Source organism: Stenotrophomonas sp. 10N36, from assembly GCF_056395005.1.
Genome location: NZ_JBFTIS010000001.1, coordinates 738,240 through 789,828, shown reverse-complemented (window position 1 = coordinate 789,828; position 51,589 = coordinate 738,240). Strand labels below are relative to the sequence as shown.

Genomic DNA, 51,589 nt, shown 5'->3' with positions numbered 1-51,589 from the left:
ACAGCTCCGCAACGCCGGTGTTGCTGTCAGCACAATTGGTAACACGCTTGCCGACCTCATCGTGCTGCTGCGCTGGGAGCAGGCTCATCAGCGGGATTTGCTGTCAGAGTTTCGCAACGAGTGCTTTCCCAGCCTTGCTGACGTGGTCTGCCTGCGGGTTTTTTGCCAAGCTCGATACGCGGGATTGGAGTGCCGGTGATCGAGGTGAGGTGAGGCGAATTTTCAGTATTCTCCCTACTATCCGAAATCGCCGAAGCCCCGATGAAACCAGGCATGTCCATTGTCACCCTCGTAGTTGTCGCCATTGCGGCTGCCGGTTGCAGCGGCGAGCCGCGCGGCCCGAGCGGAAGTGAACAACGAAGTCCGAGCGATGCCTTCGTGATTCCTGACGAGGAGCGAGCAACCGTCGAGATGGCCGCCAACCAAGGGGATGTCGCAGCCGTGAAGCGGCTGATCGACCATTACGAGGCCCTTTCGGGAAGCGAGGAGGATGCCGCGAAGTGGAAGGCAGTGGCGCGGGAGCTTGGCGACTCGCAGCAACTGAATTACTACGCGGCGAGCATATTGACCGCCGCGAGGCGTGAGAACGCCCCGGCGAAGCGACATGCAATGTTGGTCGATGCCTTGGGGGCGGCCAGGCGTTCCAACGCAAGCAAGGCCAATCCGTCGGCACAGAAGCTCATTCTCGAGGTAATTCGGGCAATCGAGGCCGAACAGTAGCGCGAAGGCCATGCGAAGAATCACCACCGGTGTGCCTGTCGCACACCGGTAGAGCCGACCGTTGGTCGGCTTCTCCCAGCGCCCGATGAGACGGACGTAAGCCCCAAGGTCGAGCCAAACGTACGTGGGCTTTGTGCTCTGCAGCATGGGTTTTAGTGCACTGCGTCTTGCAAAAAAAAGACGCGCTCCTCTATGGTGCAATCGATTGCATTAAACCGAATCGTCAGTGTGTGATACCGGTTGGGAGGCCGGAACGTGGATGCCTATCCATTCGATCGGACCCGGCCCGGCCCCGGGGCTCACACGGCGCGATGCACTGCGCATGGCGGTGGCCGGGAGCGTTGGCCTCGGCGCAGCGGCCGTTCTGCCCGCGTTTGCAGCCACCGCGCCGCTCAAGGGCAACCTGAAGCACTCCGTCGCCCGCTGGACGTTCCCGCAGCAATCGATCGCCCAGCTCTGCCAGACGGTGAAGGGCATCGGGTTTGCCGCCATCGATCTGGTGGGGCCGGCGGACTGGCCCACGCTGAAGGCCCATGGCGTGGACAGCGCGATGTGCAACGGCGCGGAGCTGGGCCTGACCAAGGGCTTTGCCGGCCGCCAGTTCCACGAGGAGCTGGTCGAGCGCTACACGCGGCACATCGATCTGGTGGCCGATGCCGGTTATCGCAACCTCATCTGTTTCTCCGGCAACCGCAACGGCATGGATCCCCAGGAGGGCATGGCCCATGCCGAAGCAGGGCTCAAGCGCATCCTCGGGCATGCCGAGAAGCGCGGCGTGGTGCTGGTCATGGAGCTGCTGAACTCCAGGGTCGATCATCCCGACTACCTGTGTGACCACTCCGCATGGGGCGTCGAGCTGTGCCGACGGATCGGCTCGGATCATTTCGGCCTGTTATACGACATCTACCACATGCAGATCATGGAGGGCGACATCATCGCCACCATCGGCAGGCATCACGCGTACTTCAAGCACTACCACACCGGGCGTGCCTGGCCGACACGAGATCGGCGACCAGCAGGAGCTCCATTACCCCGCCATCTGTCGCGCGATCCGCGACACCGGTTTCGATGGGTATCTGGCGCAGGAGTTCATGCCTGCCGCGCCGGATCCCGTCGGCTCGCTGCGCGAGGCGATCCGCCTCTGCGACGTCTGAAACGCTATCCACCCAGGTGAAGTAGAACCCATGGCAGACAATCACTATGACGCAATCGTCGTTGGCTCCGGCATCAGCGGCGGTTGGGCGGCAAAGGAACTGACCGAGAAGGGCCTCAAGGTCCTGATGCTGGAACGCGGACGCAACATCGAGCACGTCAAGGGCTACGTCAACGCGATGAAGGAGGCGTGGGATTTCCCGCATCGCAACCGGCCCACCCAGGCGATGAAGGCCGACTATCCGGTGTTGATGCGCGACTACGGTCTGGCCGAGAACCTTGAGGGCATGTGGGCCAACGAAAAGGAATCGCCCTACACCGAGACCAAACGGTTCGATTGGTTCCGCGGCTATCACGTCGGCGGGCGGTCACTGATGTGGGGGCGGCAGAGCTATCGCTTCTCCGACCTGGATTTCGAGGCGAATCTCAAGGACGGCATCGCCACGGATTGGCCGATCCGCTATGCCGACATCGCACCGTGGTACGACCATGCGGAGAAGTTCGCGGGTATCGCCGGCACCCGCGAGGGGCTGGATGTGCTGCCCGATGGCGAGTTCCTGCCGCCGATCCCGTTGAACATCGTCGAGAAGGATGTGGCCGCGCGGATCCGTAAAGCCTTTGGCGGAACACGCCATATGATCCACTCGCGCACGGCCAACATCACCCAGCCCATGCCCGAACAGGGCCGGGTCAACTGCCAGTACCGCAACAAGTGCATCCTGGGCTGCCCCTTTGGCGCCTATTTCTCGACACAATCGGCGACGCTGCCGGCGGCGATGAAGACCGGCAACCTGACGTTGCGGCCGTTTTCGATCGTCAAGGAAGTGCTCTATGACAAGGACCGCAAGCGTGCGCGCGGCGTGGAGGTCATCGACGCCGAGACCGGCCAGACTTACCAGTACACGGCCAAGGTGATCTTCCTCAATGCGTCGTCCTTCAATTCGACCTGGCTGCTGATGAACTCGGCGACCGATGTCTGGGACGGTGGGCTGGGTTCCTCGTCCGGCGAACTCGGGCACAACGTGATGGACCATCACTTCGGCGCGGGCGCCTCCGGCCGGGTCGAAGGGTATGAAGACAAGTACTACTTCGGCCGTCGCCCCTGCGGCTTCTACATTCCCCGTTTCCGCAACGTCGCTGCGGACAAGCGCGGCTACCTGCGCGGGTTCGGTTACCAGGGCGGTGCCAGCCGCAACGGGTGGTCACGCGAGATCGCCGAGCTGAACATCGGTGCCGACCTGAAGGAGGCGCTGACCGTTCCGGGTGACTGGCGCATCGGCATGACCGGCTTCGGCGAAATGCTGCCGCACCACGACAATACGATCCGCCTGGACGCCGAACGCAAGGACAAGTGGGGCCTGCCGGTACTGGCGATGGACGTGTCCATGCGCGCGAACGAAAAGGCGATGCGCAAGGACATGGCCGCCGATGCCGCCGAGATGCTGGAGGCTGCCGGTGTGAAGGACGTGGAGATGCACGACAACGACTACGCCCCGGGCAAGGGCATCCACGAAATGGGGACTGCGCGCATGGGACGTGACCGCAGAACCTCCGTACTCAACCAGCACAACCAGGTCTGGGATGCGCCCAACGTCTATGTCACCGACGGTGCCTGCATGACTTCCAGCGCCTGCGTGAATCCTTCACTGACGTACATGGCACTCACCGCGCGCGCTGCCGACCACGCCGTGCGCGAACTGAAAGCGGGGAACCTCTGATGGATCGCCGCGAACTGCTGAAGATGATCGTCGCCGCCACCGGCGCGGCCATGATCGGCCTGCCCGCGCTCGTCCAGGGACAGGCGCCCGCCGCAGGGATGAAGACGCCTTTCTCCGACGCCGATGTGGGCACGCTGGATGAGATCGCCGAGACCATCCTGCCGCGCACCGCAACGCAAGGAGCGAAAGACGCTGGCGCCGGTCTGTTCATGGCGCGGTTCGTCACCGACTGCTACACGGCCCGGCAGCAGGCGACGTTCCGGGCCGGCCTGGCCGATATCGACAAGCGCGCGGGCGGCCGGTTCGTTGCGCTGGCGCCGCAGGCCCGCACCGAACTCCTGCGCGCGCTGGATGCAGAGGCCCGGAAACACGCGGTCGACGTGACCGAGACCGGCACCGCCGAGGAAGGAGAAGCGATGCCGCATTACTTCACGATGATCAAGCAGCTCGCCATCTTCGGCTTTTTCACTTCGAAGGTTGGCGCGACCGACGTGCTGCGCTACGTCGCGGTACCGGGTCGCTACGATGGCGACCTGGCCTATGTGCCTGGCACGCCCGCCTGGGGGACCAGCTGATGAACCGCAGCACGTTGATGAGATCTCTCTACGTCGCAGCGGGCCTGCTGGCCACCGCATCCGTGTTTGCGCAGGCCGAGACTGATCCTGCGCGCGATCCAGCCAAGACCGAGGTGTGGGCGCCCGTGCCCGCCGTGGTGTCCGCGCCGCCGGGCAAGGCGCCTTCCGATGCGATCGTGCTGTTCGACGGCAAGGATGTGTCTGCCTGGGAGGCGGAGCAGGGCGGGCGCGTGCCCTGGCGCGTGGCCGATGGCGCGCTCACGGTGGTTCCGGGCAGCAAAGGCATCCGCACCCGGCAGCGCTTCTGCGACATCCAACTGCATGTCGAGTGGCGCACGCCCACCGAGACGAAGGGGTTCGACGGTCAGAACCGGGGCAACAGCGGCATCTTCCTGCAGGAGCTCTACGAACTGCAGGTGCTGGACAGCTACAACAACCCGACCTACGCCAATGGCCAGGCCGGCTCGATCTACAAGCAGGCCATGCCACGGGTGAATGCCTCGCGTGCGCCGGGTCAGTGGCAGGCCTACGACATCCTCTGGAAGGCGCCGCGCTTCTCGCCGGGCGGCGGGCTCATCTCGCCCGCGCGCATCACCGTTCTGCACAACGGTGTCCTGGTGCAGGACGACACCGTTCTCTCGGGCAAGACCGAGTACATCGGCGCACCGTCGTACGCGCCACACGGGTGCGCGCCGCTCTACCTGCAGGAGCACGATGCCAAGGTCAGCTACCGCAACATCTGGGTACGCGAACTCTGACAGCGCAGGGCCGGCGCCACTGCCGGCCTGCTACTTCGCCAGGTAACTGCTGATGTCGTCGATCTCCTGCTGTGACAGGTGGGAGAAGGGCGGCATCAGCCCGCCGCCCTTGCTGATCTTCTCCTTGATCTGCACTGGCGTCATGCGCTTGCCGATGTCGGTCAGCGCGGGGAACGCGCCGGGCATGCCCGCACGGTCCGCGCCATGGCAGGCCGTGCAGTTGCTCGCGTACAGCTTCGCGCCCGCCGCGGGGTCGTCCTTGGACCACGCCGCCGGCGCATGCGTTGCCGCCCACAGGGCCAGCGTCAGTATCAGGGTCGTTTTCAAGCAGGGCTCCTTTGCGGGCTAGCGCGTTGCGCGGGCGGGCAGGCTGACGGTCAGGTGGTCGCGCAGGTAATCGGCACCGGTCTTGATGACCTTGGCAGGATCACGGGGTTGGTCGTGTTCGATGATGTACCACTGCACACCGGCACCCGCCGCCGCCGGCAGGATCGCGTTCCAGTCGAGCACGCCCTGACCGATCGCGGCGAAACCGCCTTCGTCTTCGGCCTGGCCCTTCGGCGCATTGTCCTTGGCATGGACGGCGAACAGCCGGCCGCGGAACTTGCCCAGCATCACCGCCGGGTCGTAGCCGGCGCGTGCCACCCAAGCAAGATCCAGCTCGGTCTGCAGGTCAGGCCCGGCGGCGGCGAACAGCAGTTCCAGGCCGGTCCTGCCATTGAAGTCGACCAGCTCGAAGTCGTGATTGTGGTAGGCCAGGCGCATGCCCTCGGCCCGTACCTGTTTGGAGATCCGGCCCAGTTCCTGGCCCAGTGCGGTCCAGCCTGCAGCGTCTGTGGGCCGGTCCTTCGCATCCAGGTAAGGCACCACCAGCGTGGTGTTGCCGATCGACCGGTTGAAGGCCACCACGCCGGGCAGGTCCTTGCGCAGCTCGGCCAGGGGCACGTGCGACGAAATCGCCTTGATCGCGTATCGGTCCAGCAGCTGCTTGAGTTCGGGGGCGCTGACGCCCTGCGTGCCCACCGTTTCCACCGCACCCACGCCCGCGTCATGGACGATCTTCAACTGCTGGTCGAGCGAGCCGGCGTTGCGCAGCGAGTACATCTGCACTGCGATGGGCTTGTGCGGGGTGGCGATGTCGTGCGCGAAGGCGGGCAGGGCAGCGAGCAGCAGGGCGAGGATTGCAGTTCCGCGAACAGAGGTGTTCATCAAGAAGGTCTCCCGGGATTCAGCCGATGGTGGTCCAGGCACGTGTCCTGGCCGATGCAATGACGCGGTCGACGATCAGCGCCGAGCGCACGCCGTCTTCGAAGGTGGGCAGACCTTGCGGCTGCTCGCCTTCGATGGCGCGATAGGTGTCGGCGACAAACGCCTCGAAACACTGGGCGTAACCCTGCGCATGCCCGGCGGGCAACACCGACAGCCGGCGTTGCTCGGCACTGCCGGCGCCCGGCCCACGCACGAAGACTTCCTCGCGCTGGTCGGGTCGGCCGATCCACAGCCGTTCGGCGTCCTCCTGGTTGAACGCCACGCTGGCCCTGGCGCCATCGATCTCGAACCAGAGGCGATTGTGGCGTCCAGCTGAAACCTGGCTGACCGTGAGCGACGCCAATGTGCCGGCGCCGGTCCGGAACATCGCCGCCGCCACGTCCTCGCTCGCAACCGCCTGCATCGCGCCACCGGCCACCGCCGTGGTGAAGCTCTGCCCGGTGTCGGTGCTGCGCTCGGCGATCACCGTGGCGAACGCCGCGCTGACATCGGCGAAGCGCTCGCCGCTGACCCATTCCACCAGGTCGCACCAGTGCGAGCCGATGTCGGCGAAGACGCGCGACGCGCCGCCCAGCGCCGGGTCCACGCGCCAGTTGTTGCTGGCCGGGTCCAGCAGCCAGTCCTGCAGGTAGCTGCCGTGGATGAGGTGCAGCGGCCCCAGTTCGCCCTGCGCGATGCGGGCGCGTGCCTCGCGGATCACCGGGTGGTAGCGGTAAACGAAGGGCACCGTGGCGACCARCGCGTTCGAGACGGCCAGTGCAGCCAGGGCCTGGGCGTCTTCCAGCGTCGTCGCCAGCGGCTTCTCGCAGATCACGTGCTTGCCCGCTTCCAGCGCGGCCTGCGCCATGGGGCGATGCAGGTGGTTGGGCGTGCAGACGTGCACCACCTGGACCTGTGGGTCGGCGACCACGTCCTCGATGTCCCGATAGGCACGCGGAACACCCCACGCCTCCGCCACGTCGCGTGCGCGTTGCGGTGACGAGGCGGCCACTCCACGGATCTCCGCACCGGCCAGCAGCGCCGCGCGACGGTGCACGGCGCCGATCATGCCGGTACCGACGATGGCAATTCCAAGCTTGGGCATCGGGTGCGGTCCTCAGGGGGGGGAAGGGGCGACCGCGACCACCGGCCGGTCGCGGAACAGCAGCAGGAAAGCGATCAGCACGACCAGCGCCACACCTGCCGGGAACAGCCAGATCTTCTGCCAGTCCGGGCCCGCCGCCGTGGTGTAGTGCTCCACCACCGCGCCGGACAGGAACGTGCCGATCAGCATGCCCACGCCGTAGGTGGCCAAGGTGATGAAGCCCTGCGCGCTGCTGCGCGCGGCAGGGCCGGCATGCGCATCGGTGTAGATCTGGCCGGTGACGAAGAAGAAGTCGTAGCAGATGCCGTGCAGCACGATGCCGATCACCAGCAGGGAGAAGCCGCCGCCTGCATCGCCAAAGGCAAACAGGACGTAGCGCACTACCCACGCGGCCATGCCCACCGCCAGCATCGTCTTGACCCCCAGCCGCACGAACAGGAACGGCATGGCCAGCATCAACAGGACCTCGGACACCTGGCCCAGCGATTGCAGGCCGGCGGCGCTGCGTACGCCCAAATCGTTGAGATACGGGTTGGTGAAGTTGTAGTAGAACGCCAGCGGGACGCAGATGGCGATGGAGGACAGGAAGAAGACCAGGTAGGCGCGCGACTTCAGCAGCCGCAGCGAATCCAGCCCCAGGATCTGTCCCAGGCCGGCATCGCGCTGTTGCGCCAGCGGCGGCGTGTGCGGCAGGGTGAATGCATACAGGCCCAGGGCCAGCGACGCCATCGCCGCCATCTGGAACGTCAGCTCCAGCCGGTGTGCCTGTTCCCAGCCCAGCCAGCCGATCAGCACGCCCGCCACGATCCAGCCGACGCTGCCGGCCACCCGCACCAGCGGGAATTGTTTCTCAGGCGATTGCATGTGCCGCATCGCCACGCTGTTGGCCAATGCCAGCGTCGGCATGAACAGCAGCATGTAGCCCATGACGCAGGCGAAGAACATGCGGAAGTCGGTTGCCGTGGACGCCAGCCACATCAGCACCGCGCCGGCCAGATGCAGCACCGCGAGAATGCGCTGCGCCGCGAAGTAGCGGTCGGCAATCAGGCCGACCAGGAACGGCGCGACGATGGCACCGATGGACTGGCTGAGGAAGGCCGTCGCCACCTGGCTCGCACTGGCCTGCAACGGCCCCTGCACCAGGTACGTTCCCAGGGTCACGAACCACGCGCCCCAGATGAAGAACTGCAGAAACATCATCGCGCCCAAGCGCGACATGGTGTGCGTCATGGCTTGCCCTCCCAGGCAGTGATGGCTCAGATCCCCAGCATGCGGCGCAGTGATCCAGGATCGGTGCCGCTGTCGGCAAAGTCGTCGAAGGCGCGCTCGGTCACGCGGATGATGTGGTCGCGGATGAAGGCCGCTCCCTCTCGCGCGCCGTCCTCCGGGTGCTTCAGGCAGCACTCCCATTCCAGCACCGCCCAGCCGGGGAAGTCGTACTGCGCGAATTTCGAGAAGATCGCCTTGAAGTCGATCTGCCCATCGCCGAGCGAGCGGAACCGGCCCGGACGATCGATCCAGTCCTGGTAGCCGCCATACACGCCACTGCGCGCACTGGCGTGGTACTCCGCGTCCTTGACGTGGAAGATGCCGATGCGCGCGTGGTAGCGGTCGATGAAGCCGAGGTAGTCCATCTGCTGCAGCAGCAGATGGCTGGGGTCGTACAGGATCTTTGCGCGGGGGTGGTGGTCCACCACGTCGAGGAAGCGCTCGAAGGTCGCGCCGTCGTGCAGGTCCTCGCCCGGATGGATCTCGAAGCACAGGTCCACGCCGCAGGTGTCGAAGGCATCGAGGATGGGGCGCCAGCGGCGGCCGAGTTCGGCGAAGGCTTCTTCCACCAGTCCTGGCGGGCGTTGCGGCCAGGGATAGAAGTAGGGCCACGCCAGCGCGCCGGAGAACGTGGCATGCGCCGTAAGCCCCAGACGCTGGCTGGCCTTGGCGGCCAGCAGCAGCTGTTCTACCGCCCAGGCCTGGCGGGCGGCCGGATCGCCGCGCTTGTCCGGCGGTGCGAAGCCGTCGAACAGGCTGTCGTAGGCGGGATGCACGGCAACCAGTTGCCCCTGCAGGTGGGTGGACAGCTCGGTGATCTGCAGGCCATGCCCGGCCAGCATGCCGGTGACATCGTCGCAGTATGTCTGGCTGCGCGCAGCTTCGGCCAGATCGAACAGGTGGGGCGCGCTGGTAGGCACTTGTACGCCAGAATAGCCCAGCCCCGCGGCCCAGCCGGCCAGCGTGTCCAGCCGATCAAAAGGAGGTGTGTCGCTGATGAACTGCGCCAGGAACAGCGCTGGACCCTTGAGCGTTTTCAAGAGGATTCGCCCTCGATGCAATCGATTGCATTATCCTAGCAGGGGCATTCGAAAGACCCGTTGTGCACTGCACAGCGGAAGGAAGAGGTAACCCCATGGCCACCATCTACGACATTGCAAAGCACGTCGGCGTCTCGGCTGGCACGGTGTCGCGGGCGCTGTCCCGACCGGAGAAAGTGCTGCCGGCCACGCGCGCGCGCATCGAGCAGGCCGCCGCAGCGCTGGGCTATGTCCCCAACACGGTTGCCCGGACACTCAAGACCCAGCGCAGCGGCAAGATCCTGGTCACCGTGCCGGACATCGCCAACCCGTTCTTCGCCCAGATCCTGCAGGGCGCGGAGGACGCGGCGCAGGCCGTTGGCTACGCCGTCCTGCTGGGCGATACCCAGAACCTGCCCGAGCGCGAGGAGCGCTATGCGCAGATGCTCCGGCGCAACGAGGCCGACGGTCTGATCGTGCTGGGCCATCGCCTGCCGCCCACGGCACGTGACATCGTCCAGCAGCAGGGCAGTGCCGCGCCGGTGGTCAACGGCTGCGAGTTCGATCCCGCGCTGGGCATCCCCAGCGTCCACATCGACAACGCGGCCGCCGCGCGCGCGGTGATGGACCACTTGTATGGCCTGGGACACGAACGCATCGCCGTGGTGGGCGGGCCGCCGGACAATCCCCTGCACCAGCAGCGACTGGAAGGGGTTCGGGCTGCCGGCAAGGCGCGCGGTCGCCTGCGTCACCTGAGCGTTGTCCCGGGCGACTTCTCGGTGGAATCCGGCCACGCGGCCGGGATGGAACTGCTGGCCCGCGCGTCGGTGCCGACCGCGGTGTTCTGCTTCAGCGACCAGATGGCGCTGGGCGTGCTGGCGGCCTGTCGGGATCTGGGCATCGGCGTGCCCGATGGCCTGTCTGTCGTCGGCTTCGACGACCTGGCGTCGTCGCGTTACCTCACGCCCCCGTTGACGACCATCCGGCAACCGATGCGGGAGATCGGTGCCCGCGCGGTCCACCTGCTGCTTGCCATCATCGAACGTGTCGATGTGCCGCTTCAGCAGACCCTGGATTTCAGCCTGATGGTGCGGGGTTCGACGGCTGCGCCGGGGAGCCGGTAATGGCAGGAGCGCCGCGCGGCAGAGCCACCCAATGGGTGGCTGCTGTCGCGACCTGCACCACGTGCAGCTACCCCTAAGACGAGAGCGGCACGATAAGATCGCTGGAACAGCCACTACGGAACGGTGTGCAATCCCATGGAGAGGAGCGGAGAGATGGCACGACAGGGTGCTGCATTCCTGACCCTGCTGGCCCTGTCACTGGCGGCCGCGTATTTTCTGCAGATTGGGATAGTGGCCAAGGGCCGGTTCGCCTTCGGCGTGGAGGACATCGTCGCGTGCGAATCCGGACTGCTGTTCGCATTGGTGGGCGGCTTGATTTCCAGGCGCTATGGTTTCGCCGTGGTGGTCGGCGTGACGTACGCGGCCTTCTGGGCATTGGCGATCTACCACCTGAATACATCCACGGGCGGCCGTTGGGTCCTGGAAATTCTTTCGGTGAACGCAGTGAACATTGCCGCATCGGTTCTGGCCGGTATCGCGGGGGCGTGCCTCGGGGTATTCCTTCGTAACCGCAAGCGGGCGGGGCCGCGAGTAGCGTGAAGCGAGGCAGCGCCGCGCTTGGAGGGAGCCTGCTGCTGGGTTGGATCGTCCTGCCATGGCTATTGGCGCGGGCGGACAACCTGGCCTTGTTCGCGCTCCATCAGCTGTACCACCTTCCGCTTGCGGCGTGGATCGGCGCACCGTTCTTCCGTGCCGACAGCGAGGTGATGTTCGTCGTGCAGCCTGCGGGACGCGTGTTGACGGCCGTGTTCTACCTGGCGATCGGCGGTGCAATCGCGCTGGTCGGCCAACGACGGACGAAGTGCACCGGGTGACCACCCCGCAGGTAGCCTTGGCCCTGGGCGGGCAAGCGCGCTGCGCACGCCGGGTGGTGGTCACGTGCGGGTCACCCGCCCTGCCATCGGCATCCACTACCATGGGCCAACCCCGCCGGATGCTCCCCCATGTCCCTTGTGATCCCCACGTTACCCAGGCCGCCCACCGCCCGCATCGCCGCGTGGTTGCTGATGCTGCTGGGCATGTGGCTGGCCTTGAAGCTGGGGCTGGTGGTGACGCTGCTGTCGGGCCTGCTGGTGTTTCAGCTGACCCATGTGCTGGCATCGGTAGTGGAAGGGCGGCTGCGGCCGGGGCGGGCGCGGGCCATCGCGGTGCTCGTGCTGGCGGCGGTGATCATCGGCGTGCTGGTGCTGGCCGGCATCGGCGTGGCGGCGTTCTTCCGCAACGAGACCGGCGGCCCGGACGTGCTGCTGGCGCGGCTGATGGACATTCTCAATACCTCGCGCCATCAGGTACCGGCGCTGCTGCAGCCCTACATTCCCGAAGACCTCACTGCGCTGCGCGCGGCGCTGAACGACTGGGCCGCCGAGCACCAGCGCCAGCTGGGCGTGGCCGGCACGTCGGTGGTGCAGGTGAGCGTGCGCGTGCTGATCGGCATGGTGTTGGGCGCGATGATCGCGCTGTACGACGAACTGCCGCTGCCGAAGATGGGGCCGCTGGCGCAGGAACTGATCGGCCGCACCTCGCGGCTGGCTACTGCGTTCCGCCAGGTGGTGTTCGCGCAGGTCAAGATTTCCCTGCTCAACACGCTGTTCACCGCGATCTTCCTGCTCGGCGTGCTGCCGCTGTTCGGGGTGCACGTGCCGCTGTCCAAGACGTTGGTGCTGATCACCTTCCTGGCCGGTCTGTTGCCGGTGGTGGGCAACATCATCTCCAACACCGTCATCACCATCGTGGCGCTGTCGGTGTCGTTCTACGTAGCGATGGCTGCGCTGCTGTACCTGGTGGTGATCCACAAGCTGGAGTACTTCCTCAACGCACGCATCGTCGGCGGCGAGATCCAGGCACGGGCCTGGGAGCTGCTGTTGGCGATGCTGGTGATGGAAGCAGCGTTCGGTCTGCCCGGGTTGGTGGCCGCGCCGGTTTTCTATGCCTACATCAAGCGCGAACTGCTGGACCAGCGCTGGATCTGAGCGCGACCGCGCACACCCTGGGCGGCGCTAGCGCCGGGTGATTTTGCTGCGGCGGTAGTCGGTGCGGTTGGCCTGGAAGCGGGCGATGCTCTGGCCCAGTTCGTCCAGCGCCCCGGCCGGCAGCCACAGCTGCTGGGTGCCGCGGGTCATTGCCGTGTACGCCGCACGCACCGGGTTGTGCGCGTAGCCCCGGCCGAAGCCGGTGCGGAAGCAGCACATCGACATGGCCACCACCGCGAACTCGGTGTTCTTGGCATGCTCCACCAGCAGCAGTTGCAGCGTGGCGTCGTGGAACTCGGCCAGGCGCTGGCCCAGTTCGATGAAGCGGTCGCGGTTGTAGCCGCGCATGAACATACGCGGGATCTGCGGCATGTCCTGCTCGTTGCATTCGGCCAGCAGCGCTTCCCAGCGCTGGCTGCTGCCGCCGTGCGAGGTCATTTCGCGGTAGGCCTCTTCGCCGCGGTTCACTTCGCGGCCCACGCTGGTCAGCGTGTCCGGATGGATGCCGAAAGGGACGCCGGCGGCAGCCAGGCGCTGGGCTTCTTCCAGCAGCCGCCATGGGTTGCCGTAGACGCGCGCACCGCTGCCGGGAACCTCGTCCCAGCTGCTGTAGGTCCGGGTCAGCGTGGGCTGGTCGGCCGAGCCTTCGAACGGGCCGTCGAAGAAGCCGGTGGCGTCCAGTGCCACGGTCTCGTTGACCAGCTGCTCCACCAGCCGGCCCTGGCGCACGGACTGGGCGATCTCCAGCTTCATGCCGGTGGCAAAGCGCGGCGCACGTCCCACCAGGCGCTGATTGGGGTCGCCCAGGCTGATCACCGACCCTTCGTAGCCGGACAACAGGCCTTTCCAGGCCGGGCTCATGTCGTGGCCTTCATCGATCAGCAGCGTGCCCCACAGCGTTGGAATGCGCGCGCGATGGAGCGCCAGCCACTTGCCGATGTGATCGACGTTGAGGCTGAGCAGGGTGGTCTTCTGCACGGCCGGGTCGAACATGCAGCGCCACACGTGCTCGGCGGCGGCGATGTAGGGGCCGGCATCGACCATCGCCCACGGCAACGCGCGGACGAAGTGGCGCGGCTCCAGCCGCTCGGCCGGGGACCGGCACCATGCGGCGATGCCGTCGAAGGCCACGCGCAGCACGCTGGTGGGGGCATGGTTGCCGATCGGCTGCAGGCCGATGCGCTGGGCGATATCGCGGAACGAGGCCTTGCTGATCTGGAAGGTCGGGCGGAACGCGGTGCCCAGAATGCCCTGGCGGAAGGCGGCACCGGCGATCTGGTTGGCGAAGCTGATCTGCGACAGGATCTCGATCGGCAGCGCGCCACTCAGCCGGCGCCGGAATGCCTGCACCTGGCTGGGGCGCGGCGCGATGTAGGTGTAACGCCGGGTCGCGCTGTCCAGCAGCTGCAGGATCAGGTGGGTCTTGCCCGCGCCTGCATAGGCGTCCAGGTCGATGTGTTCGTCATCGTTGGCCACGATCGCGCGCAATGCGCGGGCCTGCTCGGCGGTGTAATCGTGGGTGCGCTCGACATAGGCCGGGGCCTGCGCAACGTCGATCCCGAGGTCATCGGGTTCTTCACCGGCGGCGTCGGTATAGAAACGGATGGTGTGCGGCTCCAGCGTGGTGCGGCAGGCCGCCTGGAACGGGTCGACCGGGTAGTCGGTCGGCGACATCCGGCAGAACTCGGCCACCACCGCGTCCGGGCCCAGCACCACGCTCTGTGCGGCCAACGCCTGCAACGCGTCGTTGAGCTGGCCAGGCATGCCGGCGGCCAGGGCCTTGAACTGGGCATCGGCATCGTCGGGCTGGGCGGCAAACAGCGCACAGGCCTGGTCGATCAGCCGGGTCAATGCGGCGCTGTGGTGGGCGCGCCCCTGGCACAGCGCTGCGGCGAACAGGCCGGCACGCTCCAGCGCGCTGGCCGGGATCTGCCCCACATCAAGGAACGCGGCAAGCGCTGTTTCGCTCAGCGGCAGGAAATACACGGGTTGGGTCGGCAGGGGCATTGCAGGGGCAGTCGGACGGCTGCCGGCACGGTAGCAGATGCACCCCGGCTGCGCGTGCAACCGGGGTGCGTTGGCTTATGCTGCGGCAGTGCCCGGCACCTGCCCGGGTCGCCGTGCCCCGTCCAGCATCACCCGGATCAAGGACCTGTCCATGTTGTTCTTCCTGCTGTTGCTGGCCATCACTGCGGTGAGTGTCTGGATTGTCTTCCTGGGCGGCGCCGAGCGCGTGCAGGGGCTGTTTTCGCTGCTCAGCTTCGACCTGGTCGACCTGTTCACCGACCCCCTGACCGTGCAGCAGGTGCGCCTGTGCACGGCGATCACCTGGTGCATCGCGGTGGTCATCATCGCGGCGGTCGGCCTGCGCTGATCACATCGCGCTGCCCACCGGGGTGATCCGGCGCGCGTCCTGTTCGGCCTTCACCTGGCGCCACCACGGCGTGCCGGGCTGTGGTGCGTCCAGGTCCAGGCGTTCGCCCATGCCCGGCGTGGCCAGAGGTATGGCGCGCTGGCGCGCCAGTGCGCTGACCCGTTCAAACGGCTCGTCCCACTGGTGCAGGGCCAGGTCGAAGGTGCCGTTGTGGATCGGCAGCAGCCAGCGGCCCCGCAGGTCCTGGTGGGCCTGCACGGTCTGCTCGGGCTGCATGTGCACGAACGGCCACTTGGCGTCGTAGGCACCGGTTTCGATGAAGGTGACGTCGAACGGCCCGTAGCGCTCGCCGATCTGGCGGAAGCCGTCGAAGTAGCCGGTGTCGCCGCTGAAGAACAGGCGCAGGCCGTCATCCAGGATCACCCACGACGCCCACAGCGTGCGGTTGCCGTCGCGCAGCCCGCGGCCGGAGAAGTGCTGGGCCGGGGTGGCCGCGAAGCGCACGCCGTCCACGTCGGTTTCCTGCCACCAGTCCAGCTGGCGCACGCGGTCGCGCGGCACGCCCCAGGCGATCAGCCGGTCGCCCACGCCCAGCGGGGTCAGGAACACATCGGCGCGGCTGGCCAGGTACTTGATGGTGGCGCGGTCGAGGTGGTCGTAGTGGTCGTGCGAGAGCAGCACGCCCCGGATGGGCGGCAGGTCGTGCAGGGCGATTGGCGGGGCGTGGAAGCGCTTGGGACCCATCCACTGCACCGGCGAGGCACGCTTGGAGAACACCGGGTCGGTCAGCCACCAGCCGCCGCGCAGCTTCACCAGCAGGGTCGAATGGCCCAACCGGTACAGGCTGTGCTCGGGGGCACTGGCCAGCTCGGCGGCGGTGATCGCACGCACCGGTGGCGGCGCGGGCGGGGTGGTGCCGRCGGGGCGGTCGAACAGGAATTCCCACAGCAGCTTGAGCGTGCCGGTCACGGTTTCCTTGGGCTTGGGGGCAACGTTGGTGAAGTGGCCGTCGTGCATCTGCGGCGACTGGTCATTGGGGGCGATAGGCACGGTGAGGGTCATCCCGATAAGTACGGTGAGGGAGAAGGCGAGGGCAAGCAGGGGGAGGGCTCTCATGCGGCGCCTTCTGATTCATGAGTGTGTACGCACTCATTTAATGGAGGAAAAAACACGGTCATCGTTGGATGCCTTTCCAGAACAGGTCGAACCCGGCCTGCTGCAGCGTGGCGGCGTGTGCGGGGTCGGCCGCCATCGCCTCCAGCGTGGTTTCCAGCAGGTTGATCAGCACCCGCCCCAGGTAGAACGGCAGCCGTTCGGGATCGATGTGGCTGGCCAGGCTGGTTTCCAGCGCCTGCAGCATGCTGCCGAACAGGCCCGCGCATTCGCTGCGGGTGTGCGCGCTGATGCGCTCGGACACCTTGAGCTGGCGCAGCGCCATGCGATCGATGGGGTAGGTCGAGCCCCATGCGATCAACGCGTTCCAGGCATGCAGCACCAGCTCGCGGGCGTCGGCCTGGTCCGGGAAGTCCGCGCCGAGCACCATGGCCAGCCGGGTTTCCAGACGCACGAACAGCGCGTTTAGCAGCGCGTCCTTGGTCTCGAAGTAGGTGAATACCGTGCCCTCGGCCACCTTGGCCGCACGTGCGATCTGCGCCGTGGACGCGCCAATGCCCTGCGCGGCCACCAGTTTGGCGGTAGCGTCGAGGATAGCGTCGCGTTTCTGTTCGCTGAGCGGGCGGGCCATGGGAATGAGTAAGTGAGTGCTTGCTCATTTATAGGCGCGCGACCTTCCCGGCGCAAGTGCTGGTGGCCGCGCTGGCGGGTTTTGTTCAGCCTCTTTAGGGCGGAGGGCGCTGGGCGGAACGGCTGGATGCCGGCGCCCCGCGCAGCGATCCGCACGACCGGGTGTACCGCTACGCGCGCTGAGCCACGCCTGCGTTGCCATCCCGTCCACTGGGGTCTATAAGGCGGTTCTGGGCTGCTTCCGGAAGGCGTACACCATGCCAACGCGATCAACACCGTCTGCTGCTACCCCGCCCGCCAAGGCTGCGCCGCGCCTGTTGGCCGGCGGCAATCCGCAGATTGCCAAAGGCGAGGGCGACGCGCCCGTACAGGCCTATATCGCGGCGATGCCCGGCTGGAAACGCGACGTGGGTGAACGCCTGGATGCCCTGATCAGCGCGGCGGTGCCGGGCGTGCGCAAGGCGGTGAAGTGGAATTCACCGCTGTATGCCGCCGGCGATGACGGCTGGTTCCTGAGCCTGCATTGCTTCACCGGGTACATCAAGGTGGCCTTCTTCCGGGGCACCGCGCTGCAGCCGGTGCCGCCGGAGCCGTCGAAGAGCCAGGACACGCGCTACCTGCATATCCGCGAAGCGGTGCCGTTGGACGAGGCCCAGTTCAGCGCCTGGGTCCGCCAGGCCAGCCGCCTGCCCGGCGAGCGCATGTAACCGGCCCGCGTGCCGGTGGCGCCTTCCAACCGTCATCCCTGCCAGGACATTCCCATGACCAAGGCCACCTCCAGCACTGCCATCGCATCGGTCGACCCGGAGGGTCCTTCGGCCGCGCAACGGATCGACGCGAAGATTGCCGGCCTCGACGACTGGCGCGGCACCACCCTGGCGCGCGTGCGCCACATCATCCAGCAGGCCGACCCGGGCGTGGTGGAAACCGTGAAGTGGCGCGGCGTGCCGGTCTGGGAGCACGACGGCATCCTGTGCACCGGCGAAACCTACGCGCGCGCGGTCAAGATGACCTTCGCCAAGGGCGCCGCACTGGCGGATCCGGCCGGGCTGTTCAACGCGAGCCTGACGGGCAACACGCGCCGGGCGATCGACCTGCATGAAGGCGATACGATCAACGCGACGGCCTTGAAGGCGCTGATCCGTGCGGCGGTGGCACTGAATGTGGCGGCCAGGGCAGCGAAAACGCCGTCAGCGCGCAAACGTGCCGCAACAAGGACGCCCGCAGACGCGCGTGCGGCGGCGCCCACCAGCAGGTCACGCACTCCGCAGCGATAGGTGGTCGCACGTCGGCCACGAGGTGCATCGCGGCCCACATGACAGTGACGCGGTGGCAGCGACCGGCGGATTCGGCAAAGATGGGGGCTGCCTTGTCGCCGTGTAGCGGCGATGCCGGCTCTCCCCCCATTGAAACTGGATCTGCCTGTGCTGAGTGTTGTTGGTGTGTTGCTTGCGCTGTACGTGGTGTGGCGTGTGGTGTGGCCGTTGCGGGTGTCGTTGTCGCTGCGCGGCCCGCTTGGATTGCTGGTGGTGTCGCTGGCCCTGCATCACCGGATCGTGGCCCGGTTCGCCGGCACGATGGCGTCGCCGGAACTTCCCAAGCCGGTCATCGCGGTACTGGCCACCGGCTTCACCGCGCTGCTGATCGGCGCGCTGGCGGTACTGCTGCTGGATATCCTGCTGCTGGGCGCGCGCCTGTTGCGCCGCCCGCGTGTCACCGCCGCACTGCGCACGGCGTGGCTGCGCCCGGCCGCGATGGGCGCGGCGCTGGTGGTGTCTGCCTACGGCGTCTGGCAGGGCATGGCTGTGCCGCAGACGCGGCAGATCGAGGTGACCCTCGATGGCCTGCCGGCACAGTTCGACGGCTACCGCGTGCTGCAGCTCACCGACATCCACGCCAGCCGCCTGCTCACCGGTCGCTGGGTGGCCCGGGTGGTGGCCAACAGCAATGCGCTGTCGCCGGACCTGGTGGTGATCACCGGTGACCTGATCGACGGCACGGTGACGGCACGCGCCGCCGACTTTGCCCCGCTGGCCGGGCTGCGCGCCCCCGACGGCGTCATCGCCATCACCGGCAACCATGAGTACTACGCGCAGTACGCCGACTGGATGCAGGCCTTCCGCGCGCAGGGCATGCAGGTGCTGGAGAACACCCACACCGAGGTCCGCCGCGACGGCGCCGTGTTGACCATTGCCGGCGTCACCGACCCGGTGGCCGCGCGCTATGGCCTGCCGATGCCGAACCTGTCCGCCGCACTGGCCGGCGCAGATCCGCGCGCCCCGGTGATCCTGCTCGACCACCGCCCGGGCGCGGCGCGTGCCAACGCTGCGCACGGCGTTGCACTGCAGTTGTCCGGGCATACCCACGGCGGGCACATCCTGGGCATGGACCAGCTGGTCAAGCACGCCAACGGTGGCTACGTGTCCGGACGTTACGCGGTGGATGGCATGACCCTGTATGTCAGCAACGGCGCCGGTCTGTGGGCCGGATTCGCCGCGCGCATCGGCGTACCGTCGGAGATCACGCTGATTACGCTGCGCCAGGGCGCGCCGGACCGTCAGATCGCCCGCGCGCTATAGTCCGGCCATCGACGGCAGCCGCCGTCGCTGGAGGACTGAGGCGCACGCATGCTGATCCTGCTGTTGGCCGCTACGCTGGTGCTGCTCAATGCGGTGGCATCGTTACGGGTGTGGAACCGCCCGGACGTGCCGCCGCCACAACGTGTTGCGCAGCTGCTGCTGGTCTGGCTGCTACCAGTGGTCGGGGCGCTGTTGTGCCTGGAGTTTGTGGCGATGACGCGCGCTGGCGATGGCCGCGGCAGCGATCCGGGACCGTCCTACGTCAATGACAGCGGCTACGCGTGGGATGAAGGTGACAACGGCGGCACGCGGTGCGCCGCGGACATCGACAGTTGCGACGGTGGCGGCGACAGTGGAGGCGGAGATGGTGGCGGTGGGGGTGACTGAGCGCGCCCAGCCGCACCGCAGCTGAACGCCCCGGCTTGGCAAGCCCGCAGGGAATTGCGACGCTTGCGCGCTGACAGGGCGGAAAGAACGCGGATGAAAGCAATGCGCAACGTGCTGGGAACGATGATGGTGCTGGCCACCACCGGTGGCTGTGCGCTGCACGGCGATGCGCTGCGCAGCACGCCTGCGGCGGCGGTGCCGGCGGCAGGCGTGGTCCTGCCCGATACCGAGAGCTGGAGCGTTCATGATCCGGCCGGGCGCGATTACCCGATCTGGGTGGCGCTGCCGGCCAGTTATGCGCAGCACCCGGAGCGGCGCTACCCGGTACTGTTCGTCACCGACGCGCTGTACAGCTTTCCGCTGGTGCGCAGCGTGCGCAACCTGGTGGGGCAGGGCGGCGCCAACCTGGAAGATTTCATCCTGGTCGGGCTGCCGCCGCAGCAGGGGCTGACCTCCAAGCAGAGCCGCTCGCGCGACTACACGCCCACCCAGCCGCAGCGCACTGCCGACGACGACTACAGCAACGACGTGGTCTACGGCGGTGCCGCGCACTACCGCGATTTCCTGGCCACGCACGTGTTGCCCGCGGTGGACGCGCGCTACCGCACCGATCCGGCACGGCGCAGTTTCGCCGGGCATTCCTACGGCGGCCTGTTCGGCACCTATGTGCTGCTCACGCGCCCGCAGATGTTCCAGACCTACATCCTGTCCAGCCCGTCGCTGTGGTTCGACGGGCACTACATCGACCGCCTTGAACAGGACTACGCGCAGCAGCACCGCGCGCTGCCGGCGCGGGTACTGCTGGCGATCGGCAGCGAAGAGACGCCCACGCCGGATGCGGCAGATGGTCCACGCAACGACATGGTGCGCGACACGCAGGCCTTCGCCGATCGCCTGCGCCAGCGCGGCTACCAGGGGCTGCAGGTGGACAACCGGGTGGTCCCGGCCGAAGACCACCTCACCGTGTACCCCAGCACGCTGACCCGCGCGCTGCTGCAGGTTTACCCGGGTACCGGGCCGTACAACGGCGGCTGAGCATGCAGACCGTGCGCACCGTGCCGTTGTTTGACGCCCGCTGCAGCCACTGCGGCGCGGCGTTTGCCCATCCCAGCCTGGGCGATGCGGTGTACGGCGCGCTGATGCTGTGCAGTGTGGACGGACGCCAGCACGCGATCGTGGACGGCTTCAGCGCGGTGCCGGCGCAGGTCGCCGCGCTGCTCGCGGACGATCCGGACACCGCGCTGTGGCCGGTGCTGGCCGCGTTGGCCGATCCACCCGCAGGCTCGGCCTGGTCGGTGGCGTTGCATTGCCCGCACTGCGGTCAGCCCGATCCGGTCTTCCAGGAAGGCACGCGCCGCGGCATGGCGGACATTCCGCTGGCCCGCTTCAGCCAGTGCGCAGCGGGCGACCTGGCCGCGCAGGTCGCACGGCTCGCGGATCGCCAGCGCTGAGCCCACCCGATCAGGCCAGGGCGGTGTCCTGCAGCGATATCGCGGTGGCCAGTTCCGGTGCCAGCGCGTGTGCCACGGCCATGCGCAGCATCGCCGGGCTGACGTGGCGGCGGTGCACCCGGTTGATCGCCGCCATGTACAGGCGGCCGAACGCGTTGAGCGTGCGCACCTTTGTGCCCAGTGCGATCACAGCCGCACCATCGTCCAGCATCTGCACGCGCACGCACGAGCGGAACTGCAGGTGGCGGTCGTCGGCGCCGAGCAGGACTTCGGCGCTGCGGTCGGCCGCGTCGGTGGCCTGGGCATGCACCGGGAAGCGACTGGCGAACCGCTCGCCTGCGCCGTCGGACAGCAGCGAGGACACCGGGCAGCCCAGCGGCGAGGTGCGCAGCCGCAAGGGGGTCACCAGCACGTTGCGCAGGGCCATCAGCCGGCCCACGCCCAGCGGTGGGTTGCGGACGAATCCCTCCAGCACCGCTTCCAGCAGCGCACGCGCCGAGTGCCCGCCGATGCTGTGGGCGGGCAGGGTGACATAGGTGTAATCCTGGTGGTCGAAGCCCTGCGGCAACGCCTGCTGCAGCAGTGAATCGGCCGGCGCCGCCGCCTGCGTGCCCAGCGTGCCGCAGGCCGCGCGCTGCCCGATGTAGCCATGGGCCGGGCGCAACCGCGCCAGGCCGCTGCGCACCCGCCCGACCAGGTCGCGGCTGCCGGCGCACCAGCGGGCCAGTACCGACTCGGCCGGCGCGCGCAGCGACAGCGTCACCCGCGGAAGCTGGTCCAGGTCGGTCTGGTCAAGCAGCTGCTGCAACGCCGGTGGCAGGGTGTCGGTCAGGGAAGGAATGTCGGCGGCGCCTGCATCGATGCGCGCACGTTGCGCATCGCTCAATGCGCCACTGCGCTCATCGGCATGGCAGGACAGCGCGAACAGCGCCGGATGCCGGGGATGACGCGAGACGAACTGGTGCCAGGTACCGCTGCCGAAGCGCACGGTGAACAGGCAGTCCGGCGGCACGTCGATGCAGCGCAGGGCGCGCACGAAGGCGGCCGGGTCCTGCTGCAGTTGTGCGTCGGACACGGTGGAAAAACGCAGCTGGGCGCCGCCGCTGCCGGCAATGGCGGTGAACATGCGCGGGCCGGCATGGCGATGGAACGGATGCCCGGTGCGGCCTACCGAGAACGAGTACAGCGACGAGGCATCGCCGTGCGCCAGGTGCATGCCGCCCAGCCGCGCGGAGGGTTCGTCCAGTGCATCAACGAAGCGCGGATGCTGCGCCTGGCGCAGGCCCGCGTCGCGCAGCAGCGCATCGCCGGCACCGATCCCGAGCTGGGCGATCAACGCCACCTCGACCGGGCTGCCATCGCCGCAGGAAGGCAGGCTGATGCTGGGAAACGAACGACTCACGTGGGCGGTGTCCTGCATGCCGATCTCCTTGTCGTTGGGTGGCTCAGCTCACGCGGTGGGTTTGCGGCGGGCACGGGCGCGGCTTTCGCGCTGCAGCGGGCCGCCCACCGGGCAGACCTCGGCTGCCCACGCGAACAGGGTATTGGCCAGCGTGTCGGGCACCTGCCGGAAGTACACGAACTGGCCGCGCTTCTCGCGCTCGATCAGCCCGGCGTCTTCCAGGATGCGCAGGTGGCTGGACAGCGCCGGCTTGCTGAAATCGAAGCGCTCGCCCAGCTCGCCCGCGCTCAACTCGCCGCCATTGAGGTAGGCCAGGATCTGCCGGCGTGCGGTGGAGGCGAGGGCTTCGAAGATGCGGTCCATGGGTGGTAGTTAACTAATTCGTTAACTGATGGTGTTCCGTTGGCGGGCAGCTGTCAAGCGCCTTTCTTCGCCTTGCCCACCGCGACGCCCCGGCCGTCGTCACCACACGGTCATCTTCAGCGCCTACCTTGCGCCGCACTTCCGGGGGTGGGGCGAGGCCGTGGCCGAACACGCAAGACGGCGCCTGGCGCGCATGTTCGTTGAGCACGCGCCGGTGCTGCGGGGCTTCTTCGCGCGGCGTGGTGCGCGCCAGGAGGCCGAAGACCTGGTGCAGGAAACCTACCTGCGCCTGCTGCGCGCGCACGACGGGCAGGGCGGGGAGATCGCCAACCCGGAGGCCTACCTGTTCACCGTCGCGCTGAACCTGGCGCGTGAGCAGGCCGCACGGCGACGCTGGTCGGTGCTGCCGATCGAGGACATCGAGCATCTCAGCCAAGGCCTTGCCAGCGAGGAAAGCGTGGAAGATGCCGCCGAGCGCGAACAGCGCAGTACGCACCTGCAGGCGCTGCTGGCCACGCTGCCCGCGCACACCCGTGCGGTGCTGGTGATGCAATACCGCGATGGAATGAGCTACAAGCAGATCGCCGAGCGCCTCGGGGTGTCCACGCACATGGTGAAGAAGCACGTGGTGCGGGGCTTGTCGGTATGCCGCCGCGCACTGGGCCATGGAGCACGGCCATGGTGAACGAGATTCGCCGCCATCCGTCGGCGCTGACCGCCGCGGCCGCGCGGTGGCACGCGCTGCAGCGCGAGGGTGCGCTGGACGCGGCACAGCAGCGCGCCTTCATGCAGTGGCTGCTGGTATCGCCTGACCACCTGCGCGAATACATGGCCATCAGTCAGGTGGCAGGCTCTCTGGGCGACGCGCTGCGCAGCATGCCCATCGACCTGGAGGCACTGATTGCCGCCCCGGCGCCCAGCGAGGCCGGCGACAACGTGGTCCGCCTGCCGCTGCGGCGAAGTTCGCCACCGGCGCCCGCGCCGCGCCGTGCGCGCCGGCATCTGCCTGGGCTGGCGGCTGCGGCAACCCTGTTGTTGGCACTGGGCATCGGGGCACACCTGGCGTGGCCGCAGAACCTGCACTACATCGCGGCGCATGGCGCACCACGCCAGGTCGTGCTGCCCGACCAGACGGTGCTGCACCTCAACGCAGAGAGCGAGGTCAGCGTGCGGTACACCCTGCTGGGCCGCCGCGTGGAGCTGGAACGCGGCCAGGCAAGCTTCGTGGTCGCCGCTGACCGCCGCCCCTTCGCCGTGCACGCCGCCGGTCTGCAGGTGACCGATATCGGTACGACGTTCGACGTTTCGCTGCTGCGTGAGCAGGCCCGCATCGGGGTCAGCGAAGGCCGCGTGCAGGTGCGTGGCGACGGCGGGCGGGGCCGCATGCTGGCCGATCTGGTGGCCGGCCAGACGGCGCAGGTGGACTACCGCGACCAGCGCGTGCGCATCGACCGCGAGGATCCGGCCACCATGACCGCGTGGTGGCAGGGGCGCATCGTGTTCCGCGATGTGCCGCTGCGTGAGGTGGCCGACCGCTTCAACCGCATCAACGAGCAGCGGCTGCTGGTGAGCGACGCCGCCGGCGCGCTGCGTCTGACCGGCAACCTGCGCGCGGGCGATCTTGCCTCGCTGCGTGCCTTCCTGGACCAGCAGCCCACGCTCACCACGACAGAAACAGGCCAGGGCATCTACGTGCGCACCCGTGCCCCCGCCCACGACGGCGCATACGAACACTGAGCATTGCGAGGCGGTGCTGCGCAGGAAAATGTTGCATGCCGATGTCAGTAGCGCGGCACGTGCGGCCAGCGCGCTGTCAGAAAAAATTCATCAACAAAGCGGTGCCCGATCCGCGCTGTGCACCGTCGTAGTCAGGGCATGCGCGAACGATCCCGTTGCGCGCCACCGCCATTCCCAGACTGGATTCCACGATGCGTCGCACTCTGTTCCTCTCGATTGCTCTTGCCCTGCAGGTGGCCGCCGGCACCGCCGCCGCCGACCCCGCCCGTGCTGCCACGCAGGCCATTGCCGCCCAGCCGCTGGACAGCGCACTGAATGCCCTGTCGCGGCAGACCGGCCTGCAGTTCGTGTACAGCGCGCAGGTGGCGGGCAACCCGCGCTCCCCCGGCGTGCAGGCCGGGCTGTCGGCCGATGCGGCACTGGCGCGGCTGCTGTCGGGCACCGGGCTGCGTTACCGCTATCTCAATGCGACCACGGTCACCATCGAAGCGGACACCGGCAGCACGCCAACCTCGTCCCTGCCGGACGCGGCTGCACCGTCACTGGCCGCGGCCACGCCGATGGCACCCACTGCGGAAGGCATGGGCGCGCAGAACCTGGAAACCATCCAGGTCACCGGCAGCTACAGCCGCAGCCTGGAACAGGCGGTGGACCTCAAGCGCGCCAACATCGGCTTCTCCGATTCGATCGTGGCCAGCGACGTGGCCGACTTTCCCGAGCAGAACCTGGCCGAAGCGCTGCAGCGCGTGCCGGGCGTGACCATCGAGCGCAGCAAGGGGCTGGGCACGAAGGTCAACGTGCGCGGGTTGCCGTCGGAGTACACGCTGGTGTCGATCAACGACCTGGCCACCGCCTCGGGCAGTGGCGGGCGTGACGTCGAGTTCGACATGTTCGCCTCGGAGATCATCCAGCAGGTCACGGTGCAGAAGTCACCGACCGCCGCCGACGAAGAGGGCGGCATTGCCGGCGCCGTGAAAATCTCCACCGCGCGGCCGTTCGACTACAAGGAACGCAAGCTGGTGCTGTCGGCCGAGGGGGCGCACAACAGCATCTCCGAAGAGGTGGATCCGCGGTTTGCCTTCCTGGCTGCCGATACCTGGGGCGACTGGGGCGGGTTGGTGTCCTTCTCCAAGGCCAAGCGCACCAACCGCACCGATTCCACCTCGGGCATCAACTTCCGCCCGATGTCGCGCTTCCTCGGCGCGTCCGGCACGCGCGGTACGCAGGCGGCGGCCGTACTGGCGCGCGACGCCGGGGTGAACGTGCAGAACCGCACCAACACCGATGAAACCAATCTGATCGTGTTCCAGGACAAGGTGGGCGATCGCGTCTACCTCAACGAGCAGGACAAGTGGGGCGCCACCGCGTCGCTGCAGTACCAACCCAGCAGCACCTTCAGCGTTACCTTCGACGCCATGCTGGGCGGCTACGACACCACCGAAGACGAGTACGACGCCGCCGCGTACTCGGCCTCCAGCCGCAGCACGCTCGATACCATCCACGATTACGATGCCAGCACCCTGGCCGAGTACGGCATGGTGGTGCTGCGTGATGTGTCCTACACCGCCACCCAGCACGAGATGCTGAGCAAGGAACGGATCAACAAGACCGACTACAGCCAGTACAGCGTGGCGCTGGACTGGAAGGGCGAGGACTGGCACGTCGACGCGATGGCCGGCTTCTCCGGCGCCGAGAAGACCTCCGATTTTTCCAACCTCAAGCATGTGGCGTATGCACCGTCGCGGACCCGATGGACCGGGCGCAGCGGCGAAACCGTTCCCAGCGCCGCGTCCAACGGCTTTGACATGTACAACTCGCCGGACAAGTACCTGTTCGAGGCCTACGAAACCACGCTGGAGAAGGTCAAGGACGACAAGTACGCCGCCCAGGTCAACGTCACCCGCATGCTCGACCTGGCCTTCCTGCCCGCGCTGCACAGCGTGAAGTTCGGCGCGCGCTACACCGACAAGTCCAAGCAGCGGCAGTACGGTGAGCTGAAGATCACCGGTCCCGCCGCCGGCGACAGTGCCTGGGTGAACACGCGCACCCTGGCCGACAGCCCGCTGCAGTGGATCAGCGACATCGTTCCCGGCGGTGACTACTCCATCAAGGACCTCGACTGGCAGCAGGTCTCCAACGACTACGCACGCAGCGCCTTCCGCTACCCCGGTTTCCACACTCCCTTCGATGCAGGGCAGTACTACCAGGTGGATGAGAAGGTCACCAGCCTGTATGCGATGACCGATTTCGCCTTCGACATCGGCAGCGTCCCGGTCGCCGCCAATGCAGGCGTGCGTTACGTGGACACTGCGGTCACCTCGTTCGGCTACCACCCCATCCAGCGCCCCGACGGCAGCACCGGCTACACCGACACCCCGGTGTCCAAGGATGGCAGCTATGACGACCTGCTGCCCAGCCTGAACATGACCGCCGAGCTGGCCCATGGACTGCTGCTGCGCGCGGCGGCGTCCAAGACCATGATGCGCCCGGCGCTGACCGACATCGCCTACAAGCGCACCGCCAGCTGGAGCTCGTTCCGCTTCACCGACGGCAACCCGGACCTCAAGCCCACCTATGCCAAGCAGTGGGAAGTGGGCCTGGAACAGTACCTGGACAACGGTGCCCTGCTGGCCGCCTCGTACTTCCGTAAGAACATCGACGGCGTGGTCATCAACTCCTTCACCGGGATCGTGCCCGACGTGGCGGTGTACAACGCCAACGGCAGCCTCAACGGCATCTACGATTTCGACGTGTACCAGCCGGTCAACGCCAAGTGGGCCTACCAGGTGGACGGCGTGGAGCTGGTGGCGCAGCTGCCGCTGGGTATGTTCCACCCGCTGCTGGATGGCTTCGGCATCAACGCCAACTACACCATGCTCGACAGCTCGCTGGCGGGCGAGTCCTCGCTGGGCATCCGCACGCCGATGCCGGGCCTGTCGGAGAAAACCTGGAACCTTACGGCGTACTACGAGAACAGCCGCTTCGACGCCCGGGTGTCGTACAACCACAAGGACGAGTACGTCGAATCGATCGGCTATGACATGTACCCGATCTGGCGCGATGCCTACGGCCAGCTGGATGTATCGATCGGTTACCGCATCACCGACGCCCTCAAGGTCAGTCTGAAAGGCATCAACCTGACCAACGAGATCACCAGCGGCTACACCATGGATCCGTCGTTCCCGACCATGTATGAAGCCTCCGGCCGTCGCATCAGCCTGGGCCTGCGCGCCGACTTCTGACCGCCGCATGCCCTGCACACGCGGCCGACGCGCTCGGCCGCGTGTGTGCCGGCTTACATGAACAAGGACACCCATGCGTGAATTGATTCTGCTGGCCGCACTGCTTGCGGCCGGCCCGGCGTCGGCCGCCGTTCCCTCCATCGCGCCGGACGACGGCCGCCAATGGTTGGCCGGCGACCACCACGTACACAGCGAGTGGAGCGTGGACTGGGACCGCAGCACCACCCCGCCCACGCCGATCCGCGGCGGCGATTCGTCTTACACCCGCAGCCGCAACGCCGTGCAGGCACAGGCCTTCGGGCTGCGCTGGGTGGTGCATACCGACCACGGTGGGCCGGGCCACTCGGCGGTGACCAGGGATCATGCCTATCCGGCGTTGCTGCAGGCGCGCGCCGACGTGCCGGGCCTGATCCAGTTCAATGGCATGGAGTTCGACGTGCCGGCCGGTGAGCACGCGTCGCTGATCGTTGCGCCGGGGCCGGACGAGCGCGACCAGCTGGTCACGGTGGAGCGGGATTTCAGCCGGGGCGAGCCGTTGGTCGACGGCAGCCGTGATACCCAGCAGGACATGCTGGCCGCGCTGTCGCACCTGCGCACGCTCTCGCCATTGCCGCTGATGCTGATCAACCATCCCTCGCGCACCGCCACTGGCGTCGGGCAATGGGGCGAGGTTACCCCGCAGGAGCTGCGCAGCTGGCACGATGCGGCGCCGCAGGTGCTGGTGGGCATGGAAGGTGCCCCCGGTCACCAGGCCACGCGCGACGAGCGTGGCCTGTACCGCAACGGCGCCGCGCCCACCTTCGGTGGCTTCGACCAGATGACCGCCACGGTGGGGGGCGTCTGGGACCAGATGCTGGCCGAGGGACGCCGCTTCTGGGTCACCGCCAGTTCCGATTCGCACGTGAACCAGCGCGACGGCGGCAGCGACTTCGATCCGGGCGAGTACAGCAAGACCTACGTTTGGGCGCGACCGGTTGCCGATGACGTGCTGGACGGCCTGCGCGGCGGCCGCACGTTCGCGGTCACCGGCGACCTGATCGATGCGCTGGACCTGCAGGTACAGGCGGACGACGGCAGCGGCCCGGTCGGCCGCATGGGCGACACGCTGCCGATGAAGCGCGGCGCGCGCATGCGGGTGCAGCTGCGCGTGCATCAGCCCACCGTCGCCAACGCGGTGGGCCAGCGCCCTGCGTTGCAACACCTTCAGCTGATCGTGGGCAGCCCGGGCGACGGCGGGCCACAGATGCTGACTCGCCGTTTCACCGCCGCCGACTGGCAGCGCGACGGCCAGTGGTACAGCGTGACCTGGACCTTGCCGGTGCCTGCCAACGGTGGCTTCGTGCGCGCCCGCGGCAGCAACACGGCCGAGCCCACCCCGCTGGCCGACCTGAAGGGTGAAGACCCGTGGCAGGACCTGTGGTTCTACGCCAACCCCGTGTTCATCGACACCGTCCCCCGGTAGCGCCACGCCATGCGTGGCTGGCTTCGACCGATACGGTCGCTCGTTCGACGGCACGGCGTGAAGGCCAGGACAGCGCGCCTCCACGGCACGGTCACTGCCATCGGCCGACGCTGGCAGCCTGTCCCCAACCCGGATCCGCCATGACCACGCTGACCCTGCCCGAACTGGCCAAGAAGATGGCCAACATCGACTTCACCATGCTGCAGACCCATGCCGACAGCGGCGAGATCGCGGCGCGGCCGATGAGCAACAACGGTGATGTGGACTACGACGGCGACAGCTGGTTCTTCACCACCGAAGACACCGACATGGTCCGCGAGATCACGCACGATCCGAAGGTGGCGCTGAGCTTCACCGGCAGCAAGTCGCTGCTGGGCAAGCCGCCGCTGTTCGTGGCGGTGCAGGGCAGGGCGACGCTGATCCGCGACAAGGCGGTCATGCAGCAGCACTGGGTGAAAGACCTGGAGCGCTGGTTCGAGCAGGGCGTGGACAGTCCTGGGCTGGTTCTGATCCAGGTGGCTGCGGCGCGCATCCACTACTGGGATGGGGAAGACCAGGGCGAAATCCTGCGCTGAGGGGGGCAGGCATGGCCGCGTCGCGTATGCCGAAGATCGGGTGTGCCGGCTGGTCGATCCCCAGCCGCTACGCCACGCACTTCGGGCCCGGCGACAGCCTGCTGGCGCGCTATGCCACGCGCTTTGATGTGGTGGAGATCAACTCCTCGTTCTACCGGCCGCACCAACGCACGACCTACGCGCGCTGGGCGGCCACCGTACCGGCCGACTTTCGCTTCTCGGTAAAGCTGCCGCGGACCCTCTCGCACGATTCCGGACTGGTCGGCGTGGGCCCACTGCTGGACCGCTTCCTGGACGAGGTCGGCGGGCTGGGGGCAACGCTGGGCGCCCTGCTGCTGCAGTTGCCGCCATCGTTGGTCCTGGACACGCGCCGCGCCGGGAGCTTTTTCCGCGCGCTGCGTCGACGCACCCCGGTGCCTGTGGTCTGCGAGCCCCGCCATGCCAGCTGGTTCAGCACGCAGGCCGATGCGCTGTTGCAGTGCCACGCGATTTCCCGCGCCGCAGTGGATCCGGCACGCGTTGCCGCCGCCGCGCTTCCGGGCGGCACGCAGGGGTGGTGCTACTGGCGCTGGCACGGTTCGCCGCGCATGTATTACAGCGATTACTCCGATGCCGCATTGGCCCAACTGGCGACACAGGTCGCGCAGCAGCCCGGACAGGCGCAGGCACCGTGGGTGATCTTCGACAACACGGCCCATGGCTTTGCGATCGCCAATGCCCTGCGCCTGAAGGAGATCGTCACGCATGCCTGAAGGCCCCTCCATCGTCATTCTGCGCGAAGCCGCCGCCAAGTTCCGCGGCAAGACCGTGCGCCGCGCACTGGGCAACAGCAGCCTGGACCTCACCCGCATGGAAGGGCGGCGGGTGCTGGCGCTGCGCAGCTGGGGCAAGCATTTCCTGATCCAGTTCAGCGGCTTCAGCCTGCGCGTGCACATGCTGATGTTCGGCAGCTACCGCATCGACGAACGCAAGTCCTCACCGCCGCGCGTGTCGCTGCAGTTCGACAACGGCGAGTTGAACATCTACGCCTCGTCGCTGAAGTACATCGAAGGACCGCTGGAGGACACCTACGACTGGCGCGGCGACGTGCTCTCGCCGGACTGGGATCCTCGCCTGGCCCGGCGCCGGCTCAAGCAGCAGCCGGACACCCTGATCTGCGATGCGTTGCTGGACCAGGCGCTCTTTGCCGGGGTCGGCAACATCATCAAGAACGAAGTGCTGTTCCGCACCCGCGTGCATCCCGAATCGACGGTGGGCAGCATTCCGCCACGCACGCTGGGCAAGGTGATCGCCGATGCGCGCACCTACAGCGAGGCCTTCCTGGCGTGGAAGAAGGCCGGCACGCTGCGCCAGCACTGGCAGGTGCACACCAAACGGACGTGTCCGTGCTGTGGCGGGCCGCTATCCAAGACCTACCCGGGGCGCAGCAAGCGGCGGACCTTCTTCTGCCCCAACTGCCAGGTGAAGTACTGACACAACGGCTGTCTGGGCCGCCGTGGAAGGCATCAGACGGGTGAAACTGCCGGTGGCCAGGCTGCTGTAGGATGGCTGCGTCACACGCCATTACGCGCGTCCTGCGCGGTCCGCACCTGACCGCCCGCTTCGCTCCACTTTTCGGGTACGGCGTCCAACAGGGCCGCCGTGCTCCCCGTGTCCAACGGAGCGCACATGCCGGGCTATACCACCCGCATTCTCACCATCCCGGTCGGTGGTCACGACTTCCGTATCCGCGCGCTCAGTGATCTGCAACAGTTCGCCGATCCCACCGGACGCGCCCAGCGCGCCGGCATCCATTCCTCGTTGTGGAGCCTGTTCGGCCAGATCTGGCCGGCCGGTCGCGTGCTGGCCGAAACGATGCACAGCTTCGACGTGGCCGGTAAACGCGTGCTGGAACTGGGCTGCGGGCTCGGTCTGGCCAGCCTGGTGCTGGCCCATCGCGGCGCCGACGTGGTGGCCAGCGACCACCATCCGCTGGCCGAATCGTTCCTGGCCTACAACGCGGGGCTCAATGACCTGCCCGCGCTGCACTACCGCGATCTGCCGTGGGAACTGCCAGATACGACACTCGGTCGCTTCGATCTGATCATCGGCAGCGACGTGCTGTACGAGCGCGGCCACGCGCTGCAGATCGCCCGCATGATGGAGCGCCACGCACGGCCCACCGCCGAACTGCTGCTCACCGATCCGGGGCGCGGCAACGTGGGGTCGTTCTCGCGTGCCATGGCCGCGCAGGGCTATACCGTGGACGAGGCCTACGGCCTGTTCGACGACGAAGGCGATGCGCCGGGGCGCGGGCGGCTGCTGCGCTACACGCGCGAGGCGGCCTCCCAGGCGGCCTGAGGTGGTCCGGCGGTTTCTGCGCGGTCGCGATGTGGTGACTGCGTGAGCCTGCTGCGCGGTCGCATATCGTAGGCTCGGCGGCATTCAACTGCAGCTGGGAGTAGCGATGCCGTCGAGTCTGTTCCGCTGTCGTGTCGACAGCGCACCCGCGCGTTGGCGGTGCCGGTGAGCGCGCCGTCGCCGGCCCCGGCGCGTACCCGTTCGATGATCGTGGCCGGGTTGTCGACCGTGGTGGAGTGGTACGACTTCACCCTGTACCTGTACCTGGCCACGGTGCTGTCGCGGGTGTTTTTTGGCGGCGGCGACAACGCGATGCTGGCCACGCTGGCGGGGTTTGCGGTGTCCTACCTGATGCGCCCGCTGGGCGCGCTGTGCTTCGGCCACCTCGGCGACCGCTTCGGGCGGCGCTACATGCTGTTGGCCTCGATGCTGCTGATGACCTTGGCGATGCTGGCCACCGCGCTGCTGCCCACCTTCGACAGCATCGGCGCCAGCGCCGGGGTGCTGCTGTTGCTGCTGCGCTGCCTGATGGCGTTTTCGGTAGGTGGTGAATACACCGGCGTGGTGGCCTACCTGCTGGAGACCGCGCCCGCCCGCCGGCGTGGCCTGGTTACCTCGTTGGCCTCGGCGGCCAGCGAGGTCGGCGCGCTGCTGGCGGTGGCGCTGTCGGCCTTGACCGTGGCGGTGTTGAGCACCGCGCAGCTGGACGGGTGGGGCTGGCGCATTCCGTTCTTCGTCGGCGCTGCGTTGGCCGGGGCGATCCTGCTGGCACGCTCGACCATGCACGAATCGCCCGAGTTCGAGCGGCAACAGGCGGCCGGCACGGTGCCCACCTCGCCGATCCGTGACACTTGGCGCTACCACCGGGGCGCGGTGGCCCGCACCTTCGCGATCTCCGCACTCGGTTCGATCACCTATTACGTGGGCATCACCTACGTGCCGGCGTTCCTGGGATCGGCCGGTGAGGTGGGGGAATCGGAGGCGCTGTGGCTGTCCACGGTGGCCGCGGTGGCGGTGATCGTGGTGACCCCGCTGGCTGGCGCATTGTCTGATCGGATCGGGCGGCGACCGGTATTGATCGCCCTGGCGCTGTTGTCGGCGTTGCTGCCGTTGAGCATGTTCAGCCTGATGGCCGGGGGCAATACCTGGTTGATTGGCGGCGCGGCGGTGGTGCTGGCCTGTCTGGCCGGTGGCGTGAGCGCGGTGGCTGCACCGGCCACCGCCGAACAGTTTCCCGGCGAAGGCCGCCTCAGCGGTTTGGCGCTGGGGGTCACCATGGCCACCGCGTTCTTCGGCGGCGCCACCCCGCTGCTGGCCGAACTGCTGGTGCGCCACACCGGCTGGGCCGCCGTGCCCGGCGCGATGATCGCCGTGGTGGCGCTGCTGGTGTTGCCGGTGATGTGGACCCTGCGCGAAACCCGTCCGCCGCGGTGATGGCCGTTGGGTGGGCGCGTACGACCACGGTGCGGCATCGACCGGTGGTCGCTGCGTCGCCCTGCACCCGAACATCGCGCACACCCGGGTAGGTACCGACCGTTGGTCGGTACCTACCCGGAACATCGCGCACACCGGTAATGCCGGCCGCTGGCCGGCTCTGCACCATGTTGGATCGTTAGGAGCCGGCCAGCGGCCGGCACTACCGGGGAGGCGGGTCTGCGAGGAGCCGGCCAGCGGCCGGCACTACAAGGTCAGCTGCCACCCTCGGTGGGCAGTGGCGCGGGCACGTTCAGCAGGCCGCCCGAGGCGACGTAGGCGGCCAGCGCCTGGCCCTGGCTGAGCAGGTGGCGTTCCATGGTGCGTTCGGCCGCCTCGGCATCGCGCTCACGGAAGCACGCCAGCAATTCACGGTGTTCGGCCAGCGATTGCGCGGTACGACCCGGTGCCAGCAGCTGGCGACCGCGGTGCATCTTCAGGATGCGGTGCAGGTCGTGGGTGATGCGGATCAGCCACGGGTTGCCGGCGTAGTGCTGCACGGTCTCGTGGATGCGGTAGTTGTTGCGGTAGTACTCGGCAATGTTGCCCTCGGCGGCCGCGGCCTCCATGGCGGCATGCAACTCTTCCAGCAGTTGTACACCCGCGTCGTCGATATGTTTGACGGCCTCGTGGGCGCAACGGCCTTCCAGCATCGCCATCACCGGGAACAGCTGGTTCAGGTCTTCCAGGGTCAACCGGGTCACCCGGCACCCACGCCCGGCATCGATCTGCACCAGGCCTTCGGCGGCCAGCAGCTTCAGCGCCTCGCGCAGGGGGGTGCGGCTGATGCCCAGTTCCTCGCACAGCGCCGGCTCGTCGATCCACTCGCCCGGGGGCAGGCGGTAGTCGTAGATGCGCTCGCGCACGTGCTCGGCCACTTCTTCGTACAGCGGGGCGCGTTTCTTGGTCGAGCGTGGTGCGGGAGCAATGGCCATGCGGAATTGTAATCCCTCCGTTCGTTGACCGGCCCTGACAGCATGCTTCCGGGTGGAAAGCCCCCTGAGTCAGGGGGCGACAGCACGTGCCCTTACATCCAGCCCGGCACCACGAACACCAGCCAGGCCAGCAGCGGGCCGAAGGCGACCACCAGGCCGCTGTAGATGAGGAACTGGCGGAACAGCGATTCACGCTCTTCCTTGGCGGCCGAGGCCACCACCAGCGCACCGTTGGTCGAGAACGGGCTGACATCCACGATGGTCGAGGAGACCGCCAGCGCGCAGATCACGCCCGCCGCACCCAGGTGCCCCTGCATCAGGAACGGCACCGCCAGCGGGATGGTGGCGCCCAGCACGGCCGCCGACGAGGCGAACGCCGAGACGATGCCGCCCACGTAGCAGACCAGCAGTGCGCCCAGCAGCGGAATGCCGATCTGCGATACGCCGTTGCCGATGAAGTCGACCGCGCCGGCTTCCTGCAGCACGCCGATGTAAGTGACCACGCCGCAGATCAGCAGCACCGTGGACCAGCTGATGCCGTCCACCGCGCCCTTCTGGCTCTTCGGCGACAGCAGCGCCAGCGCCACCGCAACGGTGATCGACACCAGGCCGACGTTGAGGTTGTAGATCAGCGCGGCCACGCCCAGCCCGAGTAGGCCGATCAGGGTGAACACACGCTCGCGGGTGATGCCCACCGCCTCCAGTGCATCGGGGTCGTTGGACAGCGTGCCGCCACCGGCCGACACCAGCGCACCGTGGCCTTCAATCGCGAACTGCCGCGACGACGCCTGCGGCCCGCCGGCCATCGCCAGCTCGGCCGTACCCACGCCACCGCCCACCGACACCGCACCGCGCCGCAGCAGCGCCACGCCGCCGAAAGCGAAGAAGCAGATCGTGGCCATCATGAAGTTGAAGCCCAGGCTGGTCAGGAACACCGCCATCTCGGTCACTTCCAGCCCGGCCTTCTGCACCACGCCGTTGGTGATGCTGCCGTACACGCTGATCGGCGAGAAACCGCCGGCCTGCGCGCCATGGATGACCAGCAGGCCCATCAGCAGCGGGTTGATCTTGTACTGCTTGGCAAACCGCAGCGCCACCGGACCGATGATCGCCACCGCGGCCGGTCCCAGCGCACCGAATGCGGTGAGCACAGCGGTCACCACGAACATCACCCACGGAATGGCCACGATGCGCCCACGCACCGCACGGACCGCCCAGTGCACCAGCAGGTCGATGGTGCCGTTCTTCTGGGCGATGGAGAACAGGTAGGTGATGCCGACCAGGGTCAGGAACAGATCGCCGGGGAATCCGCCCAGCACCTCTTTGCCTTCCATGCCGACGAACACGCCGCCGATGATGAAGGCCAACGCGAACGCGACCGCACCCATGTTGATCGGCAAGGCGGTGGCGACGATGAACATGATCACCAGACCGATGATCGTTGCGACTTGTGGACTCATGCGCCCTCCCAGACACTTGACTCGCGTACAGCAAGGATGGAAACCCGCCATCCCGGGTTACGGCGTGCTACAGGCAACTCCCACCTTCATTGCTGCCGGCCCAGCGCGGCATGTACCCACGCCGCCGCGCCCTCCAGCTGCTGGAACTCTTCCACCGCGCGCACCTCGCAGCACGGGTACGCGCTGGCCACCATGCGCGCCAGCGCCGTGCCGGGACCCAGCTGCAGGAACACCCGCGCGCCGCGCTCGAATGCCTGGCGCATCAGCTGCGCCCACTCGATGGTCTGCGCCAGTTGCGCGGCCAGACTCTGTTCCAGCGCGGCCCGCGTGCGCACCGGACGTGCATCGATGCCCGCCAGTACCTGCAGCTGCGGCGCCTGCAAGGGGGCCTGCGCGAGTACCTGGGCGAAGCCGTCGGCGGCGCTGGCCAGCAGCGGGGTATGGGCCGGCACATACACCGGCAGCACGCGCACGTCGGCACCCTGCTGCACGGCGGCAGCGGCCAGCGCATGCAGCGCGAGCAGACGCCCGCCCAAGATGAAATGATCAGCGCCGTTGGCAATGGCGATGTACGCGCCGTGTGTCTCGCACAGCGCCTGGACAGCGGCACGCGGCAGGCCCAGCACCGCCTGCATGCCCGCGTCGGGCGGGCTGGCGGCATCCATCAGCTGCGCGCGTTGGGACGCCAGCGTCAGGCAGGTGGCCGCACTGAAACTGCCGGCAATCGACTGCGCCGCCAGTTCACCGATGCTGTAGCCGGCCACCAGCGCAGGCGGCGGCAACCGCTCGCGCAGGCCGTGCCAGTGCGCCAGGCTGGCCGCGCAGAGCAGCGGCTGGGCCACCGTGTTGTCGAACCGATCGTCTGCCGCTGCCGCTGCGGTGACATCGCGGCCCAGCAGCGCGGAGGCGGTGTCGAGCACCTCGCGCGCGGCGGGCAGGTCGCGCACCCGGTCGAACATCGCCGGATGCTGCGCACCTTGGCCGGGGCAGAGCAGGGCCAGGCTCATACGCGCTCCTGCTGCAGCAGGAACCAGCTGCAGGCCAGCAGATCGGCGCTGCCACCGGGGCTGAGCCGGCGCGCCACGAAGGCATCGCCAAGCTGCTGCAGGCGGGTACGCCAGTGCGGTGCAAAGGTGCCGCCGTCGGCGATGAAGCTCGCCGCCTGCGCACGTGCCCACGCCAGTCCCTGCGCACCGCCGCGATGCAGCAGGTTGAGGTCATCGGTGTGGGCCAGCAGGTGCATCAAGGTGTGGCACAGCGCGGCCTCACGCGGCAGCCCGGCCGCCAGCGCGTTCCGCAGCACGGGCACGCCGATGTCACGCAGCAGCGGATAGCCGGCGATGGCCTGCTCACGCACCCCGGCGATGCCGTGCTGTGCACGTGCGCGTTGGCCGGGGCTGTTTGGATCCAGCGGGGCCACGGCCAGCGCCGGCGCCCAGCGCTGCACCGCCATGCACACGGCGTCGGCGGTAATCACGCCGCCGCGTTCGCGCCGGCAGGCGGCCGCCGCGGCCACCAGCAGGCCCAGGCTGAAGATCGCGCCCCGATGGGTATTGATGCCGCCGGTGGCGCGCAGCATCGCCGCTTCGGCGGCGATGCCATGGCCGCGCAACACTGAGAAGGGAGCGCTGTCAGCGCCGGCCTGGGCCACGTGGCGGAAATAGTGGCGCAGCGCGAACAGGCTGCGCAGGAAGCTGCCGGCATCCATGTCGGTGTGGCTGCCGCAGTCGAACGGCGTCACCAGCCCCGGCTTGGGCGCGCAGGCCAGTTCGGCGTGCAGGCTGACGATGGCCAGCCGCCCCAGGCGCGCGCAGTCGACCTGTGCAGCCGCCGGGGGATGCGCCTGTACCACGGCGTTCATGCGGCAACACCGGCGGGCACGAACAAGGTGTCGCGCGGGGCCAGCATGGCGCCGTCGATGCGCTTGATCAGCACCTCCCGCGCGCTGCCGGCGTACTCGCGCCAGTTCACCGCCGCGCCGCCGGGCAGGCACAGCTCGCCATCCACGCGCCGACCCTCGCGCACTTCCCACGCCTGCAGCCGCTGCACCAGGCGGTTGGCCACTTCCGGCGCGTGCACCTGCCACAGCAGATCGATGTCCGACTGGGCGTGCACATAGGGCAGCCCGGTGAGGGCCTGCCAGGCAAACGCGCCAAACACCCGTGCCGGTGCGATCGCGTCCAGTCCCTGCAGCGCCATGTACCACTCGGCGCTGATCAGGCGGTCGGGGCGAGCGATCAGCGCGTGCAACGCCAGCGGTGGTTGCTGCCGCGCGATGTCCTGCAGCGGCACGCGCAACGCCAGCCGCTGCTTGCCTTCGTTCGGCGGCAGCGGCACGCCCAGGCGCACGCGCGGATCGGGATCGTCGGCGGCGCGGCGCGCCACCACCGCCGGCCAGCCCTGGGCGAACCAAGTGGCCAGGCGCGGGTCCTGCGCGGGCACGTCGGCGCGCCAGTGGGCCTGCGCGGACATCCACACCAGCGTGTGGCGGGCAGGCTGCTCAGGCATCGCCGGCCACCACCGCCGCAGCGACCGACGCGGCCAGGGTACGACCGCCGCGTTGCGCGCCGAGGACCGCGCGGCGATCGCCGTCGGCGGGTGTGCGCAGCGCTTCCAGCAGGGCCTGGGCCAGGTCGTGCTCCCACACCGTGTGCACCGCGCCCATGGCCACGTAGTTCTCCACGCCGGGCGCGAACACCGGTGAGCTCTGGCTCAGCGCCTGCAGCTTTTCCAGGGGTTGTTTGGTGACGCGCGCCATGGCGCGCAGGTCCATCACCCGCACCTGTGCGTCGGGCAGGGCGTGGATGTGGTCGGCCATCAGGCCGAAGGACAGGAACCCACCGCTCACCGATTCGCCGTACACCAGGGTGACCAGCGTCGCGCCGCGGCGGCGGGCCAGGTCCAGCGTCTGCGCCAGGTGGGCGAAGTAGCCGTTGATGCCCAGCAGTTCATCGCGTCGGGCCAGGCGCTGGCCGGCGGTGTCGACCAGCATCACGATCGGCCGCCGAGGATCGGCGGCGGTACTGGCGAGCACGGCGGCGGCCAGGGTGAGCGCATGGTCCACGCCGACCTCAAGCTTGTCGGTGGTGCCGATCACGGTCACCTCGCCTTCGTCGGTGCTGGCGCTGCCGGTCAGCACCGCATCGTTCACCGCGACGGCGTGCCCGCGCGGGAACAGCGCATCCAGCAGCGTGTTCAAGGGCATGCTCATGGCAGTCTCCGGGCGGCGGTGGCGGCAAGGAAGGCGTCGGTTTCCAGCAGCGGCAGCTGCTGCGGATCGGCAATGCCCTGCAACGCCCAGATGTCCAGCCCATCCCGGCAGCCGCCCCAGGCCTGCACCCGTGCCTGCAATGCGGCATGGCGGGCCTGCAAGGCGGCCAGTGCCGCATCGGTGTCGGTGCTGTCGGTATCGGGCGCCAGTGCATCGAAGGCGGCCTGCGCGAACGCGCTGATCGCATCGGTCACCAGTACCTGGGCCTGGTCGATCAGGTAGCGGTGCTTGCCGCCGGTGACGCGCCACACCAGGGCGCGGTCGCGGGCGTCGAACTCTTCCACGCCGCGCACCGTTTCGATCACCTCCGGCCCGGACAGCGACAAACGCCCCTCTTCGGACATGATCACCGTGGTGCAGCAGCGCGCCACGATGCCCATGCCGCCGAACGCGCCGTTGCCGCTGCCGATCAGGGCAATCACCGGCACCCCGGCGGCACGCGCGGCCAGGGTGGCGCGCATGATCTCGGAAATGGCGATCAGCCCGGCATTGGCTTCGTGCAGTCGTACGCCGCCGGTATCCAGCAGCAGCAGCACGCCGTCGGGGCGCTGTTCGGCGGCACGGCGCAGCAGGCCGGTGAGCTTGGCGCCGTGCACCTCGCCCACGCCGCCGCCCATGAAGTGGCCTTGCTGTGCGGCCACCAGCACACGCTTGCCGCGCAGCAGGCCTTCGCCCACCACGATGCCGTCGTCGAACGCGGCGGGCTGGTCCAGTTGCGCCAGGTGCGGGCTCATCGCGCGACGGGCCGGGCCCAGCAGTTCCTTGAACGAGCCTGCATCGAGCAGGCCGGCGATGCGCTCGCGTGCATCGGCTTCGTAATAGCTGTGGCGGTGGGCGATGCTCATGGCTGGGCTCCACTGCGCAGGGTCTGCACCGCCTGGTCCAGGCGCAGGCTGACCACGGCCGGGGTGGCGCCGGCATCGTTGATCGAGACCTGCACGTCACGCAGCGGATGGCGCTGCGCGAAGTCGCCGATGACGGCGGCCCAGATGGTGCCGAAGCCCTTGGCGGCGGTGACGATGTGGACCGCCATCGCGCCGTCCAGCGCGGCCGGTTCCAGCAGCACTTCGAGGTTGCCCGACGCCAGCACGCCGACCAGTACCGCCTCGGTGGGAAAGCGCACGGCGGTGGTGCCGTCGAATCGATATGTGAGGGTTTCCATGGGCCTGTCCCTTACCAGTTGCGGAAGCGCTTGGGTGGGTCGTACAGACCGCCGGACCAGCGCACCAGGTCTTTCACCGAACGCGCGGCCAGCAGGTCGCGGCTGGCATCGCGTACGTTGATGCCCAGGTCGTCGGGGCGCTGGATCACGCCGCGGTCGCGCAGGTTCTCGACCATGGCCCGGTCGCGGCCCAGGCCCACCGCGGTGTAGCCGGCCACGCCACGGATGGCCTGTTCGCGCTCTTCGGGGGTGCGGCACAGCAGCAGGTTGGCGATGCCTTCTTCGGTGAGCACGTGGCTGACGTCGTCGCCGTAGATCATCACCGGCGGCAGGGGCATCGCGGCGCGTTCGGCCAGTTCCCACGCATCCAGGCGATCGACGAACGCCGGCGCCATGTGCTCGCGGAAGGTTTCCACCATCTGCACCACCAGCTTGCGCCCGCGCGGCATGTCGCCGGGGCGTGCGGCCTGCTGGCCGGCCTTGAGCCAGGCAGCACTGGCATGTCGGCGACCGCGTGCATCCGAGCCCATGTTGGGCGCGCCACCGAAGCCGGCGATACGGTCGCGGGTGGCGGTGGAACTGTTGCCCTGCAGGTCGATCTGCAACGTGGAGCCGATGAACATGTCGCAGGCATACAGGCCGGCGGTCTGCGAGAACGCGCGGTTGGACCGCATCGACCCGTCGGCACCGGTGAAGAACACATCGCCGCGCGCCGCGATGTACTTCTCCATGCCCAGTTCGGAGCCGAACGAATGCACCGATTTGACGAAGCCCGACTCGATGGCCGGGATCAGCGCCGGGTGCGGATTGAGCGCCCAGTGCTGGCAGATCTTTCCCTTCAGCCCCAACGATTCGGCATAGGTAGGCAGCAGCAATTCGATCGCCGCCGTGTCGAAGCCGATGCCATGGTTGAGCCGGTTGACCCCGTACTCGGCGTAGATGCCCTTGATGGCCATCATCGCCATCAGCACCTGGATCTCGGAGATCTGTGCCGGGTCGCGGGTGAACAGCGGTTCGATGTGGTTCGGGCGCGGCGCCTGCACCACGAAGTTGACCCAGTCGGCGGGGATGTCGACGCGGGGCAGGGTATCGACGATCTCGTTGACCTGCGCGATGACGATACCGCCCCCGAAGGCGGTCGCTTCGACGATCACCGGGGTGTCTTCGGTATTCGGGCCGGTGTAGAGGTTGCCGTGCCGGTCCGCCGCCTGCGCGGCCACCAGCGCCACCCGCGGGGTGAGGTCGATGAAGTAGCGGCCGAACAGTTCCAGGTAGGTATGGATGGCGCCGATCTGGATGCGCCCTTCGGCGACCAGGTTGGCCAACCGTACCGACTGCGGCCCGGAGAAGGAGAAGTCGAGCTTCGAGGCGATGCCGCGCTCGAACACGTCCAGGTGCGCGGGCAGCGACAGCACCGACTGCACCATGTGCAGGTCGTGCACCCGCGCCGGGTCGAGGTCGGCCAGGGCCTGGGCGAGGAAGTCGGCCTGCTTCTGGTTGTTGCCCTCCAGGCAGACCTTGTCGCCCGGTTCGAGCAGGGCGTGCAGCAACTCGGCGATATCGCCGGCCGCCACCTCACGGCCGTTGGCCCATGGCGCGGCGCGTTCCAGCCGCGCCTGGCGGCCGCGCTCCAGTGTGTCCCAGCTCGGGTTCATCGACGGACTTCCGATTGGCGTTGAGATAATTACGCCATAATTACGGAGCGGTGTGCAACCCGCAGCGCAGCAAAAAAAAGGCCCGCCGAGCGGCGGGCCTGTTCAGGTTGATGGCGTGGGACGCCGTAGCGCCGGGCTGTGCCGGCCGGTGTCAGGCAGCCGGGCAGAGCCCGGCTCTACGTGTGTGGTCCGGGTAGTGCCGGCCGCTGGCCGGCAATCCCATGATCCCCGGCAGCCTTAGAACGTCCAGCGCAGGCTGGCCGCCACGAAGCGCGGTTCGCCGTAGTTGTTGTAGTCCAGGTTGGCCCAGTAGGTCTTGTCCAGCGCGTTGCGCACGCTCAGGGTGGCCGTCCAGTTGTCGGTGATGCGGTAGTTGGCGTTGAACTGCACCAGCGCGTACGCCGGCTGGTTCACCGTCACCGTGCCACCCAGCGGGTAGGGGATGTTGTAGCCCTGCACCTTGCTCTGCCACTGCACGCCGCCGCCCACGCTCAGGCGCGACAGCGCACCGCGCAGCTGCACCTGCGTGTTGAGCTGCAGGAGGTCTTCGGCCGGGTTGGCGTACAGCTGGTCGGTGGCCGCGCGGGTCACCTTGACGTGGGTGAAGCCGGCATTGACCGTCCAGCCCGGCAGGATCTCGCCGTTGATGTCCACTTCCCAGCCGCGCGCCTTGGTGCCGTTGACGCCGATGTAGGCCGAGCTGCCGTCGCTGAGCGAGCCGTCCGGCACGCTCATGTCGCGCATCGCGTAGTTGTCCTGCTTGGCCTCGAACACCGCCGCGTTGGCGGTCAGGCGGCCGTCGAACCACTGGCTCTTGATGCCCGCTTCCAGGTTGGAGCCCTGCACCGGCGCCAGCAGGTTCTCGTTCTTGTCCTTGAAGTTCTGCGGATTGAAGATTTCGGTGTAGCTGCCGTAGACCGAGAACTGCGGGGTGATGTCATACACCAGGCCCACGTACGGCGTCACTTCGTCCTTCACCTTGTAGGCGCCGCTGGTGGCGGTATACGCACCGGCCACGTTGTAGGCGCGGGTCAGCGTCTCCCAGCGGCTCAGGCGCGCGCCGGCGATCAGCGACAGCGGATCGGCCAGGCGCAGGCGGGTGGCCAGGTACACGCCGCTCTGCCGGGTGCGCGCCACGCGTCGGGCACCGGTACGGGTGTAGGTCACTTCGGAAACGTCGCCGTCCCACGACCGGATGTTGGGGATGTAGTAGCAGCGCTCGGTGCCGCAGCGCGCCCAGTCGGTGGGGTAGTTCAGGGCGAGGGTGTTGGTGGTGCTTTCCAGGTCGGACCACTGCCCGCCCAGGGTCACGTCATGCTCGCGGCCGAACAGATTGAAGGTGCCGCTGAGGTAGGCATCCACGTTGCGCCGGGTGTCTTCCGAATCGCCGGCGGCCGTACGCAGGTAGATGCCCGCGCCGGTGGCCGGGTCCGGGTAGCCGGTGCCGTACAGGCGCACGTTCTGCACGTTGCCACGGGTGTAGGCGGTGTTGACCTTGAGCAGCCAGTTCTCGCCGAAATGCTGTTCCAGGTTGGCGAACACGGTGCTGGTTTCGCGCTGCCAGTAGCTCCACTTCGGGGCCACGTTGGTCGAGCGCGGCAGGTGCGCGAAGTTGCCCTGGCTGTCGAAGAACGGCACGGTGCCCCAGGTCGAACCAACCGGGTTGTTGTCCTGGGTCTGGTAGCCCACGGTCACGGTGGTGCTGTCGGTGAGGTCACCTTCGAGCACGGCCATGCCGGCCATCTTGTTTTCCTTGTAGCGGTCGTAATAGAAATCACGATCGGTATAGGCGGCCACCACGCGGCTGCGGAAGCGGCCGTCGGCGGTCAGCGGCGCGGTCACGTCCGCTTCCATGCGGCGGTAGTCCCAACTGCCGGCGCTGACCGAGAAGGACGCGTCGAACTCCTTGCCCGGGCGCTTGCGCAGCAGGTTGACCGTGGCCGAGGGCACGCCGGCACCGCTGAGCAGGCCGTTGGCGCCGCGGATCACTTCCACGCTGTCGTAGAAGGCGGTGTCGTATTCCTGGTTGGTCGAGCCGCTGTAGGTGGGAATGCCGTCCACCTGGAAATCGGTGATGGCAAAGCCGCGCGCGTAGTACAGCGGGCGCTGGGTGTCGTAGAAGGACACGCTGACGCCGGTGACGTTGCGCATCACGTCGTTGAGGCTGAACAGCGATTCGTCCTGCAGCCGCTGCAGGCCGATCACGCTGGACGACTGCGGGGTTTCCTGCAGGCTGATGGGCAGGCGCGTGGTGCTGGACGGCGCGGCGCGGTCGCCCAGCACACTGACCTTGTCCAGGGTTTTGGCATCGCTGGCGGCGGCAGCGGTGTCGGCCTGGGCCAGGGGCGAGGCCAGCGACAGCACGGAGAGCAGGGCCAGCCCCAGCGGGGCGCGGCGGAGGGGGCGGGGCGAACGATCGCGGAGGGACATGCGCAGGTCTCGACAGAGTCTCGGGAGGGAAAACGGCAGGTGGCAGGCACAGCACGCCGGGCGCGGGGGCGCCAGGCGGTAGATCCTTCTGGGGTGGGAGCCATCGGGTGGCGCCGTTGCGGCCGTGGGGCGTGCAGCAGGCCCGGCGGCAGTCCATTGAGGCCGTCCAGGCCCGCGCCGGCAGCGCAGGGGTGCGTAAATGTAAAGCGTTCTCATTCTCTTTACAAATACTGAATGCGGCCGGAGGCCCTCTGAGGGGAGCGTCGTGTTGCAAGAGCCGTCGCGGAGTGAGCACGACGCTACGCGGGTGGCCGGGTGTGCAGACGCCGTGGATCGGCTGGCATCTGCGATCGGGCAGGTTGCGAGCGTGAGGGCCCCCGTAGCCCTTGGAGGCGAAATAAAGGGGGAGGGGGCGGCCGCAGGCCGACGCCGGAGGACATTCGCCGGAAAGGATATCGGGGCCCAGCGCCCGATCCGCCAACAACCGCGCCCGCAAAACGTCAAAGCACGCTTTTACTTACCCCGCTTAATCAGGGGCGAAGATCTCAAAAAAAATCCGGCCCACGATGGGGCCGGATCTGATTCACGCATGCGGCAGGCGTTACAGCGCCTGCAGCTCCTCGTTGGCGTTGCGGCTCTTCTGCTTCTGCGCCGGCGCGTTGGCCGGCGGCGGGGTCAGCATCACCGCCGGCGAGGTCTCCACCGGCACGTCCAGGTAGGGCAGTTTCAGCGTGTCGCTGGTCTGGCGGCGGATCTCGTTGGTCAGCGCCGCGCTCTCGTTGAGCTTGCGCCCATAGGACGGCACGATCTGCTGCAGGCGCGCTTCCCAGCCGGCGGCCATCTGCTGCGGGAACGCCTTCTTCAACAGGTCCAGCATGATCGGCGGCGAGGTCGAGGCGCCCGGCGAGGCACCCAGCAGCGCGGCCAGGGTGTGGTCCTTGTCGGTCACGATCTCGGTGCCGAACTGCAGCACCGGACCCTTCTCCGGATCGCGCTTGATGATCTGCACACGCTGGCCGGCGGTGACCAGCTTCCAGTCCTCGCGCTTGGCGTTGGGGAAGTACTTCACCAGTTCGGCCTGGCGGTCGGCGTCGTTCAAGCGCGCCTGGCCCATCAGGTACTTCACCAGATCCAGGTTCTCCGCGCCCACGTCGAGCATGCCGGCCACGTTGTTGTGGTTCACCGACGAGTACAGGTCGAACCACGAACCGTGCTTGAGGAACTTGGTGCTGTACAGCGCGAACGGACCAAACAGCACCACCGGCTTGCCGTCCAGCTTGCGCGCATCCAGGTGCGGCACCGACATCGGCGGCGAACCGGTTTCGGCCATGCCGTAGGCCTTCACCGCGTGGCGCCCGGCAATGGCCGGGTTCTGGAAGGCCAGGAACTGGCCGCCCACCGGGAAGCCGGCGTAATCCTTCGATTCGGGAATGCCCGACAGCTGCAGCAGCTTCAGCGCCGCACCACCGGCACCGATGAACACGAAGCGCGACTTGATCGTGGACTCGGTGCCGGACGTGAGGTCCTTCACGGTCACGTTCCAGGTCTTGTCATCGTTCTGGCGCAGCGCGCCGACTTCGTGCTGCAGGTGCAGCTGGAAGTTCGGGCTGCGCTGCAGGCCGGCGGTCAGCTGGCGGGTGATCACGCCGAAGTTGACGTCGGTGCCCAGCGGCATCCACGTCGCGGCCACCTTCTGCTTCGGGTCGCGGCCTTCCATCAGCAGCGGCGCCCACTGCTTGATCTGCGCGGCGTCTTCGGAGTACTGCATGCCGTAGAACAGCGGGTTTTTCACCAGCGCCTGCTGGCGCTTGTGCAGGTAGGCGATGTTGTCATCGCCCCAGACGAAGCTCATGTGCGGGGTAGGGTTGATGAAGTCCGACGGCTGGCTGAGCCGGCCCGCCTTCACCTGGTGCGACCAGAACTGGCGCGAGATCTCGAACTGCTCGGCGATGCCCACCGCGCGCTTGGTCTCGATGCTGCCATCGGGCAGTTCCGGGGTGTAGTTCAGCTCGGCGAAGGCCGAATGGCCGGTGCCGGCGTTGTTCCAGCCGTCCGAGCTTTCCAGTGCCACGCCGTCCAGGCGTTCATACACCTGGATGTTCCAGTCCGGCTGCAGCTCCTGCAGGAACGTGGCCAGGGTGATGCTCATGATGCCGCCACCGACCAGCACGACGTCCACCGGCTTGTCGTTGCCGGCGGCCGGGACCGAGCGCTGATGCAGCGGCCAGTACAGGAACACGGCCGCCACCAATAGCAGCAGCACGAACAGGCCGAGGACGACCTTCGCGAGTTTTTTCATGGGAATCTCAAAGGGGGGAGATATGGAAAGGATGCCGCTGTTGGCACGCAAGCCTGTGAAGACGGGCTCAAAGCGGCTTCCTGGATCGGATTTTAGCCCTTTCTGGTACGGATTTGGTGCAACGCAGCATCCGACGGGGTGCCGGTGGCGGGGAGTCTCCGGTTAAACTGACAAGGCTGAATACGTCGAAATAAAGATAGGTACGCAATGGCAAGGATGCTGGTCGTGGTCGGTGACCACCTCCATCTGGGTGGTACGGTCGTAGCCGGTTCCCCGTTCACGGATATCGACGGACGCGCCGTCGCCCGGGTCAACGACCCGGTGGTCTGCAAGGTGCATGGCCCCGGGGTGATCGCCAGCGGCGACGCCACCCTCATCATTGACGGCAACCCGGTGGCCCGCCACGGCGACAAGGCCAGCTGCGGCTGTACGCTGCTGGCCGGCCAGCAGGCGATGGTCAGCGTGGATGCCGGTGGCAGCGGGGGCAGTGCCGGTCGCAGCAGCAATCGAATGGCCGCCCTGCTCGGCGGCGTTGCATCGGTGATCGATGCAGCCAGCAAGGTCAAGGCGGGCCCCACGCCGTCCTATGTCCCCGATGGAGCCACGTCGACCGCCCCGCAGTGCTGGGTGGAGGATCATTCCACCCACATCTCGGTCAACCCGGACGGGCGATACTTTGAAGGCTATAAGCCCGATGGCACCCTCTACGAGTACGACCTTTGGGCAAGTTTCCGGATCGACGTACCGCTTCGCACCGGCGGAGACGTCGTAGTCACGTCCAAAGTCAGAGTAGAACCGCAGGGAATTGTCAGTGCAGGCGACATCACCACGGCAAAGCTACGCCTGCTCGAGGGAATTGATGAGGTATTGAACAACCGTTTCACCCTTTCGGTCACCGATCCGCTTTGCGGGACCCGGACGTTCAAGATCCGATACGACGTCGAGTACGTCAGTGGTGCTGAGGATTACACCATGCTGCTGCATGACGATTTTCCGCGCGAGGAGGTGGTCGGGAGCGAAATGTACGTGTCAGTGGAGACTAGTAAATCCATTTACGCCCACGAGTTCGGGCATTGCCTGGGTCTGCCTGACGAATACGTCGACGACGGTAAGCTTGATGAGACGGTGAAGTTCTTCCGTCCCGATGGGACGCTGGATCCACAGGCTGTGATCGTAACTTCCAGGCGTGCGCAATCCGATCCGGAGAATACGTTCATGTTCGATAAGCCGACTGTCACCAAACCAAGGCATGCCTGGAACATCGCTTTGGAAGTCCGCGAGCTGCTGACCAGTAAGCTGGGACGGGATATCTCATGCGACATTGTTTGATCCTGCTCACATTGCTCTTTTCGATTTACCCGTCTGCCGTCCGGGCAAAGGAAGCCAACACCATGATCGAGTTGCATGCCCGTTGTCTCAACGATGTCCAATGCCACTTCAGCGGACAGAAGACAGAAATTGAACTTGAGATATTCAACGCGGGGCGTGAGGCGGTGTCGCTGCCGACCGAGTACTATCGCCTTCGCGGTCCGGTGTTGACGTTGATTGACAATCGGTCAGGAAAGCGCCGACCGCTTCGTATGGGCCCGCCCAGGTCCGAGTTGCTGGAGCAGATGCAGGTGCTGGAGCCAGGGCAGTCTTTCCGATTCCGTTGGGTCATCATGCCCACTCAGATTTTGAGATTTGCGTTGCGTCCGGTCGATGTTACGGCGGAGTTTGGACTCAGCCTCGATACGCGCCTGACCGGTGAGAACGCGCAGATGATCGAAACGACGTTGCGTATTGCCTCTGACCCGACCGGTAGATAAAAAGTGGGCGCAAGCCAGATGCACCGTTTCCTGATTCCGCTGATTGCCCTGTTTGCCGCCTCACCCACGTTTGCCCAGACCCCGGAACCTGCCCCCATGATCGAACTCCACGCCCGCTGCATCGACGATGCCCAGTGCCGTTTCCTTGGCGATGACGTGCGTGTCGAACTGGAGCTGCGCAACAGCGGCCGCAACAACGTGTCGCTGCCGGTGGCCTTCCTGCGCAAGCGCGGCCCGGCCGTGCGCCTGGTGGACCGCCATTCGGGCAAGGAAAAGCAGCTGCGGCGCAATCCGGTCGACGGCCTGATGCTCAAGGACCTGGAGACGCTGGCACCGGGCCAGTCGGTGCGCTTCACCTGGCCGATCACCCCGAAGGAAATCACCGACTTCGCACTGCGCCCGATCGATCTGGACGCGGTGTTCGGTTTGAACATCACGCCCGAGCGCAAGGGCGCAGACGCCACCATCATCCGCGCCAAACTGCACATCGTGGACGGCCGGGTGGGCGAGGGCGCGCGCTGAGGCGCGCTGTTCCCGGCGACATGGCAGCGCTGCCAGGTACATCCACTGCCGCAGTCGGCCGGCCCCGCAGGAATCGGGTGCTGGACAAGCGATATCCCATGCGCTGGTGCAGGGCGCTGTTCCTGCTGGGCTTGGTGTCTCTACCTCACCTATCGGTATCGGCAAGCTCGGCCGAAGCGTCCGTTGAACTGCATGCGCGCTGCCTGGATGCCCGCTGCCGCTTCTCCGACCGCAGGCTCGATGTCGAACTGGAGATACGCAATACGGGATCAGAACCGGTCGTCCTGCCCTTGGAGTACTACCAACGCCGTGGACCGACAATCACCTTTGTGGACAACCACTCTGGAAAGCGCATTCGGAATCGGATGGGACCTCCCAATTCCCGGCTTCTTGATCACCTGCAGGTGATCGAACCTGCGCAATCCCGACGGTTGCGCTGGATATTGATGCAGCATGACATCGGCCAGCAACCCGGTCAGCCGGCTGACGTCACGGTGGAATTTGGGTACAGCTTGCAACCATGGCGAGGCGCAGAGGCTCAGATGATTCGTACCACGCTCCGGGTCGGCGCAGACCCGGGCGCGGATTAGTCGCTGCCTCTTCCCACGCCGTATCCACGCTTCCCTCCAGACGCGCTCAATCGCTCCCCTTCGCCCATTGCATCGGCATTCCGGACGAATACGGCTACATTGTCGATAGTGACTACTTCGTCCACTATTTTCGTCCGGATGGAACGGCCGATGCTGCGGTGATCCAGGCAGGAGAGCCGCGCGAGGTGGACGATCCGCTCGCCACCCTTCTGTCGGGCTATGAGGCCTTCAGGTATGAAGCCGTTCCAAGGCACGCCTGGAACGTCGCCCGGGAAGTGCAGGAGCTGCTACGTGATGAGACCGGACGGGAAGTAGCATGCGAGATACGATTGCGGCGTTGATTCTGCTGGGGGCGTCTCCTGCCGTAGCGGGCGAGACGGCTCGGCTGTCGGATGGCGTGGCGCTGAGCGTGCGGTGCCTTGATGACGCCGCCTGCCGCTTCCATGGCAGTGACCTGAGGGTGGAACTGACCTTGCGCAATACCGGAGACGCCCCGGTGGAACTGCCCATCGCCTATTTCCGCCGGCGCGGCCCAAGCGTGCTGCTCACCGATGTACAGAGCGGCAGAACGCTGCAACTGAGAACCAACCTGGCGGGCGCGCGCCAACGCCAGAACCCGCAAAGACTGGCACCCGCCGAATCGGTGGCCTATACGTGGCGGATATTTGCCACCGAGATCAACGAAGTGGCGTCGCGTCCGGTTGACCTCATCGCCGAATTCTCGGTGAATCTCGCCGCGGGTGCCCCTGGGAAAACCGCAGACGTTGTCCGGCATGAGATCCATGTTCACGGGGACGATGGTGGAGCCGTACCGGTATCTGATCGGTAGCCGCATGCCGCCAAAAGCCGGTGGCTGGCTCAATCACTCCCCAGCGTGAAGTACTCCGCTGCGAAATATCCGCACTGGTAGCCCAGCGCCGCCAGTGCCAGCCACAGGTGGCCCCGGCGGGTTTTCATCGTGATGCCCAACGCGGCAATGACCAGCATCAGCACGGTATGCACCCAGTACGCCTGGCCCAGCATCTGCCAGCGGCTGTGGCCCTTGATCGCGGTGTCCACCAGGTCCAGCACGGTGATCAGCGCCAGCACCCCGAAGAATCCGCCGCGCCGCTGCAGCAGGTAGTTTTCCAGGCTGCCGAACTCGCGCACGTCGTCCGGGAACAGCAGGGTGCACAGCATGAACCACGACGCGCAGTAGCCGATCACGAACAGGTAGGTCTCGACATTCCAGTGCCGCACCTCGCCCAGGCGGAACTCCCACCACCAGAAGGTCACCACCGACACCAGCGCCCACACCACCCAGCACAGGTGGATCCACGACCAGCCGCGTCGTTTCGGGTGCTCGATGATCGAGGCCAACCCGCGCAGCAGGGTGGTGATGCTCAGGCCCAGGATGATGCTGAGCACCACCCGGATATGCAGGTAGACCGGATCGCTGTCCATTGAGGCCCCCGTGGCTGGAATGCGCTGATGCTGCGCTGGGTGGGGTTGTGGGGTCGTGTAGGGTTTGGGTACGGCGTTGGTATGGCAGCCGACCAACGGTCGGCTCTACCTGGGGGGGATTTGTGCAGCCGACCAACGGTCGGCGTTGCACGGGGGGGCGGTGGATTTGGCAGCCGACCCATGGTCGGCGTTACCGGCCGGGGTTATCGCTTCTTTCTTACCAGCGCC

The 51,589-nt window shown here is 67.4% G+C and carries 52 protein-coding genes and 2 pseudogenes (1 of these 54 running past the window's edge); 31 read left to right on the top strand and 23 right to left on the bottom strand.

Annotation, left to right across the window (positions count from 1 at the left end; genetic code table 11):
• The 6 genes and pseudogenes from AC1DCJ_RS03655 to AC1DCJ_RS03630 form a co-directional block, all read left to right on the top strand.
• Window positions 1-199: pseudogene (locus AC1DCJ_RS03655) on the top strand (site-specific integrase); the annotation flags it as partial.
• A 74-nt stretch (window positions 200-273) separates the two neighbouring features.
• Window positions 274-720: a hypothetical protein gene (locus AC1DCJ_RS03650; RefSeq protein ID WP_478070112.1), complete on the top strand. Its 447-nt coding sequence runs from the start codon at window positions 274-276 to the stop codon at window positions 718-720.
• Window positions 721-979: 259 nt separating this feature from the next.
• Window positions 980-1,874: pseudogene (locus tag AC1DCJ_RS03645) on the top strand (hydroxypyruvate isomerase family protein).
• Between the two features lie 30 nt (window positions 1,875-1,904).
• Window positions 1,905-3,590: a GMC oxidoreductase gene (locus tag AC1DCJ_RS03640; RefSeq protein ID WP_478070111.1), complete on the top strand. Its 1,686-nt coding sequence runs from the start codon at window positions 1,905-1,907 to the stop codon at window positions 3,588-3,590.
• Window positions 3,590-4,165: a gluconate 2-dehydrogenase subunit 3 family protein gene (locus AC1DCJ_RS03635; RefSeq protein ID WP_478070110.1), complete on the top strand. Its 576-nt coding sequence runs from the start codon at window positions 3,590-3,592 to the stop codon at window positions 4,163-4,165. Before AC1DCJ_RS03640 ends, AC1DCJ_RS03635 begins: the two co-directional genes overlap by 1 nt.
• Window positions 4,165-4,923 carry a 3-keto-disaccharide hydrolase gene (locus tag AC1DCJ_RS03630; RefSeq protein ID WP_478070109.1) on the top strand — a complete coding sequence of 253 codons (759 nt, stop codon included), beginning with the start codon at window positions 4,165-4,167 and terminating at the stop codon, window positions 4,921-4,923. The genes AC1DCJ_RS03635 and AC1DCJ_RS03630 overlap by 1 nt, the downstream gene beginning before the upstream one ends.
• A gap of 30 nt (window positions 4,924-4,953) precedes the next feature.
• Here the strand turns inward: AC1DCJ_RS03630 and AC1DCJ_RS03625 are convergent, their stop codons facing one another.
• Genes AC1DCJ_RS03625 through AC1DCJ_RS03605 form a run of 5 tightly spaced genes read right to left on the bottom strand, consistent with a single transcriptional unit; the run spans window position 4,954 to window position 9,585 of the window.
• Window positions 4,954-5,250, bottom strand: a complete 297-nt coding sequence (locus tag AC1DCJ_RS03625) for a c-type cytochrome (protein WP_141057290.1) — start codon at window positions 5,248-5,250, stop codon at window positions 4,954-4,956.
• Window positions 5,251-5,268: 18 nt separating this feature from the next.
• Entirely contained in the window at window positions 5,269-6,132 is an 864-nt protein-coding gene (locus tag AC1DCJ_RS03620; protein ID WP_478070108.1) for a sugar phosphate isomerase/epimerase family protein, read from the bottom strand.
• Window positions 6,133-6,151: 19 nt separating this feature from the next.
• Window positions 6,152-7,276 carry a Gfo/Idh/MocA family protein gene (locus tag AC1DCJ_RS03615; RefSeq protein ID WP_478070107.1) on the bottom strand — a complete coding sequence of 375 codons (1,125 nt, stop codon included), beginning with the start codon at window positions 7,274-7,276 and terminating at the stop codon, window positions 6,152-6,154.
• 12 nt (window positions 7,277-7,288) lie between these two features.
• Window positions 7,289-8,506: a nucleoside permease gene (locus AC1DCJ_RS03610; protein ID WP_478070106.1), complete on the bottom strand. Its 1,218-nt coding sequence runs from the start codon at window positions 8,504-8,506 to the stop codon at window positions 7,289-7,291.
• Window positions 8,507-8,532: 26 nt separating this feature from the next.
• Entirely contained in the window at window positions 8,533-9,585 is a 1,053-nt protein-coding gene (locus AC1DCJ_RS03605; RefSeq protein ID WP_478070105.1) for a sugar phosphate isomerase/epimerase family protein, read from the bottom strand.
• A 95-nt stretch (window positions 9,586-9,680) separates the two neighbouring features.
• On the opposite strand from AC1DCJ_RS03605, the gene AC1DCJ_RS03600 reads away from it, so the two are divergent.
• The 4 genes from AC1DCJ_RS03600 to AC1DCJ_RS03585 all read left to right on the top strand — a co-directional run bounded on the left by AC1DCJ_RS03600 (window position 9,681) and on the right by AC1DCJ_RS03585 (window position 12,658).
• Window positions 9,681-10,688 carry a LacI family DNA-binding transcriptional regulator gene (locus AC1DCJ_RS03600; RefSeq protein WP_320490481.1) on the top strand — a complete coding sequence of 336 codons (1,008 nt, stop codon included), beginning with the start codon at window positions 9,681-9,683 and terminating at the stop codon, window positions 10,686-10,688.
• A gap of 153 nt (window positions 10,689-10,841) precedes the next feature.
• A complete protein-coding gene (locus AC1DCJ_RS03595; protein ID WP_478070104.1) occupies window positions 10,842-11,228 on the top strand; it encodes a hypothetical protein in 387 nt (128 codons plus the stop codon).
• Entirely contained in the window at window positions 11,225-11,503 is a 279-nt protein-coding gene (locus AC1DCJ_RS03590; RefSeq protein WP_478070103.1) for a hypothetical protein, read from the top strand. The genes AC1DCJ_RS03595 and AC1DCJ_RS03590 overlap by 4 nt, the downstream gene beginning before the upstream one ends.
• 129 nt (window positions 11,504-11,632) lie before the next feature.
• Complete coding sequence (locus tag AC1DCJ_RS03585; RefSeq protein WP_137188857.1) at window positions 11,633-12,658, top strand: AI-2E family transporter; 1,026 nt, start codon at window positions 11,633-11,635, stop codon at window positions 12,656-12,658.
• Window positions 12,659-12,685: 27 nt separating this feature from the next.
• On the opposite strand, the gene AC1DCJ_RS03580 is transcribed toward AC1DCJ_RS03585, so the two are convergent.
• The gene (locus tag AC1DCJ_RS03580; RefSeq protein WP_478070102.1) at window positions 12,686-14,665 is read right to left on the bottom strand and encodes a hypothetical protein; all 1,980 of its coding nucleotides are present in this window, start codon (window positions 14,663-14,665) and stop codon (window positions 12,686-12,688) included.
• 151 nt (window positions 14,666-14,816) lie between these two features.
• Here AC1DCJ_RS03580 and AC1DCJ_RS03575 point away from each other — a divergent pair, with 151 nt between their 5' ends.
• Complete coding sequence (locus tag AC1DCJ_RS03575) at window positions 14,817-15,032, top strand: hypothetical protein (RefSeq protein ID WP_478070101.1); 216 nt, start codon at window positions 14,817-14,819, stop codon at window positions 15,030-15,032.
• Here AC1DCJ_RS03575 and AC1DCJ_RS03570 read toward each other — a convergent pair whose 3' ends face one another.
• Together AC1DCJ_RS03570 and AC1DCJ_RS03565 are read right to left on the bottom strand one after the other, a co-directional pair.
• The gene (locus tag AC1DCJ_RS03570) at window positions 15,033-16,094 is read right to left on the bottom strand and encodes an MBL fold metallo-hydrolase (RefSeq protein WP_478070134.1); all 1,062 of its coding nucleotides are present in this window, start codon (window positions 16,092-16,094) and stop codon (window positions 15,033-15,035) included.
• Window positions 16,095-16,206: 112 nt separating this feature from the next.
• Window positions 16,207-16,776 carry a TetR/AcrR family transcriptional regulator gene (locus AC1DCJ_RS03565; RefSeq protein WP_141057280.1) on the bottom strand — a complete coding sequence of 190 codons (570 nt, stop codon included), beginning with the start codon at window positions 16,774-16,776 and terminating at the stop codon, window positions 16,207-16,209.
• Window positions 16,777-17,032: 256 nt separating this feature from the next.
• On the opposite strand from AC1DCJ_RS03565, the gene AC1DCJ_RS03560 reads away from it, so the two are divergent.
• From AC1DCJ_RS03560 to AC1DCJ_RS03535, 6 genes are all read left to right on the top strand, one after another.
• Window positions 17,033-17,482 carry a DUF1801 domain-containing protein gene (locus AC1DCJ_RS03560; RefSeq protein WP_478070100.1) on the top strand — a complete coding sequence of 150 codons (450 nt, stop codon included), beginning with the start codon at window positions 17,033-17,035 and terminating at the stop codon, window positions 17,480-17,482.
• A gap of 54 nt (window positions 17,483-17,536) precedes the next feature.
• Window positions 17,537-18,052 carry a DUF1801 domain-containing protein gene (locus AC1DCJ_RS03555; protein WP_478070099.1) on the top strand — a complete coding sequence of 172 codons (516 nt, stop codon included), beginning with the start codon at window positions 17,537-17,539 and terminating at the stop codon, window positions 18,050-18,052.
• Window positions 18,053-18,199: 147 nt separating this feature from the next.
• Window positions 18,200-19,354 (top strand): metallophosphoesterase, encoded by a 1,155-nt coding sequence (locus AC1DCJ_RS03550; protein ID WP_478070098.1) that lies wholly within the window; start codon window positions 18,200-18,202, stop codon window positions 19,352-19,354.
• Between the two features lie 48 nt (window positions 19,355-19,402).
• Complete coding sequence (locus AC1DCJ_RS03545; protein ID WP_320490467.1) at window positions 19,403-19,741, top strand: hypothetical protein; 339 nt, start codon at window positions 19,403-19,405, stop codon at window positions 19,739-19,741.
• 102 nt (window positions 19,742-19,843) lie between these two features.
• Window positions 19,844-20,776 (top strand): alpha/beta hydrolase, encoded by a 933-nt coding sequence (locus AC1DCJ_RS03540; RefSeq protein ID WP_448136844.1) that lies wholly within the window; start codon window positions 19,844-19,846, stop codon window positions 20,774-20,776.
• 2 nt (window positions 20,777-20,778) lie between these two features.
• Window positions 20,779-21,192, top strand: a complete 414-nt coding sequence (locus AC1DCJ_RS03535; protein ID WP_478070097.1) for a hypothetical protein — start codon at window positions 20,779-20,781, stop codon at window positions 21,190-21,192.
• A gap of 10 nt (window positions 21,193-21,202) precedes the next feature.
• On the opposite strand, the gene AC1DCJ_RS03530 is transcribed toward AC1DCJ_RS03535, so the two are convergent.
• Window positions 21,203-22,612 carry a DUF2867 domain-containing protein gene (locus tag AC1DCJ_RS03530; protein WP_478070096.1) on the bottom strand — a complete coding sequence of 470 codons (1,410 nt, stop codon included), beginning with the start codon at window positions 22,610-22,612 and terminating at the stop codon, window positions 21,203-21,205.
• 30 nt (window positions 22,613-22,642) lie between these two features.
• The gene (locus AC1DCJ_RS03525) at window positions 22,643-22,957 is read right to left on the bottom strand and encodes a metalloregulator ArsR/SmtB family transcription factor (protein ID WP_016922200.1); all 315 of its coding nucleotides are present in this window, start codon (window positions 22,955-22,957) and stop codon (window positions 22,643-22,645) included.
• Between the two features lie 160 nt (window positions 22,958-23,117).
• Between AC1DCJ_RS03525 and AC1DCJ_RS03520 the strand changes: the two genes are divergently transcribed.
• The 9 genes from AC1DCJ_RS03520 to AC1DCJ_RS03480 all read left to right on the top strand — a co-directional run bounded on the left by AC1DCJ_RS03520 (window position 23,118) and on the right by AC1DCJ_RS03480 (window position 33,747).
• Entirely contained in the window at window positions 23,118-23,642 is a 525-nt protein-coding gene (locus AC1DCJ_RS03520; protein WP_181406131.1) for an RNA polymerase sigma factor, read from the top strand.
• 5 nt (window positions 23,643-23,647) lie between these two features.
• Window positions 23,648-24,694, top strand: a complete 1,047-nt coding sequence (locus AC1DCJ_RS03515; RefSeq protein WP_478070133.1) for a FecR family protein — start codon at window positions 23,648-23,650, stop codon at window positions 24,692-24,694.
• A 191-nt stretch (window positions 24,695-24,885) separates the two neighbouring features.
• Window positions 24,886-27,936, top strand: coding sequence for a TonB-dependent receptor (locus AC1DCJ_RS03510; RefSeq protein ID WP_478070095.1), 3,051 nt, complete (start codon window positions 24,886-24,888; stop codon window positions 27,934-27,936).
• Between the two features lie 73 nt (window positions 27,937-28,009).
• Complete coding sequence (locus AC1DCJ_RS03505; protein WP_478070094.1) at window positions 28,010-29,398, top strand: CehA/McbA family metallohydrolase domain-containing protein; 1,389 nt, start codon at window positions 28,010-28,012, stop codon at window positions 29,396-29,398.
• A gap of 140 nt (window positions 29,399-29,538) precedes the next feature.
• Entirely contained in the window at window positions 29,539-29,973 is a 435-nt protein-coding gene (locus AC1DCJ_RS03500) for a pyridoxamine 5'-phosphate oxidase family protein (protein ID WP_038689788.1), read from the top strand.
• An 11-nt stretch (window positions 29,974-29,984) separates the two neighbouring features.
• Window positions 29,985-30,725 carry a DUF72 domain-containing protein gene (locus AC1DCJ_RS03495; RefSeq protein ID WP_478070093.1) on the top strand — a complete coding sequence of 247 codons (741 nt, stop codon included), beginning with the start codon at window positions 29,985-29,987 and terminating at the stop codon, window positions 30,723-30,725.
• Window positions 30,718-31,446 (top strand): DNA-formamidopyrimidine glycosylase family protein, encoded by a 729-nt coding sequence (locus AC1DCJ_RS03490; RefSeq protein ID WP_478070092.1) that lies wholly within the window; start codon window positions 30,718-30,720, stop codon window positions 31,444-31,446. The genes AC1DCJ_RS03495 and AC1DCJ_RS03490 overlap by 8 nt, the downstream gene beginning before the upstream one ends.
• 195 nt (window positions 31,447-31,641) lie before the next feature.
• Window positions 31,642-32,313, top strand: a complete 672-nt coding sequence (locus AC1DCJ_RS03485; RefSeq protein ID WP_038689782.1) for a class I SAM-dependent methyltransferase — start codon at window positions 31,642-31,644, stop codon at window positions 32,311-32,313.
• Window positions 32,314-32,517: 204 nt separating this feature from the next.
• Window positions 32,518-33,747, top strand: coding sequence for an MFS transporter (locus tag AC1DCJ_RS03480; RefSeq protein WP_478070132.1), 1,230 nt, complete (start codon window positions 32,518-32,520; stop codon window positions 33,745-33,747).
• A gap of 254 nt (window positions 33,748-34,001) precedes the next feature.
• Here the strand turns inward: AC1DCJ_RS03480 and AC1DCJ_RS03475 are convergent, their stop codons facing one another.
• The 11 genes from AC1DCJ_RS03475 to mqo form a co-directional block, all read right to left on the bottom strand.
• A complete protein-coding gene (locus AC1DCJ_RS03475) occupies window positions 34,002-34,721 on the bottom strand; it encodes a GntR family transcriptional regulator (RefSeq protein WP_448135453.1) in 720 nt (239 codons plus the stop codon).
• A 92-nt stretch (window positions 34,722-34,813) separates the two neighbouring features.
• The gene (locus AC1DCJ_RS03470; RefSeq protein ID WP_038689777.1) at window positions 34,814-36,181 is read right to left on the bottom strand and encodes an SLC13 family permease; all 1,368 of its coding nucleotides are present in this window, start codon (window positions 36,179-36,181) and stop codon (window positions 34,814-34,816) included.
• Between the two features lie 86 nt (window positions 36,182-36,267).
• Complete coding sequence (gene mdcH, locus AC1DCJ_RS03465) at window positions 36,268-37,188, bottom strand: malonate decarboxylase subunit epsilon (RefSeq protein WP_478070091.1); 921 nt, start codon at window positions 37,186-37,188, stop codon at window positions 36,268-36,270.
• Window positions 37,185-38,042, bottom strand: a complete 858-nt coding sequence (mdcB, locus tag AC1DCJ_RS03460; protein ID WP_478070090.1) for a triphosphoribosyl-dephospho-CoA synthase MdcB — start codon at window positions 38,040-38,042, stop codon at window positions 37,185-37,187. Before mdcB ends, mdcH begins: the two co-directional genes overlap by 4 nt.
• Window positions 38,039-38,689, bottom strand: coding sequence for a malonate decarboxylase holo-[acyl-carrier-protein] synthase (gene mdcG, locus AC1DCJ_RS03455; RefSeq protein WP_478070089.1), 651 nt, complete (start codon window positions 38,687-38,689; stop codon window positions 38,039-38,041). The genes mdcB and mdcG overlap by 4 nt, the downstream gene beginning before the upstream one ends.
• Window positions 38,682-39,386 carry a biotin-independent malonate decarboxylase subunit gamma gene (gene mdcE / locus AC1DCJ_RS03450; protein ID WP_038692426.1) on the bottom strand — a complete coding sequence of 235 codons (705 nt, stop codon included), beginning with the start codon at window positions 39,384-39,386 and terminating at the stop codon, window positions 38,682-38,684. The genes mdcG and mdcE overlap by 8 nt, the downstream gene beginning before the upstream one ends.
• A gap of 2 nt (window positions 39,387-39,388) precedes the next feature.
• Window positions 39,389-40,297 carry a biotin-independent malonate decarboxylase subunit beta gene (locus AC1DCJ_RS03445; protein ID WP_478070088.1) on the bottom strand — a complete coding sequence of 303 codons (909 nt, stop codon included), beginning with the start codon at window positions 40,295-40,297 and terminating at the stop codon, window positions 39,389-39,391.
• Window positions 40,294-40,614, bottom strand: a complete 321-nt coding sequence (gene mdcC, locus AC1DCJ_RS03440; RefSeq protein ID WP_038689767.1) for a malonate decarboxylase acyl carrier protein — start codon at window positions 40,612-40,614, stop codon at window positions 40,294-40,296. Before mdcC ends, AC1DCJ_RS03445 begins: the two co-directional genes overlap by 4 nt.
• A gap of 11 nt (window positions 40,615-40,625) precedes the next feature.
• Window positions 40,626-42,269, bottom strand: coding sequence for a malonate decarboxylase subunit alpha (gene mdcA, locus AC1DCJ_RS03435; protein ID WP_478070087.1), 1,644 nt, complete (start codon window positions 42,267-42,269; stop codon window positions 40,626-40,628).
• A 237-nt stretch (window positions 42,270-42,506) separates the two neighbouring features.
• On the bottom strand, window positions 42,507-44,699 hold the full coding sequence (locus AC1DCJ_RS03430) for a TonB-dependent siderophore receptor (protein ID WP_478070086.1): 2,193 nt from the start codon (window positions 44,697-44,699) through the stop codon (window positions 42,507-42,509).
• Between the two features lie 601 nt (window positions 44,700-45,300).
• Window positions 45,301-46,998, bottom strand: coding sequence for a malate dehydrogenase (quinone) (gene mqo / locus AC1DCJ_RS03425; protein WP_313423947.1), 1,698 nt, complete (start codon window positions 46,996-46,998; stop codon window positions 45,301-45,303).
• Between the two features lie 207 nt (window positions 46,999-47,205).
• Between mqo and AC1DCJ_RS03420 the strand changes: the two genes are divergently transcribed.
• From AC1DCJ_RS03420 to AC1DCJ_RS03400, 5 genes are all read left to right on the top strand, one after another.
• Entirely contained in the window at window positions 47,206-48,327 is a 1,122-nt protein-coding gene (locus AC1DCJ_RS03420; protein ID WP_478070085.1) for a PAAR domain-containing protein, read from the top strand.
• Window positions 48,328-48,389: 62 nt separating this feature from the next.
• A complete protein-coding gene (locus tag AC1DCJ_RS03415; protein WP_478070084.1) occupies window positions 48,390-48,806 on the top strand; it encodes a hypothetical protein in 417 nt (138 codons plus the stop codon).
• Between the two features lie 96 nt (window positions 48,807-48,902).
• On the top strand, window positions 48,903-49,328 hold the full coding sequence (locus AC1DCJ_RS03410; RefSeq protein ID WP_478070083.1) for a hypothetical protein: 426 nt from the start codon (window positions 48,903-48,905) through the stop codon (window positions 49,326-49,328).
• Between the two features lie 77 nt (window positions 49,329-49,405).
• On the top strand, window positions 49,406-49,918 hold the full coding sequence (locus AC1DCJ_RS03405; RefSeq protein WP_478070082.1) for a hypothetical protein: 513 nt from the start codon (window positions 49,406-49,408) through the stop codon (window positions 49,916-49,918).
• A gap of 316 nt (window positions 49,919-50,234) precedes the next feature.
• Window positions 50,235-50,747: a hypothetical protein gene (locus AC1DCJ_RS03400; RefSeq protein WP_478070081.1), complete on the top strand. Its 513-nt coding sequence runs from the start codon at window positions 50,235-50,237 to the stop codon at window positions 50,745-50,747.
• A gap of 29 nt (window positions 50,748-50,776) precedes the next feature.
• Here AC1DCJ_RS03400 and AC1DCJ_RS03395 read toward each other — a convergent pair whose 3' ends face one another.
• Both AC1DCJ_RS03395 and AC1DCJ_RS03390 read right to left on the bottom strand, forming a co-directional pair.
• Window positions 50,777-51,361 (bottom strand): hypothetical protein, encoded by a 585-nt coding sequence (locus AC1DCJ_RS03395; protein ID WP_137188885.1) that lies wholly within the window; start codon window positions 51,359-51,361, stop codon window positions 50,777-50,779.
• A 203-nt stretch (window positions 51,362-51,564) separates the two neighbouring features.
• A protein-coding gene (locus AC1DCJ_RS03390; protein ID WP_137188886.1) for a LysR family transcriptional regulator ArgP crosses the window boundary here: on the bottom strand, window positions 51,565-51,589 show its final stretch. The gene runs 881 nt beyond the window's last position; the window shows 25 of its 906 coding nt (coding positions 882-906); its start codon lies beyond the right edge, outside the window; it ends in the stop codon at window positions 51,565-51,567.

Coding starts and splice junctions, on each gene's coding strand:
- AC1DCJ_RS03420 (WP_478070085.1), top strand. CDS start 47,206: ATGGCAAGGATGCTGGTCGTGGTCGGTGACCACCTCCATCTGGGTGGT.
- AC1DCJ_RS03565 (WP_141057280.1), bottom strand. CDS start 16,776: ATGGCCCGCCCGCTCAGCGAACAGAAACGCGACGCTATCCTCGACGCT.
- AC1DCJ_RS03495 (WP_478070093.1), top strand. CDS start 29,985: ATGGCCGCGTCGCGTATGCCGAAGATCGGGTGTGCCGGCTGGTCGATC.
- AC1DCJ_RS03545 (WP_320490467.1), top strand. CDS start 19,403: ATGCTGATCCTGCTGTTGGCCGCTACGCTGGTGCTGCTCAATGCGGTG.
- AC1DCJ_RS03600 (WP_320490481.1), top strand. CDS start 9,681: ATGGCCACCATCTACGACATTGCAAAGCACGTCGGCGTCTCGGCTGGC.
- AC1DCJ_RS03410 (WP_478070083.1), top strand. CDS start 48,903: ATGATCGAACTCCACGCCCGCTGCATCGACGATGCCCAGTGCCGTTTC.
- mdcG (WP_478070089.1), bottom strand. CDS start 38,689: ATGCCTGAGCAGCCTGCCCGCCACACGCTGGTGTGGATGTCCGCGCAG.
- AC1DCJ_RS03505 (WP_478070094.1), top strand. CDS start 28,010: ATGCGTGAATTGATTCTGCTGGCCGCACTGCTTGCGGCCGGCCCGGCG.
- AC1DCJ_RS03535 (WP_478070097.1), top strand. CDS start 20,779: ATGCAGACCGTGCGCACCGTGCCGTTGTTTGACGCCCGCTGCAGCCAC.
- mdcE (WP_038692426.1), bottom strand. CDS start 39,386: ATGCCCTTGAACACGCTGCTGGATGCGCTGTTCCCGCGCGGGCACGCC.
- AC1DCJ_RS03635 (WP_478070110.1), top strand. CDS start 3,590: ATGGATCGCCGCGAACTGCTGAAGATGATCGTCGCCGCCACCGGCGCG.
- AC1DCJ_RS03575 (WP_478070101.1), top strand. CDS start 14,817: ATGTTGTTCTTCCTGCTGTTGCTGGCCATCACTGCGGTGAGTGTCTGG.
- AC1DCJ_RS03400 (WP_478070081.1), top strand. CDS start 50,235: ATGCGAGATACGATTGCGGCGTTGATTCTGCTGGGGGCGTCTCCTGCC.
- AC1DCJ_RS03560 (WP_478070100.1), top strand. CDS start 17,033: ATGCCAACGCGATCAACACCGTCTGCTGCTACCCCGCCCGCCAAGGCT.
- mqo (WP_313423947.1), bottom strand. CDS start 46,998: ATGAAAAAACTCGCGAAGGTCGTCCTCGGCCTGTTCGTGCTGCTGCTA.
- AC1DCJ_RS03445 (WP_478070088.1), bottom strand. CDS start 40,297: ATGAGCATCGCCCACCGCCACAGCTATTACGAAGCCGATGCACGCGAG.
- AC1DCJ_RS03630 (WP_478070109.1), top strand. CDS start 4,165: ATGAACCGCAGCACGTTGATGAGATCTCTCTACGTCGCAGCGGGCCTG.
- AC1DCJ_RS03650 (WP_478070112.1), top strand. CDS start 274: ATGTCCATTGTCACCCTCGTAGTTGTCGCCATTGCGGCTGCCGGTTGC.
- mdcB (WP_478070090.1), bottom strand. CDS start 38,042: ATGAACGCCGTGGTACAGGCGCATCCCCCGGCGGCTGCACAGGTCGAC.
- AC1DCJ_RS03500 (WP_038689788.1), top strand. CDS start 29,539: ATGACCACGCTGACCCTGCCCGAACTGGCCAAGAAGATGGCCAACATC.
- AC1DCJ_RS03530 (WP_478070096.1), bottom strand. CDS start 22,612: ATGCAGGACACCGCCCACGTGAGTCGTTCGTTTCCCAGCATCAGCCTG.
- AC1DCJ_RS03540 (WP_448136844.1), top strand. CDS start 19,844: ATGCGCAACGTGCTGGGAACGATGATGGTGCTGGCCACCACCGGTGGC.
- AC1DCJ_RS03490 (WP_478070092.1), top strand. CDS start 30,718: ATGCCTGAAGGCCCCTCCATCGTCATTCTGCGCGAAGCCGCCGCCAAG.
- AC1DCJ_RS03470 (WP_038689777.1), bottom strand. CDS start 36,181: ATGAGTCCACAAGTCGCAACGATCATCGGTCTGGTGATCATGTTCATC.
- AC1DCJ_RS03475 (WP_448135453.1), bottom strand. CDS start 34,721: ATGGCCATTGCTCCCGCACCACGCTCGACCAAGAAACGCGCCCCGCTG.
- AC1DCJ_RS03555 (WP_478070099.1), top strand. CDS start 17,537: ATGACCAAGGCCACCTCCAGCACTGCCATCGCATCGGTCGACCCGGAG.
- mdcC (WP_038689767.1), bottom strand. CDS start 40,614: ATGGAAACCCTCACATATCGATTCGACGGCACCACCGCCGTGCGCTTT.
- AC1DCJ_RS03430 (WP_478070086.1), bottom strand. CDS start 44,699: ATGTCCCTCCGCGATCGTTCGCCCCGCCCCCTCCGCCGCGCCCCGCTG.
- AC1DCJ_RS03640 (WP_478070111.1), top strand. CDS start 1,905: ATGGCAGACAATCACTATGACGCAATCGTCGTTGGCTCCGGCATCAGC.
- AC1DCJ_RS03415 (WP_478070084.1), top strand. CDS start 48,390: ATGATCGAGTTGCATGCCCGTTGTCTCAACGATGTCCAATGCCACTTC.
- AC1DCJ_RS03480 (WP_478070132.1), top strand. CDS start 32,518: ATGATCGTGGCCGGGTTGTCGACCGTGGTGGAGTGGTACGACTTCACC.
- AC1DCJ_RS03395 (WP_137188885.1), bottom strand. CDS start 51,361: ATGGACAGCGATCCGGTCTACCTGCATATCCGGGTGGTGCTCAGCATC.
- AC1DCJ_RS03585 (WP_137188857.1), top strand. CDS start 11,633: ATGTCCCTTGTGATCCCCACGTTACCCAGGCCGCCCACCGCCCGCATC.
- AC1DCJ_RS03595 (WP_478070104.1), top strand. CDS start 10,842: ATGGCACGACAGGGTGCTGCATTCCTGACCCTGCTGGCCCTGTCACTG.
- AC1DCJ_RS03610 (WP_478070106.1), bottom strand. CDS start 8,506: ATGACGCACACCATGTCGCGCTTGGGCGCGATGATGTTTCTGCAGTTC.
- AC1DCJ_RS03525 (WP_016922200.1), bottom strand. CDS start 22,957: ATGGACCGCATCTTCGAAGCCCTCGCCTCCACCGCACGCCGGCAGATC.
- AC1DCJ_RS03485 (WP_038689782.1), top strand. CDS start 31,642: ATGCCGGGCTATACCACCCGCATTCTCACCATCCCGGTCGGTGGTCAC.
- AC1DCJ_RS03510 (WP_478070095.1), top strand. CDS start 24,886: ATGCGTCGCACTCTGTTCCTCTCGATTGCTCTTGCCCTGCAGGTGGCC.
- mdcH (WP_478070091.1), bottom strand. CDS start 37,188: ATGAGCCTGGCCCTGCTCTGCCCCGGCCAAGGTGCGCAGCATCCGGCG.
- AC1DCJ_RS03620 (WP_478070108.1), bottom strand. CDS start 6,132: ATGAACACCTCTGTTCGCGGAACTGCAATCCTCGCCCTGCTGCTCGCT.
- mdcA (WP_478070087.1), bottom strand. CDS start 42,269: ATGAACCCGAGCTGGGACACACTGGAGCGCGGCCGCCAGGCGCGGCTG.
- AC1DCJ_RS03580 (WP_478070102.1), bottom strand. CDS start 14,665: ATGCCCCTGCCGACCCAACCCGTGTATTTCCTGCCGCTGAGCGAAACA.